Source organism: Cobetia crustatorum, assembly GCF_000591415.1.
Lineage (GTDB): Bacteria > Pseudomonadota > Gammaproteobacteria > Pseudomonadales > Halomonadaceae > Cobetia > Cobetia crustatorum.
This window is the reverse complement of record NZ_JEMF01000043.1, coordinates 1-55290: the sequence shown is the minus strand read 5'-3', so window position 1 is coordinate 55290 and position 55290 is coordinate 1. Positions and strand designations below refer to the sequence as shown.

Here is a 55290-nt window from a genome sequence, read left to right as displayed (position 1 = left end):
CAAGCCACGCTGTCGCGGCTGCTGACCTGCCTCGGGCGCAACGACAACATCGATGCCGTGCATGAAGGCCTGCTGCGACTGGTGCTCTGGCGCCTGACCTCGCTGAAGAACGGGGAGCGGCCCAGGCAGCTGACGCTGGATATCGACGGCCTGCCAATCAAGGTCCACGGACATCAGGGCGGCTCGGCGTATCATGGCCTTTACGGTGCGCGGGTCTACTCACCGCTGGTCGCCTCGCTAGCCGAAACCGGCGATATGGTCGGCGGGCTACTGCGAGAGGGTAACGCCGGCCCGGCCGAGAACGCCGACACCTGGATCCCGCATCTGGTACGACGACTCAACGAGAGCACCGGCGCCCAGGTTCGTGTGCGCATCGACGCCGGTTTTACCGATAACGCGACGCTGGAGGCCCTGGAGGATCGGGAGATCGAATACCTGGGCCGGTTGCGCAGTCACACCGGTCTACAGAAGCTGGCAGCACCGCTCCTGAAGCGGCCACCCGGCCGGCCACCCGAGCAGCCTCGGGAGTGGTGCCACGATCTGGAGTACCAACCGGCTCCTGGCCGGCACCGCGTCGCGTAGTGCTGGTGGTGCAGGAACGCCCCGATGACCTGCTGCTGCATGCCTTCTTCCTGGTCACCAACCTCGGCAAGTTCGACTGGCCGCCGGAGAAGATCCTGGCGCTCTATCGCAAGCGGGGCAGCGCCGAAGCCCATATGGGCGAGGTGAAGTCGGCGCTCGACGTGCACCTCTCGTCGACCAATCGTGGCGCCTCCACCGTTCAGGACGTGATGGCCCGCAACGAGGTGAGCCTGCTGCTGAGCCTCTACGCCTACCAGGTCCTGCATGGCCTGCGCTGCCTCCTGGAGCGGCAAACCCGACAAGGCTGGAGTCTGAGTCGGATGCGCGAGCAGGTGCTCAAGGTCGCCGCCACGCTGAGGCTGCACGCTCGGCGAATCACCGTTCATCTGGGTGCCGCCGCCGACAAGTGGTGGCCGACGCTACTGAAGGGGCTGCCGAAGCTGACCGCACTGAGCTGACGCTCCTGCGAGACCACCACAGCACCAGAAGTCGAGCGGCCGCGGGGCGGTCGGCGATCACGGCTGCTTTGAAGGTCGAGATTAATTCCTGGAGGTTATAAATCGGCGAAAGAAACGCAGTGTTCGGGCATTACGAAGCAGGCGCTCACGCCGGAAATACGGATCCTTACGAGCAATGCCGATGGCACGTAGCTTCAGACTGCCCGATCAGAACCCTCGTGAATGAGGCGGGGTGATGAGACTGTTGTCGTTGCTGCGCATCTTCAATACGGGCACGCGTCTTGATCCAGAGAGTGAGATCATCTTGATCGGTTCCCGGATTTTCAGCGACCCAATCCACGATGCGTGATGCAATGAATTCTGCATAGAGCTCATCATCGAACTGCAGCACCATGATGTCTTCGCCTGCCTGGCTCAGGCGTAGCAACACTTCGCCAGCTGGCAACACGTACAGATTCAGCTCATGAAGATACTGAGTCGTAAAGGTCACTCGACGAAAACGCTCAGGAATGGCGCGCCCACTGTTACTGATGTCGTTCATGAAAGTCATCGCACTCTCCCGCAGTAGGGGGCTCATACATTACACTCATTCGTGAGCAATCCTGCTTATCATAGCGCAGATAATATAATTAAGAACCTTCGCATGGAATATTTTCAATGAAATGCAATAACAGCAAGGTCTGTCCGACATACGTTCAACCTTCCCCGCTATTTATTTAACGCACTCTTTATTATTCATTCCACAGTAAAATCACGAATAGAAATGCCATTGCCCACCGGTAACGATGGGCAATCCAAAGATAATATGACAGATTATCTTGGCAAGGACAGTCCGCCTCTTCCTCAGCCGTGATGCTGCCGAATGGCATCACTATCGAGCGTCAGGTGAATACGGGCCAGCCAACCCGCCAGCAAGGCCTGCTTGTGACGACTCATGCTCTTGTGCGTCGCAATGGCCTCGCAGAGGCGATTGCCGGCAGACTCGAGATGGCACGGGCGCTCACCGCGTGTCGCACGCTCAAAGTCTTCCGCCAGCGTAAGAATAAGTGCCTTCAATGCCCGCTCGACTTCTTTGGGCATCTTGCTTCCCAACTCTCTACGTACAAAGCTGATGCCACGCCCGATATCCATTCCGGTAAGTCCAAGCGATAACAGCGGGCTACCCGATATCTTCTGCTCAAGCTCACCTTCCTTACTCACCCCACGTGCGACTTGCTCCTGATTACGCGCTTGTTCATGACGCGCAAGACGCAACAGGCGATCGCCCATCCGTCCACCGAACCAGCTATCCAATCGCTCGGTGGAGCGTTCAGACAGTTCACGAATATCACTGATCGTGGAGCGAATCAGTTGCTTCCTATCCCAGCTGGCGCCCGGCACTGGTATCAATCGGAAGCCAAGAATGGTCACTACCAGCCCAATACCTGCCGCCAGGCTTCTATTGAGTGTATAGGCGACATCAAAGGTCATGCCGTTATCTGGCATCACCAACAGAATATTGAAGACCACGAATGGGAGACAGATACCTGCCAACACAGGTACGACCGATCCCATCAGCCCAAGAAATAGCGGGATACTGAGAATAAGAATAAAGGGCACAAAATGCTGAGCCTGACTCAGCAGCACATTGCCAAACAACAATACGCTGGGCACTGCAAACAGCAGACCTTTCAGCACCATGGGAATGATGGGCGCAGGATCATCACGACTCGCAAAGATGCCAGAGAATAGCGTGCCCAGCAGCATGGCGACTGCACCGTTATCCCATGCCGTCGCGACCCAGAATGTTGCCGTCACGCCGAAAATACACATCGCGCGTAGTGCGTTGGTCGCCGCACGGCCATGATCCCGATGCCAGCTCATGCTGGGCTGACGTAGTTGATGACGCCCCGGATGGTTGATGACCTCTCGGGCCTGCAGCATCACCAGCGTGTGTCCCAGGACTTCACGCAAACTGAAGAGCAGTCGTGCTTCAAGTGCTTTGATACTGCGATGCCCGCGTGACAGTCGCAGACATTCGCCCCGTAGCTCCTTGAGCGTAGCGCGGGCCTGATCAGTCCCCTGGTTATCCGCCATACTCTGAAAGGCAGCCCCCAATCGCTGCATGAGATCAATGGTGGGCTGGCTAAAACGCTCTGACATCAGCGCAACGTTCGAACCTTCCGTCTGATTCGCATGCTGCGAACCAGACGCCTTGGCATCTTGTTCGTCCTGATGAGATATGAAGAATTCAGGATGGCGCAACTGATGAAGCGCCTTCAAGGTCGCATAGAGCCGCATACTCCGACGCGTCAGCAGATGGACTCCCCGAATGCGCCCCTTGCCCTGCGGCCCTTCATAACGCGCGGAATGAGCGTCTATCTCGAGATTATTGAGCGCATCAAGTCCCGTCATCAACTGGTCCAGCATCGCCTTACGCTCATCCATATTCTGCGCGCGCTGCGCCTGACTTCCAGACAGGCCTCTCTCTTGCGCTGAATTGAGTGGCATCGAGAACGCAAGTGCCATATAGCGGAAAGTGGCATTCACGGCAGTATCCGCCAGCACGCCAAGATGATTGCGTACACGAATCGGCCAGATCAACGCACTCACCAGCACAGCACACAATGCCCCCAGGCTCAGCTCACTTAAACGCGCGAGTGCCACTGTGAAAAAGTTACCGGGAGCAGAGGATGTCAGTACCACCACAATCATGCAGGCAACTGCCCCCATGACACAGCCATAAGACAGATTGTTGTGCGTCAGCGAGGCACCGTAGATACAGAGGCCAATCCAGAGCGTAACGCTGCCAAGCGCAAGCTCCGGTACTTGGGCAAATAGCCCCATGATGACTGCCGCGACACAGATGCCGACAAAGGTGCCACCCACCTGGCAGATCCCCTTCTCGACCACCATGCCGGACATCGGTCGTATTTGCAGAAAGGCCGCCGAGATCAATGCCCAATACGGGCGATCAAGGTCAAAATAAAAGGCAGCATAAAGTGCCAACGCCATGGCAAGCACACCCTTACAGGCGAACTTGAGCGCAAATGGCGTTGGTTTTAGAAAGGCAGCGAGTGCAGGCGACATGCGTTAAGGAGTCCCGGAAGCATCTGCTGCTGAGAGCGCAGAATCTTCTTTAGCGGTGGTATCTGAAACGTCGCGCAACAGTCTAACGGTCGCTGTCATCCCTGACGCCAGATTGATACCGGAGGCACGTACCGCCTTGATATCATCAAATTCAACCCGTACCGGAATACGTTGCGCAAGACGCACCCAGCTGAAAGTAGGACTCACTTGAGGTAGCTGCTGTGCATTGATAGTGGTGTTGCTATCCGCGATGCCCTGGCCAATTCCGACGACATGCCCCTTGAAGCTTTCGTTACCACTCATCAAGGTAATCTGAACCGAATCACCATGGCGCACGTGTTGCAGCTTGGTTTCCTGAAAGTAGGCGCTGAGATAGAAAGAGTCATTCTTGATCAGTGCCATCACGGACGTGCCCGCTGTCACATAGTTACCTTGACTCAGATGCATGTTGAGAATGCTGCCATCAGCAGGTGCCGTTAGCTGAGTACGGTCGAGATCCAACTGAGCAGACTCCATGGCGGCTTCAGCCTGTTGAACATCGGCACGTGCCACTTCCGCCTCCAAACGTGCAGTATCGCGCGCCTCTTCGCTGATCGCATTGCTGTTCAGGCGGCCGCGACGACTGGCCTCGTGTTCCTTGAGGCGCAACGTGGCCTTGGTGCTCGCCAGGCTCGCCTTGGCCTTGTCCAGTGCGGCTGAGTAACGCGCACGATCTATCTGCAGAATCACGTCACCTTCATGTACCTGAGTCGTATCGGCCACATTCAGCTCACGTACCCAGCCCGAGACATCGGGGCTTAACGTGATGACTTCCGCCCGTACCCGCGCATCTCGTGTCCAGGGGCTATACATATAGGTTTTCCATAGCCACAGAGCACACCAGACAGCTGTCGCCACCAAGCATAGGGTAATGATCCATTTCACGACTTTCTGTAGGGACTTGCTCATGCAGCGTTCCTTGAAGAATTAATCCAGCGATGAGGCGGGCGAACGGAAGGAGAACTCTCACAAAGCGCCGATCACAAGCGGTGATACCAGGTTCTGCTCAGGTCACCAGTGCAACCACCGCAGCCAGGCAAATAATAAAGAGAGAAATATCAAACCAAGCCTCGAACCATAGCTCATGGTTGGCTAGCAGACGGTGCAGTAGCGAACGAATAAGCCCAGCCGCCAGCAATGCCACCAGGGCATAGACCAGCATGGGACTGATCAGAAATTCACCCACCACCATTTCATGCAGCCCATTGAAGCCTGCCATGAAGCCAGTGTCTGCGGATGTCTCGTTCATCTACTCTTTTCCTTTGACGCGCCCCGAGTCGGGGCGCAATACCAATGAAGCCAACGCCAGCCTTTAAAAATTTTACGGCAAGCAAGGCTGCGATTCATAACGCAAACATGTACCAAGCCCCAAAAGAGGCATGACGCGGCATGACAATGTGGTCATGAAACTGCGCTATAGCGATCCCGAAGGGTGCCAGCCAAGATCTACCAGCCTCACGTTCATTCTACAGCGCGAGCAAAACCATAGCGTCCAGCCAGCGTTAAACGATGGTGGCACTTCATCAATCATTCAAGCGTCGCCACCCTCCTAAAGTGTCAGGCAATGAAAAATGACGATAGCATTAATATGCAGGCTAACATTTTTTTCGACTCACGCCACGTTGCATCAGGCGAACTCCACAAATTCATGCCGCCACAGGCAGCTACGTGATTCATGCACTTCCTTCTTCATATTGCTAACGCTTCATCCATAAATGCGAATTTCTAGCAACGAAGAATCCCCCAAGCAATTGAAATAATTACGCTTAAAAATATTCTGCCACATGGGCACAAAAAAACGGCTTACCTATAAGGCAAGCCGTTTTTTGTTCTTGCTGCAACAGCTTTACTCGAAACCACCTCTGTAAAAATGTCGACTAGACGGCATAGCCCAGCGTACGGGGTAGCCATAGCGCCAGCTCCGGGAACAGCATCACTACCGCCAGTGCTCCCAACATCGCAACGACGAACACCAGCGCCCAGCCTACCGTCTTCTCAAGCCGCACTCCCGCCACACTACTGGTCACCATCAGGTTGACCGCAACAGGAGGGGTAAACTGTCCGATGGCAATATTCATCGCCAACAGAATGCCGAACCACACTGGATGCCAGCCAAAGTGTTGCATCACGGGAATCAGTACCGGCATCAGGATCAAGTAGATCGACACCGCATCCAGCAGCATGCCGGCAATCAATACAGCGATCATCACCAGTATCAGCAGCACAGTGCCACTGTCCGAGAGCGTAATGAGCCACTCCGCCAGATGGCGGAAAGTCCCCAGCATGGTGCCGGCCCAGGCAAAGATACCCGCCAGCGCGATAATCAACATGACAACACCAGAGATGACAGCGGCCTCACCGAGCAGCTGCCATACTTGCGATAGCTTTAGCTCCCGTGTGATGAAAAGTCCGATGCAGAGCCCATAGGCGGCAGCGACCACAGCGGCCTCAGTCGGTGTAAACAGCCCTGAGCGCAATCCACCGAGAATGATCACGGGTGCCAGTAATGCTGGAATAGCCGTGCGGAATGCTGGCCCCAGCGGAATGCGGGTCACCTGATCAGGATCCTCCCAGCGATAACGATGCGACAGATACCACGCCGGAATCAATAATGCTGCCCCGACCAACAGGCCAGGAATGAGCCCTGCCGCGAACAGTGCACGCAGATCCACGCCCGGCACCACGATGGAATACAGAATCAGCGCGATGGACGGTGGGATCAGAATTGCCGTCGAAGCGGAGGCCGCAATCAATGTCGCAGAGAAGGCCTTGGGATACCCTGCCCGCGTCATACTGGGGATCATGACCATCGCGACCGCCGCTGCATCAGCGGGCCCAGAGCCGCTCATCCCGCCCATGATCAGACATACCAATATCGCAACCAACGCCAAGCCACCATGACGAGGGCCGATCAGCGCTTGCGCAAAGTGGACCAGTCTTGCTGCAACCCCCGCCCGCTCGAATACCAGTCCCGTCAGGATGAACAGTGGGATAGCGATCAGTGGATATTTGGCAATGCTGTTATAGGTATTGGTCCCCAATGTCGCCAGCATGTTCACTGGCAAGCCCGCCACGATGCCTACCGCACCCGATAACCCAAGCGCGAAAGCCACGGGAACACCGAGTACCAATAGCGCAACGAAACTGGCAAGCAACCAGAGGTCAGGACTCATGATTACGCTCCTCGTTGGCAGTAGACGAGGTGCTTGCGTCTTGCTCAAGACTATCTTGCTCAGGACCGTGCTTGAGTCGATCACTACATTGCTGCAACTGACGCCACATCATCGCGACCGCGAGCAGAGGTAGCCATACCACATACCACCAGTTAGGCAGGCCTAGCCCCGGCGAGAGTGACTCCCACTGATATTCTTCCAGCGCAAAGCGGCTGCCAAACCAGACAATCATGCCCAGCACCAGTAGACAGGCCAGTGTCTGCAACACCACGACTACACGCCACACGGGCAGTGGCAGATAATCCTCCAGCAGGGCAATACGAATATGTGCCTGCTGACGAATCGCCACTGAAGCGCCCGCCAGCGTCAACAACACCAGCAGGAAAACGGAAAACTCTTCCGTGAAAGCAAAGGACGCATTGGTGGCATAGCGCACCACCACGTTGGCAAGGCTGATCAGACCGATCAACCCCAAGGCAAGCGCCGCCAGCCAGGATTCTGGTCGCGTCTTGGGATGCTCAATGGCAGAAGGAGCGTCCGGTGGTTGGCGATCAGCGCCACCGGACGATGAATCAGCTGAATCTTGCGAAACTTGGGACATGCCACTGTATCCACACATACGCCGAGGCACGATGACCTCGGCGCAAGACCTCATGAATCAACGACACACTCCGCACCAGTGCGAGAGACATCACACCCGTTGGCAGCACTAGAACCTCAGTGAAAGAAACACTAGCGTGCAGCGTGCAGAGTGGGTCATCACGAAAACCACCCCACGCATTTAGCGCGATGCAGCGACCTCAGTGCGCGCCGTCTCGACCAATGCCTCACCAATCTTCGGCGTCCAGTTGGCGTAGACAGACTGTGTAGCATCACGGAAGGCCTGCATGGCGTCTTCATCGAGCGTGATCACGTTGACGCCACGGCTTTCGATATCCGCCAGCCGTTGAGCGTTGCCTTCGCGACTCATGGCCGTTTCCCAAGCACCCGCCTCTTTCGCCGTCTCAGTCAGCAACGTGCGCTCTTCTTCGTTGAGCGATTTCCAGACACGCTGATTGGCGGCAAAGATGAGCGGATCTGCCATGTAGTGCCACAGCGTCAGGTGGGCCTGGCCAACCTGATCGATACGTGCCACATCAAATACCGACAGCGGATTTTCCTGACCATCCACCGCACCAGTCGTCAGTGCCGGTTTGGCGTCGGCCCAGCTCATCTGAGTCGGGTTGGCACCCAGCGCAGTGAAAGTATCCTGGAACAGTGGCGAACCGACGACGCGAATCTTGAGACCTTTAAGGTCCTCAGGTGCCTCAATCGGACGTGAGGAGTTGGAAACTTCACGGAAGCCATTCTCCCCCCATGCCAACGGAACGATGCCCTTGGACTCAATTGCCGCAAACACCTGCTTGCCAGACTCACCCTGAGTCAGCGCATCAATCGCTGCGTGGTCTGGCATCAGGAACGGCAGCGAGAACAGATTGAGTTCGGGTACCTGCGGCGACCAGTTGATGGTCGAGCCCACCGCAAGATCAATCAGCCCCTGACGCATGGCCGAGAATTCCTTGGTCTGATCCCCTGCGACCAGCTGGGCATTGGGATAGACGCGCAGTGTCAGTTCACCGCCTGAGCGCTCCTTCACCAGCTCGGCCCATTTTTCAGCGGCCTGCCCCCACGGAAAAGCATCAGACAGTACAGTTGACACAGACAACTCACGCGCTTGCGCGTTATTGGCCATCAGCGGAGTCATCAATGCCAGCCCGAGTAGACCCGTGGCAAGGAAGGGACGGCGGCGTGTCGTGGCGGTGATATGTTCAGCAAGCAGGGTCATGAATAACCTCTTGATTATGATTTTTAGAGTGAAGTGTCAGCGTCCAACAGCAAAAACATGCGCGTGTTCATGATTCCTTCATTAGTTCATTAACTGCACGCGTCAACGAATGTCGCACATGCAGTACGCATGCAGAAGAAGATTCTCATCTGCATGGCGGGGTGACCATTCGACCATGCGACGGGAAGACTCGCCCACCGCCGGAGATCAAGCGACACAGAGCTGTATATAAATACAGCATTCGTAAATTTTGACATTTAACATCGAAAAATCACCGCTTCACAGAGCACTGAAAGCCCTTTTCTGGGCCAAATCCTTTCTTGATAGCCAATCAGTCATTAAAAGCTCGTGAGTTAAGGAAAATGCACTTTGCATCGATGCTGTATATTAATACAGTATCATTCATGAATCCCACATACCCAGCAGCGACTCATCGGCTCTCGTCTGGTGCTTTCCTGTCGCAGTCCTGCCATAGGGTGGGTAGACTGGCCGCCATTCTCCCAAGGATTGACTCACGACTGCCAACGTTACCCCCTGAAGATGAGGCCCCTCTTACATGCAGAACCCCCAGCAGGAATCTATCTCCACTCCCGCCTTCGAGACCGCTTACGAAAGCCAGGACCTCGACACGCTGCCGCCTAGTAGCCACAAGCCGGCCAGCAGTCTGAGCGCTGCCATTGTGCTGTGGTCTCTCCTGCTAGGCGTTGGCATGCTGATGCTGGCCAACGGACTGCAAGGGAGTCTGCTGGGGATACGCGCCTCATCGGAAGGTTTCAGCAACACGATGACAGGCGTGATCATGTCGGCCTACTTTGCCGGTTTCCTGCTGGGCTCGACGCTGGCACCACGCAAACTGCGCAAGGTAGGCCACGTACGCACCTTCGCGGCGCTCGCCTCGATCACCTCGGTCTGCATCCTGGTGCATGCTCTGTATGTCGTGCCTGAGGTATGGATTGCGATGCGCTTCATTACCGGCTTCGCGTTTGCAGGCCTTTATGTTGTCGCCGAAAGCTGGCTCAACAGCCAGGCGACCAACCAGATGCGCGGGCGTCTACTCGCCATCTACATGGTTATCACCTATCTCGGAATGGGCGGCGGACAGCTATTGCTTAATGTCGGTAATCCCGACACCTACCTGCTATTCATTCTGGTCTCGGTGATCATGTCACTGGCCCTGGTGCCGATGCTGCTATCGGCTTCACCACAGCCAGAAGGCGCACAACCGGAAGCCATGGGACTGATGCGTCTACTGCGTCTCGCGCCGCTTGGCACCGTGGGTAATTTTGCAACCGGCATCGCCAACGGCACCGTGTTTGGCATGGGCGCGGTCTATGCTGACCGTGCAGGCTTGTCGCTACAGGAAGTCTCGTGGTTCATGAGTGCCTTCATCCTCGGGGCCGCGATACTGCAATGGCCGCTCGGCAAGCTGTCCGACAAGATATCAGCAAAGAAAGTCATCCTGGTATCGAGTGTCGGCGCCATCTCGCTCTCCTTCGGCGGCATACCACTGACCGGTGGCGGCATTTGGACCATGGCCCTGCTCGGTGCGGGCCTTGGCGGACTCATCCTCACGCAGTACTCATTGTTCTTGGCTGCTGCCAACAATCTGTTGACCACACCGCAGATCATCTCCGCCAGCGGCACCTTGGTACTAGTCCATGGCGCCGGCGCTATCCTCGGCCCGCTGACCGCAGGCCTGCTGATGGAGCGCTTCGGCGCCAACGGTTTCCTCTATACGCTGGCTGCAGTTCACATTCTGATCGTGATCGTCGCCGCCAGTGTTACCGGCAAGCCACGCCAGGAACTCGGGGATGATGACGGGAATCACCCCGGCCATTACGTTGTCGCGCCCTCGACCACCAGCCCACTGGGGGCTGTCTGGGTCGAAGAAGCCATCACGGAGCCAGACACCGGCCAGCTGGAATTCGACTTTGACGCCGACCCTGCACTGGAAGCAGAGATAGAGGCAGAACTTGAAGCCAAGCGCGACGCCGAACGGGAGAGTGAGGAAGGCGACGACGCAGTTCAGCAGGTTGATAGCGATGAAGGCGTGATGAATGATCGCGTTACCGGCATGGAAGATGACTGGCAGCTGGATGGCCATGTCGATGAGCAAGCGCAACATCTCTCCGAAGAGGAGCGACGCGTGAAAACCGAGCCTGAACGCGAGAGCTACTAGCCTTCTCCCTATCTAACCGCTGCTAGCATCGATCATCAAAAACACCGCCTTGAGGGCGGTGTTTTTGATTCTGCCTGTTAAAGCCGCTGTCCAAATCCCACTGAAACTTACCCTCAAACTACAAAAAAGTAGTCTCCTTACAGCATCTACGACGTTTCGCCTACCGCACCGCAAACGTTTGCGGTCCATACTTGGCACCATTGTGAACCCGTCAAGTAAACGACTGGATCGGCTCACCCCTGCCCCTTTCAAGGACTGAGACGTGAAACGACATGGCATATTGAACGCCCCGCTCAGCGGACATCTTGCTCGCCTCGGGCACACCCAGACGCTAGTCATCGCGGATGCCGGCTTGCCCATTCCGGCCGGAGTGTCCTGTGTCGATCTTGCCGTCGTGCCTGGTCTGCCCGGTATGCTGCCAGTGCTGGATGCGCTGCTCGACGAACTGTGCATCGAAGCGGTGACACTGGCCGAAGAGCTGCCGCTGAAGAGCCCGGCACTGCATGACACCCTCACCACACGCCTTGCAGCCATTGAACACCAGACCGGGACAGCCATGATTCGCCATGAGCTAAGCCATGAGGCCTTCAAGGCCGAACTGACCAAGGCCAGCGTGATCGTGCGTACCGGCGAATGTACCCCTTACGCCAACCTGATCTTGCATTGCGGGGTACCCTTCTAATGAGTGCGCTTTTGACGAGCAACGGCCAGGCCGCTGTCAGCGACGTGAGCGAAGAGCCACGCGTGCTGATGGCGCTGCGTGGTATCGACAAGGGCTTTTCGGGTGTCAGCGTGCTAAAGAGCGTCGACCTGACACTGCGTGCCGGGCGCGTACATGCGCTCGCAGGCGAGAACGGTGCCGGCAAGTCGACGCTGATGAAAATTCTCTCCGGCGTGTATCGCTACGATGCGGGCACGCTGTCATTACGAGGCGAGGAAGTTGTCTTCACGACGCCACGCCAGGCAATGGATAGCCGGATCGCCATCATCCACCAGGAGCTGAATCTGGTACCGGGCCTGTCCGCCGGCGAGAACATATTTCTCGGTCGTGAGCCGCGTACAAAAATCGGCACTGTCGATTGGAAGCGATTGCACGGTGATGCCAGTCGCCTGCTGGCACGTCTGCGCCAGTCATTGGATTCACGCACGGCGGTCGGTGAGCTGAGTATCGGTCAGCAGCAAATGGTCGAGATTGCACGCGCGCTGTCGCTGGATGCCGAAATCATCATCATGGATGAACCGACGGACGCCCTGACGGACATCGAAACCGGGATATTGGCCGAGGTCGTCACTGAGCTGCGCGCAGAAGGCCGCTCGTTGGTACTGATCACTCATCGCCTGAATGAAATCTTCAGTATGTGCGATGAAGTTGCCGTGCTACGTGACGGCCAGATGATTCATCAGGGACCGACTGCTGATCTCGATGAGGATGGGCTGATTCGCCTGATGGTTGGCCGAGAGCTGGCCGAGCGCTATCCATTCATCCCCGCAAGCCTCGAGGGTGAAGTGATGTTGGAGGTCAATGATCTGACCGCGCCTGGAGTGAATGGCATCAGCTTCTCGGCGCACAGCGGTGAAGTACTTGGCTTTGGCGGCCTGATGGGCGCTGGGCGCACCGAGCTTGCGCGAGCACTGTGTGGTGATACCCGCATCAGTGGTGGCGACGTCATCTTCAAGGGGCAGCGCCAGCAATTTTCCTCACCGGGCGCAGCGCTCGCTGCAGGTCTGGTCTATGTACCGGAAGACCGCAAGCAGGCCGGATTGATTCTGTCGCACTCGGTTGCCAACAACATGTCACTCAGCGCCCTGCCAAACTTCTGTGGTGCCTTTGGACGCATCCGTCACGGAGAGGAAGCTGCCGCGGTGGACCAGTTCGTCAAGAGCATGCAGATCAAGATCAGCGATACCGCTCAGCCGGTCGATACGCTGTCCGGCGGCAATCAGCAGAAAGTCTCGCTGGCCAAAGCGCTGATGCCCGCACCAGAGCTGGTCATCCTTGATGAGCCGACACGCGGCGTGGATGTTGGCGCCAAGCGTGAAATCTACCTATTGATCAATGAGCTCAAGCGTCAAGGCAAGTGCATCCTGCTGATCTCCTCCGAGATGCCGGAACTGCTGGGCCTCGCTGATCGCATTCTAGTGGTGGCCGACGGGCGTATCTCCGGCGAGTTCAGCCGCGAGAATGCCACCCAGGAAGCCATCATGACCGCTGCCTCTGGCCTTGAGAGTGATCTCAGTACCAGCGCTGCCGCCTCGAACTCTACTGCCTCTCCTCTCTCCTCTTCCTGCAACGAGATGCCGATCTGATGTCCACACCTTCTTCTTCCGCCAGTAGCGCACGCCGCATCGACATGATGCGCCTGCTGGTCGACAACAAGGCGCTAATTGCACTGGCGCTACTGATCGCGGTTAGCGCGGGCCTGTCCGACAACTTCCTGTCGACAGACAATCTGCTTAACGTGCTGCGTCAAACCAGTATCAACGCCATTATCGCGATGGGTGTGACCTTCGTGATCCTGACCGCTGGCATCGACCTGTCCGTAGGCGCAGTGCTTGCCTTGACCGGTGCCTTCGCTGCCTCAATGACTGCCGCTGGCTTGTCACCGTGGCTGAGCGTGCCGGGCACCATCGTGGCCGGCGCTGCACTCGGGGCCATCTCGGGATTGTTTGTCGCGTTTGGTCGCATTCAAGCCTTTATCGTGACACTGGTCGCGATGACAGTGCTACGAGGCGCAACGCTTGTCTATACCGATGGACGTCCAGTCTCCATCGGCGTCAGCGAAGCCGCTGACAGCTTCTGGAACTTGGGCGGCGGCTACTGGCTGGGCGTACCGATCCCGATCTACATGATGTTCTTCGTCTACGTGCTGTGCTGGGGCGTGCTGCATCACACCCGCTTCGGGCGTCACGTCTATGCCGTCGGCGGCGGCGAAAAGGTCGCGCGCCTCTCCGGTATCAACGTCAATCGCATCAAGATCAGCGTCTATGCTATCGCCGGGGCCTTTGCAGCGCTGGCCGGTGCCATCCTCGCTGCACGCCTCGGCTCTGCCCAGCCCAATGCCGGCACGGGTTATGAGCTAGATGCCATCGCAGCTGTCGTCATTGGCGGCACCAGCTTGATGGGTGGCCGTGGGCGCATCTTTGGCACCTTGATCGGCGCGCTGGTGATCGGGGTGCTCAATAATGCCCTCAACATCATGGGCGTCTCGAGCTACTACCAGATGATTGCCAAGGGCGCGGTTATCCTGCTCGCCGTCCTGATCGACAGCCGCGCACAGAAATAGATCAGGTTTAGAGAAAGATCACAGAGAAGCCAGACGAAGCAACACAACAACATTCTCGCAGCATCGAAAGCCCGGCTCTGCTCGCCAACCGCAGGGCCAACGCCAACAAGGAAATATCTCATGAAGAAACATCTTGCCAGCTCCATCAAGACAGCCATCGCCACCACCGTCGTGACAGCGGGTCTAGGACTTGTGACCACCCAGTCGGCCATGGCCGACAAGATCGCGCTAGTCGTATCGACGCTGAACAATCCGTTCTTCGTCAGTCTTCAGCAGGGCGCCAAGGACAAGGCGGCAGAATTGGGCCACGAGTTGATCGTGCTGGATTCCGGCGATGATGCAGCGCGCGAGTTGTCCAATGTAGAAGATGCCCTGTCTCGTGGTGTCGATCTGCTGCTGATCAACCCGACCGATTCCGATGCCGTCGTTTCCAGCGTGCGCACCGCCAATGGCCGAGATGTACCAGTGGTGACACTTGATCGCAGCGCCAATGGCGGGCATGTCGCGGCCCACGTGGCGTCCGATAATGTTGCGGGTGGCAAGCTGGCCGGCGAGTTCATCGCCGACAAGCTTGAGGGCAAAGGCCAAGTCGTTCAGCTGGAAGGCGTCGCTGGGGCCTCCGCCACGCGTGATCGTGGTGAAGGCTTCATGAAGGCCATTGAAGGTAAGTCGGACATCAGCCTGGTCGCCAGCCAGCCGGCCAACTTCAACCGCACCCAAGGCCTCAATGTGATGGAGAACCTGCTGCAGGCACATCCGGAAGTGAACGCTGTGTTCGCACAGAATGACGAGATGGCACTTGGTGCTCAGCGTGCATTACAAGCAGCAAACAAGGACATCCTGTTGGTCGGCTTTGATGGCACCGATGAAGGTATCAAGGCAGTCAAGGCGGGCAAGATGGATGCGACCGTCGCTCAGCAGCCGGCACTGATCGGTAGCCTGGGGGTCGAAGTGGCTGACAAGCTACTCAAGGGCGAGAAGGTCGAAGAGACCACCGCCGTGCCGCTCAAGTTGATTACCCAGTAAGCCCGATCGGCGCCCATGGCAATCAATAGCAGTGATCGAACGCCGGCCTTGAGTCGGCGTTCGTATTTGGACAATGAGCATGCCTCGCCTCTCCCGCCAGAATTTCAAGGAACCGTAACGTGATTCGACTCAAGGATGTGGCAGCACGCGCGGGCGTATCAGTAACGACGGTCTCACATGTCGTCAATGCCACGCGCCCGGTGGCCAGTGCCACCGAAGTGCGAGTGCGTGATGCGATTGCCGCGCTGGGCTATCGCCCCGACAGCGTAGCGCGGGCATTGAAATCCAATCGTAGCCGCACGCTAGGGATGATTGTCACCAGCGCACATAACCCATTCTTTGCCGAGGTCATTCGTGGCGTCGAGGACCGCTGCTACCAGGCAGGTTATAGCTTGATCCTGTGCAACAGCGACGATATCGATGACAAGCAGCTCAATTATCTGGCCACGCTTCGCGACAAGCGCATCGATGGCCTGGTCGTGATGACAGCCAAGAATGGTGCGGGCTTTCTCGAGGCGCTCAGCGCACTGCCTCTGCCAACGGTCATGATGGACGCCGATCCACAACCGGGCTGGGATATGACGGTAGTCAATGACGACTCACATCTCGGCGGACGGCTGGCCATCGAGCATCTGCTGGCACAAGGCATTGAACGCATCGCACTATTGACTGGCCCCACGGACCACGCCCGCTCGCGCGAGCGTCTCGCCGGCGCCATGTCCGCGTTATGTAATGCCGGGCAGGGGCTGCCTGAAGACTGGCAAGTCGCGACAGAGTTGATGCTGGCCGATGGTCATCGCGCCGCTCATCTGCTGCTGGCCAATCCCGCGGATCGCCCTGAGGCGATATTTGCCTTCAATGATCTTCTGGCGCTCGGCTGTCTGCGCGCCGCACAGGATATGGGCATTCGCGTGCCGGAAGACCTCTCCATCATCGGCTATGACGATATCGAGATCAGCGCCTACCTCAGTCCAGCGCTGACCACCCTCCGCCAGCCGATCTACGCGCTCGGCACTACCGCTGTAGATCAGCTGATTGCTCGCCTGGAGGGCGCTCCCTTCCCGGGCCAGACACAGCTGGCACCATCACTGGTGGTACGCGATAGCGTCAAGCTCGCCACTCCAGCGTAAAGGCAGCCCCATCGCGACAGGCCTTGTGACGACAGACCTCGTTATGACAGCCCTGTCTCACGATGAGTGAGCAGGAAACCATTGCATGCACGTAATTCTCTTCCCACAGCATCCATACTGATTTGATATCAAATATATCAATTATCAACATTTCTCTTATAAATTTCCTGACCCTAGACTGTCCGTCATTCCCCATCTGTGCCCCTTGCTCAAGGGCGCGCGGGACACGACATCAAGGACATGACATGGTCAGCGCGACACCTTTGAGAGAGACATCCCCAACAGAGACCCAAACGCCACCGGCGATAGGACGCGCGCTATTACTGCTGATGGCCATTGCCGTCGCCGCCACCGCTGCCAATCTTTATTACAACCAGCCGCTACTGGCCGAAATGGCCGCCTCACTGGGTCTGAGCCAAGGCACTATCGGCCTGATACCGTCTGCGACCCAGTTTGCTACGCCGCCGCTATCCTGCTGATTTCGCCTCTGGGTGACACCATGGACAGGCGCGTACTGATCCGTAATCTATCGATCACCCTGTCACTGGCCTCACTGGGCGTCTTTCTCGCGCCCAGCTTCTGGCCGTTGCTGGTCGCAAGCTTCGTCGTCGGACTCGGCGCCAACATCACCCAGCAGCTGATTCCGCTGGCAGCATCGCTGTCGACACCCGAAACACGTGGCAAGGTGATTGGTACGCTGATGACAGGCCTGACCATCGGCATCCTGCTGTCTCGCACCTTGAGCGGTACCATCGGTGAGTACTGGGGCTGGCGCAGCGTCTTCCTGGTGACAGCCATCATTGCCGTGGTCATTGGTGTGCTGCTACATCGCCATCTGCCCAGCCAGAAAGCCTCGGTCAGCATGGCGTATCCGCAGTTGATCAGCTCGATGCTCACCCTCGTCAAACGTCATGCCTTGCTACGTGAATCGGCACTGACCGGCGCACTATGGTTTGCAGCATTCAATGCAATGTGGGCCACGCTAGCCATTCACGTCACCGATGCGCCCTTCAGCTACAGCGTTCAACAGGCAGGGTTGTTTGGCATCATCGGACTGGCCGGCATCTTCGGCGCCAAGGCAGCAGGTCGTCTGGTCAACCGTGTCGGTGCTGGTCGTTTGATCACGCTGGCGTTGCTGATGGTGGTTGCTTCCTTCGTGGTACTGGCGCTCTGGGGCGATAGTCTGGCCGGATTGATCGTGGGCATCATCCTGCTGGATCTCGGCGTCTTCGGTGCGCAGATTCCCAACCAGGTACGCGTCTTCTCGATTGATCCCAAGGCGCAGAGCCGCATGAACGCCGTCTATATGCTGGGCTATTACCTGGGTGCAGCAGCGGGTTCTGCCATCGGCGTCAAGGTGATGAGTCTCTACGGCTGGGAGGGTCTGTCCATCTTCGGCCTGGCACTGGCCGCTGCCGCGCTGCTCCATCACGGCATCAAGCAGCGTCGCGATCCAGCGGTGACTTCAAAGGCGTGAGCCGGATGGCCTTGCGAAGTGACGAGGACGATTCTTGCGTGGTGAGCTCCCGGAAGCTAGTGGCCTGAAATGCCAGCGTAATTCAGGTAGACTCTGCGCGCCATTTCGGTGCATGCGCAGGGTCTGTTCAGTGCGATGCAATACGAAGTGGTACGCGATTCAAGGCCTGCGATCTGGGCAAGAACCCGTCAAACCTTCGAGATCCACATGAAGCTCATCGTTAAATTAATCCTCGGCATCATTGCCGGTCTGCTGATCGGCCTGATGGCTCCGGATGTTCTCGTCCGCATCGCCCTGACGGCGAAGATCATCATCGGCCAGCTGATCAACTTCACCATCCCGTTGATCATTCTGTTCTACGTCATGAGCGGCATCGCGTCGCTGCCGAAAAATTCCGGCGCCATGCTGGGCCGCACTGTCGGCATGGCGTACGGTTCGACGATTCTGGCCGGCATCCTGGCCTTCCTGGTGGCCAGTAACCTACTGCCGGGCATGCTGTCGGGCATGGCACCGGTCGCAGAGGGCCGCGAGGCACTGGCCCCCTTCATCGATCTCGAAATCCCGGCCGCGTTGCCGGTGATGACAGCGCTGGTCCTGGCCTTTGTATTCGGCGTGGTGATCAGTCGACGTGAACTGTCGACACTGAAGAGCGCCGTCTTTGAATCACGTGAAGTCGTCGATGTCTTCCTCAACCGCGTGATCATTCCACTACTGCCGCTCTTCATCGCAGGTACCTTTGCCGAGATGGCCTATGAAGGCCAGGCGCTCTCCACACTGGATACCTTCTGGAAGGTATTGATACTCGCAATCGTGATGCATTGGGTCTGGCTGAGCGCTGCCTACCTGATGACAGGCCTGTTGCAGCGTCGCTCGCCACTAGGTCTGTTACGCAACATGCTGCCGGCCTACCTGACGGCACTGGGCACCATGTCATCGGCAGCGACCATACCTGTCAGCTTGCGTCAGACCAAGGCCAATGGCGTGAGCGATGAGGTGGCCGATTTCAGCGTGCCGCTGTGCGCGACCATTCATCTGTCCGGTTCCACCATCACCATCGTGACCTGCGCCACGGCTGTGATGATGATGAGCCACAACCTGAACATCGCGAGTGTCGGTGAGATGGTGCCCTTCCTGATCATGCTGGGCCTGACCATGATTGCCGCTCCCGGTGCGCCGGGCGGTGCCGTGATGGCCGCGCTGGGTGTGCTGGGCAGCATGCTCGGCTTCGGCGAAGCGGAACTTGGCCTGATGATCGCGCTGTATCTGGCGCAGGACAGCTTCGGTACCGCTACCAACGTCACCGGTGACGGTGTCATCGCGCTGTGGGTCGATCACTTCGCGCGTCGCGATGGTGTCGTGTCGAAGAAGTCACCTGAGTGCCTCAACACGGCCGAGTCAGCCAGCAATCGCTGATTTCTGGCACTCGCTCCCGGGCTAGTACTCACACGCCCCATCAACCTCCCCTCACTCATGTGGCGGGAGGTTTTTTTGACCCACGACAGCACGCACGGACAACCTCGTCTCAGCGACAAGACGCCGCAACGAGGCCTCTGCCGCTGACAGTCACACTCCAAACGTCTACCATAGCCGCCATTCATGGCCACCATTCGTCCCGTTGCCGGAGTGCACGATGTCCCGTTCCTTTCTGTCCGTTCCCTCCCATCTATCAAAGCTTGGTCTGGTGGGTTCGCTGTTGCTGGGCGCCCAGTCCGCCAATGCGCTCGAGATTGGCATGCCGACAGATGCCGGTGTCAGCGCAAGCCCCAGCGTAATGCTCGCAGCGCAAGGCAGCCTGTCATCACCGCTGACACTCAAGGAATTTGCCAACACCCAAGCAGTCGAGCAAGGCCTGGCCGATGGCTCACTGGATGCTGTCTACGTCACACCACAGATGCTACGCGAGCTGATCGACCAGGGACTGACACTGCGCGTACTGGATGGCGCAGACCTTGATGATGTCAGCCTGGTCGCACGTGATGAGTTGATCCGCTATACCAAGCTGTTCGAGCCTGCCGAGATGCTGATTCGCTTCCTCAACGACACCACACGCGCCATGCGCGTTGCGATGAAGGATGATGACGCCCGTTCACATCTGGCGCTCAAGCAGTGGGTCGAGGTCAAGGTGGGTTCCAGCATGCAGCTGGTCAGCCCGCGTTCGTTGGATGAGCTGGAAGGCGATGAATACGCCGGTGATGCGCCCAAGGCGCTGGTCAACAGCCGCAAGATTCACGCAGCCTTCCTCAATGGAGATGATGCTACACGTCTTATCGCGATCCACCCGCTATCCAAGGATTGGCTACCACGCGCCAACATGCTGGACCTGCCGCGCATGTTGCTGATCAGCCTGGCCGATACACAAGACGCGACACTGAGCCGTGAACTGGACCAACTCGCCGTCGAACATGCGCGCGTGCAACATGCGCTGCACGACGACGAGCCCATGAAGGTCGCCTTTATGCTGAAGCAGGCCTGGCCTGCCGAGGCCGGTGAAGCACCGAGCCTGCCGCGCGTGGTCCATGCACTGAACGGCCATTCGATTCCAGCCGTCGACATGCGCAAGGCACTCTCTGATTGGCTTGATCCCAAGGACAGCGATCAGCCAGCGGTCACCTGGCCTGACATCGCTACACCTCCCTCGCAGACAAAGGCTGAGGCGGCCAAGGGCTGACACTCATTTTCAAGACATAAAAAACCCGCCATCTGCTATAAAGAGCAATTGGCGGGTTTTTCATGTCGCGAGTGACAGCATTCGATGATGCGTCTGACCAAACAGATGGCCGCCAATCATGCTTCACAGGAGAAGCTGACAGCGGCCAATCGATACTGAAGGGCCATCATCGACATCCGGTACCCATCAAGCGATACCGAAAGGTCTATCTCAGGCGTCGAGCGCTTCAGTGATCTGGGACTGAGCCTTGGGGCCAATACCCTTCACTTCTGCAATCACGCCATCAGCGTGCGCCTTGCGTACCTTGGCAACGTCATCGTAGCCAGCATCCGTCAGGGCGCGGATAGCAGCAGCGTTCAGACCGAGGTCTTCAAGCGTTGCTGCATCTTCTTCAGTCTGCTCGTCTTCAGCAGAAGCACCCATCGGCATCATGCGAGACTGGGCAATTGCCTGCTCGCGCGCCAGACGTGCCTTGTACTGGACCAGCTTCTGATTGAATTCGTGTTCAATCTGCTTGCGATGCTTGTCAGAAGCATTCGCCTTTTCGCTGAGACGCTCATTACGCGCGCGCAGCTCCTCAACTTCTTTCTTGGCCTTGTCACGGGCACTACGGAGCTTGTCGGCTTCCTTGGCAGCTTCACGCAGCTGACGTTCCAGCTCCTTGATGCGGGCATTCTGGTCTTGCTTGGTGTCCTGCTCCTGAAACAGGGATGCAAGCTGATCGTCAAGAGTGGCGTCGGTCATACTGCTATGTTGCCTCGAATAATTGGTAAAGAGCTAAAGTCTGGGCGCACATTCTACCGCAGTTCTTCAGTTTGTGCTGCATTTGCACGCAACCCGCACGGCATGAATGCGAAATAGGGGACTACGTGCTGCAATTTTACCCCAACTTCGCGATAGCGCCAGTGCGAGATGCACCTAAAAGTGATGTGAGCACGACAGACCGGCGCTCATCGAGTGAGCACCGGTCTGTGGCACTTACTCGCCGCGCCAGTCTTCGAGCTTATCGCTCAGCTGCTGACGGCGCGTATCCGGCGCTGCCAGTGTCTTGGCTTGATGACCTTCGCCGAAACGGTTTTCCAGGTAGTCCATCAGATTGATCAGCTCATCATCGGTCAGGCTGGTGTCAAAGGCCGGCATGAAGACGCTGTGGCCATTGTTCTCACGTTGCACACCATTGAGAATGGCCTGCGCCAGATTATCCGGATAGACGCTGCCGGTAACACTGTTGTGGAACAGTGACGGATAGTAGCCATCCTGCGTCCCTGCGCCATCAGCACCGTGACACATGGCGCAGTGGCCCAGATACAGGCGCACGCCAGGCGTGGCCTCTGTCAGCTGACCAATGAGGTCCTCGTCATCCGGACGCTTGTCCAGCGGCTGACCGCGCAGCAACAGCACATCGTCAGCCGGCGCGCCCTGATTGAAACGAGTCGCGACCTGCGGGGTATCTTGCGAGCCCTTGTCGTCGGCCTGCTTCTCAGAGGACTTCGCAGCTTCAGCCTTGCGATCGTCATCATTGACCGCTTCGCCCTGCTCGCCCTTGCCATTCAGCGCCGGCAGCGACTTCAGATAGACCGCCATCGCGTTGAGGTCTTCGTCAGTCATATGACGCATGGAGTGGGTGATGACATCCGCCATCGGACCACCTGCCTGCGCCTTGCCCTTCAGGTTGCCGGTCGAGAGATAGGTGACAATATCCTGCTCGCTCCAGCTGCCCAGGCCATCCTTGATGTCTGGCGTCAGGTTGAAGGCGCGCCAGCCTTCAATCATCGCACCACCGAGGTAACCCTCCTCATCGCCAGTCAGCGCCTTCTCCTGGAAGGCGAGGCCGCGCTCAGTGTGACAGCTGCCACAGTGACCCGGCCCCTGCACCAGATAGGCACCGCGATTCCAGTCAGCACTCTTGTCTGCGGTATCCTGCCACGGCTCCAACGGCGAGAAGATCTCCTCCCACAATCCCATCGGCCAACGCATGTTGAGCGGGAACGGAATCTCGCTTTCACGATTCGGTGTGCTGCTCGGCTCTACATCATGCATGTTCCACGCATACAGCGCCTTGATGTCGTCATCCGTCAGGCGCGCGTAGGATGGGAACGGCATCGCCGGGTAGAGATTATGGCCATCAGCGGCTTCACCTTCGCGCAATACACGGGTGTATTCCTCAAGGGTGTAGTTACCAATACCGTGCTCAGTGTCCGGTGTGATATTGGTGGAGAAAATCTCGCCGACCGGTGTCTCGAACGTGAGGCCACCTGCGTAGTCTTCACCATCCTCGGTCGTGTGACAGGCGGCACAGTCACTGGCCTGCGCCATATAAAGGCCTTGCTTGATCAGCGCTGAGTCACTGGTTGCTGCCTTGTCAGCCTCAACCTGCTTGACATGCTCATCTTCACCGTTGCCACAACCACTCAACAGCAGCGTGCTGACACCGGCAAATGCCGCAAGACGAATGGCGCTTCCCAGATGGCGATGCGTAGGGCGGACCATCAGGCGTTTCTTGGCAATACTCTCATCATTCACGGCGTTACGACCTGGCTGGTCCATACTCACATTTCCTGTTCTAGCTGATCGGCGATACGGAGAGACAAGGCCGCGATGGTCAGGGTGCAATTGACCGACCCAACGGTCGGCATGCAGCCGGAGCTGGCGACAAACAGGTTGTCATGGCCATGCACACGGCAATCGCGGTCCACCACGGACTGCTTGGGATTGTCTCCCATCAGGGTCGTACCGCAGATATGCTGGTTGTTGGAGAATTCGTCACGGAACGCGATGTCCGTGCCTCCCATCAGCTGAGCGATACGTGCATATTGTTCACGGGTATGCACGGCGCTGCGCTTGACGTAATCATCTATAGCATAACGGAATTCTGGCCTTGGCAGGCCAAGTGCGTCACGTTTTTTCGACGGAGTGATGCGATTGCTCGGCTCCGGCAGTAACTCATGGAAGCTATCAAACTGCACAAAGCGGCTAGCACGATTATCGATCTGTGCCTGCAATTCGGCGCCAAGACGCAGCGGTGTTTCGGACAACACCTCCGTCGTCATCTGCTGTGTACGCGCCATGTTCGAGAGATGCAGCTTCTTGGAGGAATATTCACTGCGGAAGTCACCATCGCGCCAGGTAATGATCGAGGTCATCTCCTGCGGACCGCGGCCGGCCCAGAGCGTTTCATCCGCCAGGAAGCTGACGCCAGTCCCCGGGTGATCCATCAGGTGACGGCCCACCATGTCATTCTGGTTGCCCACGCCGTCCGGTGTATGTGCATTCACCGACATCTGCATCAGCTTGGGCGTCTCGATGCCATTGGCTGCCAGTACGACACGCCGCGCGCTCAGGCGGTGCTCCTTGCCCGCGGGGTCGAGATAGCGCACTTCTCGGATAGTCCCGCTCTCATCACTTTCCAGATGATGGACAACAGCATTATCAATCAACTTGGCGCCCGCGCGTTCAGCTTCTCAACGTGGATGATGCCGGAATACATGGCCCCAATCGGACAGATCGGCATGCAGTTATTGTTGCCACAGCAGGTTGGGCGATCGTCATACGGACGACTATTGCGTGCGACCGGCTCGGTGACCATATCGAAACCATGGGGGTTGATGCGATCACTGACGCGCTGCTCGTTCCAGGACAGCGGCAACGGCGCCATCGGATAGTCAGCACTTCGCGGGCTACCGAGATCGACATCGTTCGGCCCCCAGACACCCAATGCCACTTCTGCGCGAAAATAATAGGACTCAATGTCCTCATAGGCGATCGGCCAATCCAATCCGACGCCGTATTCGCTTTTCAGGCGAAAGTCGCTGGGCAGAAAGCGCCATGCGGACGCCGCCCAATGCCAGGTCGTGCCGCCAACGGCACGGATATATTGCGCGTCATATGGGTGTTCGCCCTTCTGCACCAGATAATTGGCATTCTCGCCGTAAAGCATCGGGTGAGGCGCGGCCTTGCTGGCCGGATAAGGGCCCATGAAGTCCATCTTGTCGGCCTGATTGCGGAAGCGCTCGACAATTTGCCAACGCTGCATGCGAGGGCCAGCCTCGAGCATGATCACTGATTTTCCAGCTTCGGCAAGCCGGTGAGCAATCAGGGCGCCAGCGACACCAGAACCGACGATGATCACATCGGCATCGTGCGAATGGGATTCCGCAGCCATGCAGGTTTCTCCTCAGGGGGACATCTTTTAGTGCGTAGGCCTTGAGCGGAAACTTCACGTCTCAAGGGGGCAGCAATAGGGAATAACGGTCCGGCATTTGCTGAAGCACTTATCTCAGGCACTGATTCTCAAGTGCTTGCTCTCAAGTGCTTGCTCTCAAGTGCTTCAGCAGCGCACGGCATACGCCCGATTAGATCGACAGTGTCAGGACTGATGATCCAGGGCGCAGTCAGCAGACGGCATCACTCAGGACGCTGCGTCCAGAACCCCGGCTGGTTGGGGCAATAGGTGCGGATGACCTGCACATCGCGCGGGCCGGCATACATGGCGGCGTACTCATAGGCGATCACTTCGGCAGCCGGGTCATCAATCGCCGTGCCGACAGTGCCCAGCATCCATGCCTGAAGCACCCGCCGCACCAGCTGCATCTCGGACGCCTCAAGATCATCATCCTTCAGATAGTCACGCGCTTCGCCAAGTGCCAGCAGCTTTTTCTTCAAGGCTGGCAAGCTGCCCATGCCGGGCACATTGGTGGCGGGAATGCGTACCATCGCCTCAAAGAAGCGCTGTCCCAGACGCTCATCCAGCGTCTTGTCGCTCAATAGCCAAGCTGACAAAGTCATGAATGCCGAGAAGGCAGAGGCATCCGTCGCATCAGCGGATGCTTCCTCTGATGAGGCGACACTGGCCGCCAACGCGGACAGTGACAGGCTGGAAAGTGCCGCCACACCCACTCCCGAAATACCTAGCTTGAGCAGATGACGGCGTGACGGACTCGCGGGAGTAGCGCCGTGGGGCTCGCCGTGATGATCAGTCTGTCGCCTTGAGACCTGGTGCGGAATACGCTCTTCACATGTGGGCATGCGACTCTCCGAAGAATGAAAACTCGATAACGAGCTTGCGATATACCCTCAGGTAGCCACGCAAATATTAACGATGTATGAATGGAGACAACTGTCTCCTATTAATAGACAAAGGTCTAATTAATAATGCTTTTCTGCTTTAGAAATCTCATAGGCTGCCTGACAACACACCAAATAGCATGAGAGGAAGTATAGGCAGATGCCACAAGCGCCACCCTGGAGCGACGATGCTCTTTGCTCACAGACATGTCGGTTACCACTGACAGTTTCCTGAACCCCGCCAGCCCAGTAGGATGGCGCTATCAAGGTGGCCCTTGTGACTCGCTGCGTCCATCAGCCGCCATCGGTACATCATCTTCTTCGAGGAAGGCCCATCATGCTTCGCCAATTGCGTACTCCCCTTGCCCTGCTGCTCTGCACGGCAGCACTTGCCGGTTGCGAAAGTGCCACGCGCATTGCCGACAGCATCTCCATGCCCGACTTCGGCATCACAGAGCCCAGCGAGCAACGCGTCGAGCGCACGGTTGCCTTCCCTGAAGCCGAATACGCCGAGCTTGAAAAGACCGGCAGCTCCGCCATCAAAGGCCGCATGTCCTACGACTGGCAGGGCCAGACGGTCTATGCCAACGGCGATGGCATCTCGGTCGCGCCTGTCACCACCTATTCGGCAGAAGCGGCTGAACTAGCCCTATCTGGCAAGACTGTTGAACGCGCCGACTCCCGTGCTCAGGCGTATACCCACATCGTGCGCACTGATAGCAATGGCTACTTCAATGCCACTGGCCTGCCCTCTGGCACCTTCTATGTCGCAGGCGTCATCAAGCTACCCGATGGCACCCGCAGCCCACTGATACTGAGTCAGGTTCAGGTAGGCCGTGGCCAGACCCGCAGCATCGAGCTGAGTCGCTGACAGCATTCTCACTCCTGATCTCACTGCCACTAGCACGGCTGCTCTCATTCGCATTCACCGCCTGACGATGGCCACAGCACCATGACGACACTCTCGCTGCGAGCCTATACCTCGCAGGCCACCGTACATGACCATGAGCAGCACCAGCTGGTGCTGCCGATTCGCGGGCATCTCGATATCCAGGTCGGCAGCCATCAGGGCACGGTGGTCACCGGGGAGTGCGTCATCATTCGCCCCGGTGAATCGCACCTGTTTCATGCCAAGGATGCCGCGCGCTTCATCGTCGCCGATCTCGACTCTCTGCCCGACAACCTCGCAGCGTCTCAGCGAGTGGTGTTCTCGATCAGCACTCTGCTGATGAATTACCTGCTGTTCCTCGAAGCCCAGCTGCAGGGTGAGGTAGACAGAAATATCGACCAGCTGTCGATCGCGCTGTTTCTCGGCTTGCTGGAGAAGCAGACCTGCGATCATCGAGTCGATCGGCGACTCCTGAGAGTCCTGGATACCATGAAGGCACAGCTTGACCAACCCCACGACGTCGCATCACTGGCCAGGCTGGCTCACTTGAGCCCGACCCAATTCCACAAGGTGTTTCGCGACAGCCTGGGGATCAGCGTCAAGCAGTACCTGACTGCAAGACGCATGGAGCGCGCCCGTGCCCAATTGATCCATACCGACCTGAGCGTCCAGCAAGTCGCCGAGGCCGTCGGCTACCAGAACCTCTCCGCCTTCTCGCGACGCTTTTCCTGCTATTTCGGGCAATCCCCGCGTGAGATGACACGCCAATATTCCAGCCTCACGCCAGCGACTGATTGAGATTTCTGCCTGAATTCTCGTTTTCTCTGACGTATGGGCATATGACGCTTTGCTTCTCTCGGCAGGTCAGAGCGTAGCTTCAGCACAATATCTTTCCGCAATGAAGCGTAATCTCGTCTTCACCGAGACACACTTCATTGCGAGTCACCCACCATGCAGCACTCCTTCTCCCATACGTCCTTGGGCCCTGCCCTCCAACGCCAGGTCGGCAACCTCTCCGTCCTCACGGCAGCCTTGTTATGGGGCACGACCGGTACCGCCGCCCACTTCAATCAGGATGTCAGTCCACTGGCGACCGGCGCCTTTGCCATGGGCTTTGGTGGCATATTGCAGGCAGTGCTATCGCGCAGAATCCTGCGCGCTGAGCTAGCCACACTGCTCGTCCACAAGCACCTCATCCTGTGGGCTGCGCTCTTCATCATCGTCTATCCCCTGGCGTTCTATTCCGCGATGGAATACACCGGTGTGGCGATGGGAACCGTCATCACCATTGCCACGGCACCGTTGGCGGCAGTCATCCTGGAGTATGTGCTGGACCGCAAGCAGGTCAGTGCACGCTGGTATGCAGCGTTGATGCTGGGCATGGTCGGTGTGGGCCTGATGGCCATGGGCGAGACACGCCTTCCTGATGCATCAATGCCGGCAGATGCCACTGGCTTCGCACAGGAAAGCCACAAGCTCATCGGCATCGGGCTGGGAATACTTGCCGGCGTCAGCTACGCCACCTACTCCCTGCTAGCACGACGCATGATGCTGTTGGGCATCCACCGGCGCGCCGCCATGGGCGCGATGTTCGGCATCGCAGGAGTGATGTTGTTGATCGGCCTAGCGATCAGCTGTCTGTTCATCAATCCTCGCCTGTTCGCCACGCCGGTGAACGCCACGGTCGCTGTGTACATGGCATTGACCCCGATGCTGTTGGCCAGCTTGATCTTCGGGCGTGGACTCGCCTGCGTGCCCATCAGTCGGGTCACCGTACTGACGATGTTCGAGCCGCTGGTCGCCGGCCTGCTGGCCGTCATCGTGGTAGGCGAACAATTCACGCTGATGGGTGCCGTCGGCATGGTGCTGATCATGACGTGCCTGATGCTGCAATTGCGTTCGCAGACGTCACAGGCCGCGATGACAAGGCATCAGGCAGAGCCTGGGGCATTGAACATTCATGATACCTCGTCACATTGAGCGAAAGTGGTTTTAGCACACTTGTTGGCCAAGGTACCGACCAGACTATCGGCCATGATTAAGCCGCAGTATTGACATGAAAAGGGCAGCAGAATGACAACGGCACACTCCAATATTGCAGCACCTTCAAGGTCCACCGACATGGGAAGCCTCGCGGTACTGTTTGCCGCGCTGCTGTGGGGCACCACTGGCACGGCAGCCCACTTCAATCAGGATGTCAGCCCGCTGGCGACTGGCGCCTTTGCCATGGGCGTCGGTGGCATGCTGCAGGCATTGATCGCACGCCCCAACATTCTGGGGTGTCTGGAGCTGCTGTTGGCTCAGAAACGGCTGGTGTTGCTCGGCGCAGTCTGTGTCGTCATCTATCCGCTGGCCTTCTACTCCTCCATGCATCTGGCTGGCGTCGCCATTGGCACGGTGATCACCATCGCGACGGCGCCACTGGCAGCGGCGATTCTCGAGCGCCTGTTCGGCAACCACCGACTCACGCTGAGCTGGTATATCAGCCTCGCGCTGGGCATAGCCGGCGTGGTGATGATGGCGATGGATGAAACAGCCAGTCATGGAGTCACCGTTGCCTCAGCCAGTGAGCTCAATGCGAGAGGTGAGCCCAGCGAAGAATGGCAACGGCTGGCCGGTATCGTGCTGGGCATCATCGCCGGCGTGACCTACGCCGCCTACTCCCTGATCGCACGACGTATGATGGACCGTGGCACCCACGCACGCGCTGCCATGGGTAGTCTGTTCGGCGTCGCCGGTATCGCGCTAATCGCAGGTCTAGGGTTGAGCATGCTGTTTTCCGACCCACGCCTGTTCGCTACGCTTGGCAACACCAGCGTAGCGCTCTACATGGCACTGGTGCCGATGTTCCTCGGCTATCTCGCCTTCGGCTACGGTCTCAAGACCATCGCCGCCAGCAAAGCCACGTTGCTGACATTGTTCGAGCCACTCGTGGCTGCCCTGCTCGCCGTTACTATCGTCGGAGAGCATATCGCCCCACTCGGCTGGCTCGGCATGGCGCTGATCGCCGTGTGCCTGGTGATTCAGGTGAAGCCGAAAACAGCCTGAAAAACACGCCCTGCTCAGTAAAGATTCCCGAGGTACAGAAAGCAAAAAGACCCAGCCTGACAATCAGGCTGGGTCTTTTCATTGCTGCGCAGATACCTTGCTGGCTCGGACAACCATCTAATCGGTGCGCTAGCTGGAGACCAGCTCGCCGGCATCAGCTTTCGGCGTTATGCGACGTACACCCTTGGCATCCTGCGCGTAGGCACGATGGCGCACATCCCAGAGCTCCACGGCGTGCTTGATATTGAGCCAGAACTCCGGCGTATTGCCCAACGCAGCCGCCAGCTTGATCGCCATCGGAGCCGTCAATGTCCCCTTGTCGTGCACGATACGGCTCAGCGTATTTCTATGAACCCCCATCGCCTCGGCTAGAGTACGAATGTCGATATTCATCGGCTCCAGAAACTTTACCGCCAACATCTGGCCTACCGTCAAGGGACGCCGCTTGGTATTTCTCATGACTGCCACCTCCTCTAGCCCTTGTAAGCATACGGGTCTAGATATGTATCGTGGGCAACACCCTCTACCCAGCGAAAGATCAATCGATACTGTTTGTTGATGCGAATCTAACACCAGCCTGCGAGATTACCCTGGAGATGCTCAAAGCGATTTCCTGGTGGAATCCTCAAGTCAGATTCCTGAGTCGCAGCATCGAGGATCTGTACCTTGCGATACCATCATTCTATGCACAACGACACTGTGCATAAAGTCTATCTGCAGCCACAAAAAACGCCCAACAAGTCCATGGCTCATTGGGCGATTATCTCTTCAGTAAAGACGTTCAGACACTTATGCAGCGGTCTTGTTGGCGAGCTCGACCTTGGAGAGCTTGAGCAGTGCGCCATAGACGACGAAGGCGACCACGACCCCGACAACTGGCGGCATGAAGGGCGAAGCCCAGGCACACAGGCAGGCGATGGCATAGGCCGCAAGGCCAGGCCAGTGATAATCAACCTGTGACATCTCGGCGAGACGCGGATATTTGCCACGATGACCAAGCCAGAAGTTGGCCATGATCACGCCACCGATCGGCGGAATGAAGGTACCGAGCAGAATCAGGAACGGGATCAGCCATTCATACATGCCCAGCACAGCCAGCAGCGTACCGATGGCGGCACCTACCAAGGTGACACGTTGGCGATGCGGGGTGCGCAGCAGGTTGCAGCCGGCAATCGCGAAGTTGTAGATGGTGTTGTCCTGCGTGGTCCAGATATTCAGGAACAGCATCAGTACGGCGAGACTCACCAGCCCCTGAGCAATCATCACATCGACGATATCGGCCTGCTGATAGATCATCGCGCCGAGCGCGCCCGTCAGCACCATCAGGCCATTGCCGACGAAGAAGGCCGCCAGCGTCGCAATCACGGCGATACGTGGTGTGCGAGCAAAGCGGCTCCAGTTGGTCGCTTGCGTCCCACCACTGATAAAGGTGCCGATGACGGCGGTGATGGCAGCCGTCCAACTCATGCTCTCGCTCGGGACAATCGAGGCCAGTCCTGACATGCCGCCGATATCGACCATGCCGGTATAGAGGCTGAACAGGATGAACAGCAGCATTGCCGGGACAGCAAGACGTGACAGCATGTCCAACCCGCGATAACCGATCATGGCGGTCAGACAGAAGGCGAAGCCAAACACCACCATCAGTGGAATGGTCAGCCACTGTGGCAGTGACAGCGTCTTGACCAGCACGATGGCAATGGTCGCGGTACCCCAGGCGTACCAGCCAATCTGAGTGAAGCCGAGTACGATGTCCGACAGGCGGCTGCCCTTCTGCCCGAAGCACAGGCGACCCATCAACACCGAATTCAGGCCACTCTTGCAGGCGATATACGCCAACGCCGCCGCATAGCCGCCCAGCAGCAGATTGCCGATCACGATGATCCAGACAAGCTCGCTGAGGGCAAAGGCGGAACCAAGACTGCCACCGGCCCACATCGTCGCAGTGAAGAAGGTGAAGCCGAGCAGTACCATCGAGGTGGACAGCAGGCCACGACGTGCCGAGCTTGGCACTTCACTCAGGGGGTAGTCGTTGCCAGCCTCTGCCGCCATCGACGTGGCAGCGTGGGAAATGTGGTCAGCCATGAGAGGGTTCCTTGGTGGCTTGATCGCCGCAGCGTCGAGCCTTGTAGTGGTGAGTCCATGACATGTCTCGACAGCGCCCGGAGCCTCGTCGCTCAGGCTCCCTGGTCGCGTCAACGCGGAGCACGATATCAGATGGCAAGAATCGGGCCACCCTTGCGTTTCCGCCGTCAGCCCCCGCCGCAACACTGGCCACCAAAGCTGTCTCTAGCGTCAAGTTGGCAAGCCTTCTGCTCGCCGAAAATAATCTTCCTCGTGACAACAGCGTAGAAAACCGCCAAGCCAAAGAAGTGGCATAAACCGATCAACATGGAGGAGAAATGTGCCGATTTACCGCACAAGATCGCAAGACGCACCACCATGGTGCGTCTTGCGATGCCCCTGACATCGTGCGAGTCATGCCCTATGGCAAATGCCTCGGTCTATCAGGGACTCCATAACCTGTCGCAGTGTTCAACATGCACTTTTTCAGCAACCACACCTTCAGGCGCTAGCCAGCACTCCTTCACTCGCGTTGATCTCCTCACTGCTCATCAACTCAATCCGCACGGGCACAGACTTGGAAGCTGGTGTATTGCTACGAGCATCACGGTGGCCCAGCGGGATCAGATCGTTGGTCTCAGGGTAGTACGCCGCCAGGCAACCGCTAGGGATGTCATACGCCTTGAGCCTGAAGCCGGGTACGCTGCGCTCGATGCCATCGTCACTGACCGTGTGCAATGTCACGCGCTGACCTTCCGACAGTCCCAGCGTTTTTAGATCCTGCGGGCTGATCATCACCGCCATGCGGGTGCCATAGACATCACGGTAGCGGTCATCGTAGGAATAGATGGTGGTATTGAACTGATCATGGCCGCGCATGGTGATCAACAGGAAAGTACTGTCGAGATCCAACGTCTGGTGCGTGACCTTGTCAAGCTCGGCTTCATCCGTCCCCAGGCCCTCGGGGAACAGGAAATTGGCGCGCTGAGTCTCGGTATGCCAGATGCGTTCACGCGGCGCGATACGAATATGAAAGCCGCCCTGCGCCAGGCGTGCGTTGTAGTCCGGGAATATCTGGGGAAAGACCGCTTCGATACGCTCACGGATGCGCGCGTAATCCGCCTGAAGCCAGTCCCAGTCGAGCGTCGGATGCGCCGGCAAGGCCGCCTTGGCCAGCTGACAGGTGATGGCGATTTCCGAGTGCATGCTCGGGTCTGCCGGCGCCATCACACCGCGCGATGGCGCCACGTTGCACATGCCATCCTCGACACTGGTGGTTTGCTCCGCGCCCTTGCCATCGGCACCGGCCTGCAGATCTCGCTCACTATGACCAAGTGTCGGCAGCACCCAGCCATGCTTGCCGGGATGCAGGTGACTGCGATTGAGCTTGGTGGCGATGTGCACGGTCATGTCGAGCTCACGCACCTTGTCAACCACGCGCTTCTGATCAGGAATGGCACGGAAGAAATTGCCGCCCATGCCGATGAAGGCACGTACCTCTCCACGCAGGATCGCCTCACAGCATTCCGAGACATCGTGCCCCGGCGCGCGCGGGCACTGGATGTCAAAGACGCGATCGAAGGCATCGAGCATCTCATCCTTGGGCAGGTTCTCTATCCCCACCGTGCGATCGCCCTGCACGTTGGAATGCCCACGTACCGGACACGGCCCCGCCCCCGGCTTGCCGATATTGCCGCGCAGCAACAACAGGTTGACGATCTGCTGGATGGTATCGCCACCGCGTGCATGCTGAGTGATGCCCATCCCCCAGCAGCAGATGACTCGCTCAGCTTCCAGATAGGTACGTCCCGCCTGCTCCAGTGACTGACGCGATAGCCCCGAGGTCTCGACCAGCGTATCCCAATCAAGCGAGCGGCAGTGATCGGCGAAGGCCTCGAACCCATGGGTATGCTGCGCGATGAAGTCGTGATCCAGATAACGCTGCGCATGAGGGTCTCGCACCTGCAGCGCATCATCCGCTTCGATCACGTACTTGCACATGGCCTGAATCGCCGCCATGTCGCCACCGATACGTACCTGGTGATACTGCGTACTGATATCCACGCCCTTGCCAGACATCATGTCCTTGGGCGACTGCGGATCAGCGAAGCTGACCAACGCCCTCTCACGCAGCGGATTGAAGGTGACGACCTCAGCGTCACGGCCACGCGCCTCGTGCAGGTCGCCCAGCATGCGTGGGCTATTGGTGCCGCTATTCTGGCCGAAGATGAAGATGGCATCGGCCTGCTTGAAATCCTCCAGATTGACCGTCGCCTTGCCGATGCCGATGGATTCCGGCAAGGCCCGCGAAGTGGTCTCGTGGCACATGTTGGAGCAATCCGGGAAGTTGTTGGTACCGTACATGCGCCCCAGCAACGAAAACAGGAACGCTGCTTCATTCGAGGTACGCCCCGAGGTGTAGAACTCCACCTCATTGGGATCATCGTAGCCCTTGAGTCGTGCGCCAATCTCGGCATAGGCAGATTCCCAACTCACCACTTCGTAGCGATCCGAGGCTGCGTTGTAGCGCAAAGGATGCGTCAGACGGCCCTCAAGCTCGAGATGGTGGTCTGTCCACTCACGCAGTTCGCTCAGCGTGTTGTCCGCGAAGAGTTGATCACTCACGCGGGCATGTGTGGCCTCCCACGCCAGTGCTTTGGCACCGTTTTCGCAGAAGTTGGCTCCCTTCGGCTTATCACCATTGGGCCAGGCGCAGCTGGGACACACGAAACCGTCCGGCTTGTTCATCTTCATCAGACTGGCGTGCCCCTTGATGGCAGGTGCGCTTGCCAGATGAATTTCTCGACGGCCTTGAGCGAAGGCCAGCCACCGCCGGGGGGCGTATCCACCTGACTGCCCGCCAGCGAGCGTGAAAGCGGCGGTGCGTAAGAGCCCTTGTCACTGAATTCTGTCGCTGCAGTCAAAATGGGGTCTTCTTGCGTCGAAGACGACGACATATCAGCGTCAGACTCCGTCCGGGATTCAGTGGACATATCAGGAACTCCTGTAAAAGCTAGGACGTGGATCAGAGGGGGGGCATCGCCATCTGATCCTTGGCAGTGGTGCATCAGCTGATCCATGCATCCGCCAAGGTGTCTTTTCAAGGACCGCCAACGCTGAACAGTCGTTCCCGATAACAGTATCAATACCCCCCTTGAAGTTTCCCTACATCGTCACCAAGCTTATACAGACCTGACACAGGGCATGCTTCTCTTGGCTTTTTCACTTTTTCACAGACTACCGGCCGCGCATGCCTGATATGCCCACTGATGAGGACATCCTGACATGAAGACTGACATGACCGTTTTTGAAGCTTTGCGTCAAAGCCACGATGAACAGCGTCGTTTGTTGAGCATGCTGGTACAGACGGAAGGTGACAGCACCCCACGTGATGACATCTTCGGACGTCTCAAGGCTGAGCTGGCCAACCATGCCGGAGCCGAAGAGCGCGCGCTGTATATCCCGATGATGGAACATGACATGACGCAGGAGAAAGCGCGTCACAGTGTGGCAGAGCACCATGAGATCGATGAGCTAGTCGAAAAGCTCGAAGCGACGGATTACAGCTCCTCTGCCTGGCTGACCACGGCCAAGCAGCTTGAGCACCTGGTGACACACCATCTGGAAGAAGAAGAGCAGGAAGTGTTCCAACTGGCAGGGCGTGCCCTTGATGACGCCACCAAGCACACGCTGGCAGAGGAATATCTCGCCGACATGAAGGCCCGCGAAAAGGCCTGATGCGTGATAGGCACAACGACACTGCTGACTGTTACGTATAAACGACAGGACTGGAGAGCATCATCTCAGTCATGAAAAGAGGGGCTGACCATGATGGCCAGCCCCTCTTGCGTTCCTACCTGAGCGACGCCCTGCCCAAGCTAGCCGCGTGGCTTACTTGCGACGCGCTGGACGAGCGACTGCCCCGCGCTTGCGAGCCCCCTTCGGGCCGCCTTTGTCCTCGCGCGACTTACGGGCAGTTACCTGGGCATTCGGACGACCCACATAGCGTGCAATCCAGATGGTGTGCTTGGCACCGGCGCTGCCATGAGCGTAGACCTGCTCGGCCTTGGCCTTGAAACCTGCCTTGGAGAGACGCTGGGAGAAGCGCGGATCGGCACTCGCCGACCACACGGCCAGAATGCCGCTCGGACGTAGCGCACGAGCACACACCGCCAGCCCTTCTGCACTGTAAAGCCAGTCATTGTCGTCCGCCGTGAGTCCTTCAGGGCCGTTGTCGACATCCAGCATGATGGCATCGAAACCGGCAGGCGCTTCACGCAGCACATCGGCCACATCACGATTTTCAATGCGTGTGCGCGCATCACGGATCGGATAACCCGCCTTTTCACCCAGCGGTCCGTCATTCCAGGCCACCACCCCTGGCACCAGTTCAGCCACGACCACCTCGGCATCGGCTTTGAAATGCTTGAGCGCCGAGGCCAGCGTAAAGCCCATCCCCAGCCCGCCGATCAATACACGCTGCGAGGTGCGGCTTGCCAACAGGCGCGCCGGTATCTCCGCCAGCGCATCTTCTGAGCCATGCATGCGAGTGTTCATCAACTGACCGCCCTTGCCACTCTCGATCTTGATGACGAAATCCTCGCCATACTCAAACAGACAGAGTGAATCTGTCGTGCCGGGAATCGGAGCAGTATCAAGCAGCACAAAACGTTTCATGGCACATCCAGAACAAGAGAAAAATCAGAAGACGAGCGAAAAGTTCACCATTGCGTGACATGGCAGGCATCTGCACGACTTGAAGAGACGTTATCCTAACATTCTCTTGCTGACAGTCTCGTACGCGAGGCCGCGCATGCCAGCATGCAAGGAAAAATAGCGACCTGAGCACATCATTGCTGGCACATCTCCGCAGATTCTCTAATACTGCTTTTGAAACACATCAGACCGAGTATTCCGATCCATCGGAAATCGATAAGGGGACATTTCGATGCCGCACACACACCCAGAACAACTCACGATGATCGGTGCTTCACAGGTCGGGGAGCGTTTTCGTAACCTTCATCCTGTTGTGGCGTTGATCTCGGCGACTAGACTACTGCAATTTCTTGAGCGCGAAGGCCTGTTGATGGTTGAACATCGCCGTCTGTGCGCCGACGTCATCCGCAGCGCACTGCCCAGCCTTGAGGCCGGCCCTGGTCATGACCCTGCCAACCTTCCACCGCTGCATGGTGTGGAAAACGGTGAACTCGAGAAAATGGACGGCGAGCAAATCATCGGCAGCGCCCCTTCCGTCTCAGCAGGTGTCAGCACACCGGCCACCGTGCATGACAAAACTCAGGGTGTGGTCTCTTGATACTTGAGACCTGATGCTGGCAGTGCGCTAGAGTCCCCTGACATGCGCCTTGAGCCTGAATCAGGATCTGACAAGACCTCATGATGCACAGCCAACAGTGGCCACCCTGATCGGTGGCCACTGTTGCATGGTAATACCACTTTCAATGGGCCAAGCGGTGCGCATGCCCATTGAGCACCGCCCTCTTGACCGCTTTCCCATCAAGCCTTCATAAAGGGCTGCCATTATTAATCTATTCTTATCCCTGCATTGAGAAAATTATCATCTTGCAGCACTTCCCCTGTGTTGCAACGAACGATAAATCACAGGAGATAAGCATGTCTAAACTCATACTTTCCCTGGATGGAGGGGGTATTCGTGGCGCGGCCACCACGCAATTTCTGACGCATGTTGAAAAGGCCCTGCAGTCCACCTATCAAAAATCCTTGCGCGACTGCGTCGACTTCTACGCAGGCACCAGTACAGGCAGCCTGATTGCCTTGGCGCTAGCTACAACAGATATGGATATGCAGGCGATCAATCAACTGTATAGCTATGGTAATGCCAAGAAAATATTCATCAAGAACCGTGGCTTATTTGAGGTTGACGGTATCAATGCACCTAAATATGAAGCCAAAGGCAAGACCGTGACTCTCAAGAAATATCTCGGTAATGCCCGGATTAAAGATGTGCCGGAGGGCAAGCACATACTTGCGGTGACGTACGGCATCGAGAAGCGCAGACCTTACGTGATCAAATCAACCGAGGATGAGTTCCAGAACCTGCTGTCCTATCAGGTAGCAGATGCTTCAAGTGCCGCGCCCACCTACTTTCCTAACCAGGACATGAAGCTTCCTCCTGATAACGAACAAGGCTGGTTGATCGATGGCGGCGTCATTGCCAACAACCCCACCATGTGCGCCATAGCCGAGGCGTGCCGCCTGTGGCCGGAATCTCCTCGCCGCGTCTTGTCAGTCGGCACGGGGACGCGTACCCGCAAGATCAATGGCCCGGAATCTCAACAATGGGGCGCGCTGCAGTGGATGCTGAAAGGCTGCATCATCGATGTGCTCTCGGATGAGAAAGTGGTGGGCTATCAAGCCATCACTATCTCGCCGCAGGGCAGCTACATCCGCGTCAATGCTGAAATGCGCCCCAGCCAGGCTTTGATAAAGCGCCTGATGATGCAATGGATGATATTAGCCAGACGAACATCAAGCGCCTGAAAGGCATGGGAGACTTCTGGTTCAGTCGATATGGCGATGCTGTCATCGAGTTGCTGAACGACAACTATGACGGCCCCTCACTGGATAGAATCGACCCGAATAACGGCATGCCAGTGGAATATCATCTCGAGTGAGCTCGCCTTGGGATCACAAGACGCAAGCCAGCGCCTTTGCTACCCTAGCGCGCTGTTCTGTGTCGCGCGTCTTTCAGCGCAGTTCTTCTAGCGCAGTTCTGTAGCAGCGCTTTAGCTTTACTCTCCGTCGTTGCTTGCGCCCTTATCGTATCCGTTATCGAGATTACTCAATGTCATCATCCCTTGGCCCGCGTGCGCGCAGCCTGGCGTTTGCGCTCTCCTTGATCGGTAGCCTGTCAGCTTCCGCACTTATGTCCCCATTGCTCACGACGACAGCCATTGCCGCTGACGACAGCATGAATTTCGACCAGCCAGAAGCCTTTGCCACATTGAAGAAGGCGGTGGGCTATTTCGATGAAATGGAGACATTGCCGGAAGATACCTGGATCAGCCGTGACCAGAACTCCGCGCGCGCCGACATGGACGATATGATCAAAGAGGCGATGGAAGCACTCGACGTACCGCAGTTGACTCAACTGCGCAGCACCTATCGCAAGGTCGAGGACAAGATCAGCGAGACACGTCAGCAGATCTCGGAGCTGAAGGAGAAACGAATTCTTGCACCGGACACTGATGTCTCGACACTTACTCGCTTCACACCGACCGAGACGCTGCGCGAATTCACGGCCAGCACACGCGGAGACTATGATCTGCTGATTGAGGCTCACAAGAAGAATATCGTGGCCTATCAGGGCGAGCTGAAGACACTGGAAGGCACGCTGGCCGCGCGGCTGAAAGACATCGGCATTCAGCTGACACCAGACCAGGTGCAGGTGTGGTTGTCTTCTGTGGTCGGCGATGACGTACTGGAGATGAGTGTCGTATTCGCGAGCATCAAGTCAGTGGCACAGCAGCTGGCTGAGTTGACCCGCGATAGTGGCGAGAATCTGGAATACGCACGCCGCTATTACGGCATGGTTGTCATGTTGCATCGCATGATCGTGACCATGCAGGAAGACTTCATCACGCGTGTAAATGATGAGGTATTGCCAAAGTTGAAAGGCTTTGCCACAGAGGCTGAGGCCACGACCCGTGACGCCCGTTCACTCATCAAGCAAGGCGGTCAACGTGAGAGCCTGGAAAACAACATCCGCGCCAATGCCCTGACACTCAAGACCATCACTCTGTATCGCACCCTGGTCAGCGAGCAGCGTGATCGGGTCAAGCAGTCGCTGAGCCAGAGCCAACGTGAATTGGCAGTGGCGACCAACACCTACCGCACCGTCAAGCTGAGCGCGCATGTCGCCGACCTGATCCGTCAGGGCGTGAAGACGTTCGATACGCTGGCAGAGCTACAGGTGCCAGTCGCGATCAGCTTCCAGAACAGCGCGATGCGCGAGGAATTCCGCAAGTTGACTGAACGGATGCAGCAAGCGAAATAATATCGCTATACCTGCCTGTCACACTGCTCCTGCTTGTGACACGCACTGCTAGCCACCCTCGTTACAGCTCATTCGCCCTGCTTCTCCATGGCATTCGTGGAAGCGGGGCTGCTGCGCAACCGAACATCGCGCAGCTTCAGTACGGTATCAAGCGTGCGCCGCAGACGTGCTGCCTCACTGACCAGACTGTCACCCGCCAACATCCCCACGCCGAGCACCAATCCACAACGCGTGTCGCCAGGCCCGCATACCGGACTCAAGGGTCGCACGATCAGATGCTCCTTCATGAGCAACTGGGCGACTCGCTGATCATCGATACCCTCCTCCAGCTGTACACACAGGCTGATACCCCGTGTAGGGGGGGACACACTCACGACCCCCTTCACCTGACGCAACTGATCGTGCACCACCTGCTGACGCCCGAGATAATCACGCTGGATGCGCTGATACCAAGCATCGAGATCACCATCGGCGATGAATTGCGCCAACACGGCCTGGTCCAGCATTCGCCCTTCGCGGAAGACTTCACTGCGCAGACGATTCATCGGCCCGGCGAGTGCCTTGGGCACCACCAGATACCCCAGCCGCAAGCCGGGGAACATCAGCTTTGAAAATGAGCCGACCAGTAGCTGATTGTCGGATTCAGGGTCAAACAACAATGCCTGAAAGTCATCACCACTGAATTCGTAATCATCCTCGAGGATATAGGCCGGCTGGCACGCCTCACACAGCGCCAGCTTGTCCTCGCGTGAGGTCGGCACACTCAGCGGGTAGTGATGCGACCCGGTGAAGTACGCCATCTGGACCGGCGCCGTTGGCAAGCGTGTCAGCTCATGCCCCGCATCCGGTCGCCACGGAATCAGATGCGGTTGAAGGCCTGCCGCTAGAAAGACATTGCGCGCCCCCCAATAACAGGGCGACTCCATCACGACATGCTGCTCGGTATCGGCCAGCGCCAGCGCACACAGCTCGATGCCATGATGTGTGCCTTCAGTGATGATGATCTGCTGGGTATCACACTCGATATTGCGCCAGCGACGCAGAAAATCGCGTATCTCACGCTTCAGCGGACCGTAACCCCCACTGGAATACGAAAGTAGTAGCGCGTTATGCGGCACCGTGACACTGGCATACAGCTGCCGCCATTTGCGCATCGGAAAGCGCGCGATATCCGGGATACCCGGCACGAAGGCACCGCTCTGAATCAGACTGGCCCCCTGGCCACCCAGCACCTTGCGGGCACGTTCAGACAACGGCAAGGGGGTAGTCACAGCTGCCTGAGACATCAGGCGCTGTGGATGATGCGGCCGTCGTGTCCAGGTGCCCTGCCCATGACCAGTATGAAGATAACCTTCTGATATCAATGACTTGATCGCCATTGCCAGTGTGTTTCTCGCCACTCCCAGCGCACTGCACAGGCTGCGATGCGATGGCAATTTCGCCCCGATAGGCCAATCGTGACGAATCACCTCAAGCAAGGCCTGCTCAAGACGCACCTGTTTCCCCAATGCCAGTGACTGGCGCGTGTAACGCTCTATCAATGGGCTGATTGCCACCTGTTCCATGACACATGCTCCTGATCACGCCGTACCGCCATCCTACGACCAAGGATATAGGCAATATTGCATTATCCAAGCGAGGCCGGGATTGGTCTAGTCAAACGTGGAATTGGTCCATTCGCAGACATCAGATCCGCTGATAGCGTGTCATCCAGGCGCTGCAGATAGACCGTCTCCCCCGGACAGCATGTACGAGCACGACTCGTGCCCACTACAGTGCTCTATAACAACTTCCAAAAGCATTCGGATGAATATTCATGAGCAACACTTCTCCTCCCGCAGAACAGCTTGTCAGAGTCCTGGCCCGTGGTGATGTACTGGCACTGGCTTTCGGTGCCATGGTCGGCTGGGGCTGGATTGTCCTGACTGGCGGCATGATTCAGGACGCCGGCAGCATGGGCGCCATCATCGCCTTCATCATTGGCGGCCTGGCCGTGGTATTGATTGGATTGACCTACGCTGAACTGGCCGCAGCAATGCCGAAGGTCGGTGGCGAGCACGTCTACAGCTATCGTGCGATGGGCCATTTCTCATCCTTCATCTGCACCTGGACTATCATCCTCGGCTATCTGAGCGTGGTGTCGTTTGAAGCAGTGGCGCTGCCGACCGTCATCGAGAATCTGGCGCCCAACTACGCCATCGGCCACATGTGGACCATCGCGGGCTGGGACGTCAAGGCAACCTGGGTAGCCGTCGGTGTCGGCGGCTCACTGGCCATGATGGCCATCAACTATGTCGGCATCAGCACCGCAGCGCTGCTACAGAAGGTCGTCACCGGCGTCATCCTCATCGCGGGGGTGTTGTTCGTGACCGGTGCGCTGTTTGAAGGCGAGGTCGCCAACATGACGCCGCTGTTCACCCAGTCAGAAGGTGGCGTGACCGCCGGTATCATCGCCGTGCTGGTACTGGTGCCCTTCCTGTTCGTCGGCTTCGACGTCATCCCGCAGGCCGCTGAAGAGATCAACCTGCCGTATAACGCCATCGGTAAGGTGCTGATGATGTCGGTCGTGCTGGCCGTGGTCTGGTATGCGCTGATCATCCTCGCTACCAGCATGGCGCTGGATCACGATGCGCTGGTCGCCAGTTCACTGAGCGTGCCGGATGCCATGGGCTCGCTGTTCAATTCTCCGTGGGCCAGCAAGCTGATGATTCTCGCGGGTATCGCCGGCATCATCACCAGCTGGAATGCCTTCTATATCGGCGGCTCGCGTGCCATCTATGCACTCGCTCACGCCGGCATGCTGCCTGCTGCACTGGGCAAGCTGCACCCGAAACACAAGACCCCGACCAACGCCGTGCTGCTGATCGGTCTGCTGTCGTGCATCGCACCATTCTTCGGGCGCCCGGCACTGGTCTGGATCGTGGATGCCGGTGGCCTGGGCATCGTCATCGCCTATCTCTTCGTCGCGCTGTCCTTCGTGATTCTGCGCGTCCGTGAGCCGAACATGCCGCGTCCGTTCCGCGTCAAGAATGGCATGGTGTGTGGCGTACTCGCCGTCATCCTGTCTTTCGCGATGGCATGTCTGTATTTACCGGGCAGTCCGTCTGCCCTCACCGGCACCGAGTGGATGATCTTCGGTGGCTGGATGCTACTGGGCCTGGTGATGTATGCCATCGCGCTCAAGCAATATGGCCGCGACTACAGTGACCGCATCATGAAACCGGCCTTTGTCGACGAGTGAGTCTGTCCTGCTTGCTCACCCTGCACGTCCCTGCAAGACGCTGTCCCATGCTCAACGTCAGCGCTTGAACGCCAAGCACTCATAAAGCAAGAGGAACTTCACATGTCCCATATCCCACGCGAGATGACCGACTTCCTGAAACGCTATGTCGGTGAGGGTGTCTTCGTTCCCGCACTGATCGGTACCGAGCGACGCGAGACCGGCACCACCTTCGATGTCACCAACCCGGCCACGGGAGAGCTGTTGGCGCGCGTTGCTGAAGTCAGTGCCGACGATACGCGTGATGCCGTGGCTGCCGCTGATCTGGCCGGTCAGGCATGGAAGAAGGTCCCGGTCAAGGAACGCTCCGCGCTGCTGCGTCGCTGGTTTGATCTGGTACTGGAGCATCGTGAAGACCTCGCGCAACTGATGACGCTTGAGCAAGGCAAGCCGCTGGGCGAAGCCCGTGGCGAAGTGACCTACGGCGCCTCTTTCATCGAGTTCTTCGCGGAAGAAGCCAAGCGCATGGCCGGTGAGACACTGCCCTCCCACGGTGCTGACAAGCGTCTGATGGTGCTGCGCGAGCCGATCGGTGTTGTCGCGGCCATCACGCCGTGGAACTTCCCGCTGGCGATGATCACCGCAAGTGTGCACCGGCCATCGCGGCGGGCTGCTCAGTGGTCATCAAGCCGGCAGAAGCGACACCGCTGACCGCACTGGCACTGGCAGACCTCGCCCTGGAAGCTGGCTTGCCGGCAGGCCTGATCAGCGTTGTCACTGCCTTGAAGCCGATCGCCATCGGTGAAGTGCTGACGACGGACCCGCGCATCCGCAAGGTGTCCTTCACGGGTTCCACGCCGGTCGGCAAGATGCTGATGGCGCAGTGTGCCTCTACCGTCAAGAAGACGGCGATGGAACTGGGCGGCAACGCCCCGTTCATCGTCTTTGATGATGCCGATGTCGATGCTGCCGTCGAAGGCGCCCTTGTCTCCAAGTTCCGCAATGCCGGTCAAACCTGCGTGTGCACCAACCGCTTCCTCGTCCAGGACGGCGTGTATGACGCCTTCGTCGAGAAACTGGCCGCACGTGTCGCTGCCATGCAGGTCGGCGATGGCCTGGTCGACGGCAACACGATCGGTCCGCTGATCAATGATGCCGCCGTCATCAAGGTGCAAAGCCATATCGACGATGCGGTCGCCAAGGGCGCGCGTCTGGTCTGTGGTGGCAAGCAGCACGCACTGGGTCACAGCTTCTTCGAGCCAACCGTACTGGCCGATGTCACCACTGACATGCTCGTCGCGGATGAAGAAACGTTCGGCCCGCTGGCGCCGATCTTCCGCTTCAGCAAGGACGAAGAGGCCATCGCGATGGCCAATGACACGCCCTTCGGTCTGGCGGCGTACTTCTACGCCAACGACTACCGTCGTATCTGGCACACGCTGGAAGCGCTGGAATACGGCATGGTCGGCGTCAATGAAGGTCTTATCTCGACTGAGCTGGCGCCCTTTGGCGGCATCAAGGAATCCGGACTGGGTCGCGAAGGCTCGCACCATGGCCTGGAAGAGTTCACCGAGCTGAAGTACGTCTGCATCGGCGGCCTGTAAGACGGCCTGTTCTCGAGTGGTAGACGTCACGAGACATTCCCCGCACGCCAGGGCGTGCGGGCCCAAGACAACGAAAAGGCAGGCAGTGATCCTGCCCGAAGACTTTCAGGAGAATGACATGAGCACCGATACCACCAACGGCCTGAGCAACGCACAGCTCGACGTCCTCAAGCACAAGTACGTCGCCAAGGGTGCCGTGACTGCCACACCACAGTTCGCCGATACCGCGCTTAACGCTGAAATCTGGGATGCCGACGGCACGCGCTGGATCGACTTCGCCGGCGGCATCGGCGTACTGAACCTGGGTCACCGTCACCCGAAGATCGTCGCCGCCGTCAAGGCACAGCTCGACAAGGTCATGCACACCGCAGCCGGTGTCATCTCCTACGCGCCGTACGTGCTGCTGAGCCAGAAGCTGGCCGAACTGACGCCGGTACGTGGCCCGGAGCGCAAGACACTGCTGGTCAACTCCGGCGCGGAAGCGGTCGAGAACGCCATCAAGATCGCACGTGCCGCCACTGGCCGTAGTGGTGTCATCACCTTCGACGGCGCCTTCCACGGCCGTACCATGATGACGCTGGCGATGACAGGCAAGGTGCTGCCGTACAAGAATGACTTCGGCCCGATGCCGGGCGACATCTTCCGTGCGCCCTACCCGAATCCGATTCACGGCATCAGCGAAGAAGCGTCTCTGAACGCCATTCGCACCCTGTTCAAGACTGACATCGCACCGCATCGCACTGCCGCCATCGTCATCGAGCCGGTGCAGGGTGAAGGCGGCTTCTACATCGCCTCTCCCAGCTTCCTCACCGCGCTGCGTGAGCTGTGTGACGAGCACGGTATCCTGCTGATCGCCGATGAAGTGCAGTCCGGCTTCGCGCGTACCGGCAAGCTGTTCGCGATGGAGCACAGCGGCGTCGAAGCCGACATCATGACCATGGCCAAGAGTCTGGCCAACGGCATGCCGCTGTCCGCTGTCGTCGGTACTGCCGCGCTGATGGATTCCTCTGGCCCGGGATCACTGGGCGGCACCTACAGTGGTAACCCGCTGTCCTGCGCCGCGGCGCTGGCCGTCATCGACGTCATCCGTGAAGAGAACATCCTCGAGCGCAGCACTCAGATGGGCGAGCTACTGGCGGCGCGTTTCGCCAGCTGGCAAGCGCGTTTCACACACGTCGATCACTCGCGCAATCTGGGTTCCATGGCAGCGTTCGAACTGGTCGATGCCGATGGCAAGCCGGATCCGGCGGCCACTGTTGCCGTATGCGCCAAGGCCAAGGAACTGGGCCTGATTCTGCTGTCGTGTGGCTTCTACTCCAACACCATCCGCGTGCTGGTGCCGCTGACCGTCGAGCCAGAAGTGCTCGAGGAAGGCCTCACTATCATCGAGAAAGCGCTGGAAAGCCTCGCCTGATCGATTGCCTGTCGCAAGGCAATAATCGCACAAGACAATCGCGTCAGGACAACGGTCACCTTCGGGTGGCCGTTGTGCGTTTCCAGCGCCACTCGCTGCACTGGACGGAAATCCTGGGCCGAGAAATGAATCGCAAGCTCATTACCCATCTAACCATATAGCCAATCAACCCAAGCAGCCTTTTGTGGCAACTAATTGATTACATTATGATATTCGCTGAATTTCTGCGTATTCCCGACCGATTCCCGCCATGCCACACGCCGTCGTGAACGACGGCTGCCTGAGAGAGGCCTTTCTCATCGGCAGTACCTCGAGTGACCCCTACCATGACTGACAGCAACGCCCACGACTTCAAACGCAGCATGCAGCAGCGCCACCTGGTGATGTTGTCATTGGGCGGTGTCATCGGCACCGGCCTGTTTCTCAGCTCCGGCTACACCATTCAGCAGGCAGGGCCGGCGGGCGCCGTGCTCGCCTACCTGATCGGCGGCTTAGTGGTCTACCTAGTGATGATGTGCCTCGGTGAACTGGCCGTACATCATCCGGAACCCGGCGCCTTCAGCGCCCATGCCACCCGCTATCTCGGTCCTGCCACCGGCTATACCGTCGCCTGGCTCTACTGGCTGACCTGGGCCGTGGCACTCGGCTCGGAATTCACCGCCTCCGCTGTCTTCATGGGCCGCTGGTTCCCCGGCGTCGAGCCGTGGATCTGGTGCGGCATCTTCTCGCTGATCGTGTTCGGCATGAACATCATCTCGGCGCGCTTCTTTGCTGAATCCGAATTCTGGCTATCGTTGATCAAGGTCGCTGCGGTGATCATCTTCATCGCCGTCGGGGCCGCGGCCATGTTCGGTTTCGCTCCACTTTCGGGCAATACCGAGGCGCCGGGTATCACACGCATCCTGCAGGAGGGGGTGTTCGATCACGGCGTGATGCCGATCCTGATGACACTGCTGGCCGTCAGCTTCGCCTTCTCCGGCACCGAGCTGATCGGCATCGCCGCCGGCGAAAGCGAGAATCCCGAGAAGAACGTGCCGCTCGCGATTCGCGCGACCCTGTGGCGCCTGATCATCTTCTTCATCGGCACCATCATCGTCATCGCCGCCCTGTTGCCGCAGGACAGCGCTGGCCTCAAGGAAAGCCCGTTTGTGGCGGTCTTCCAGCTCACCGGCATTCCCTATGCGGCCGATATCATGAATTTCGTGATCATCACCGCGCTGCTGTCGGCGGCCAATTCCGGCCTCTATGCCGCCTCGCGCATGCTATGGACCCTGGCCGACCAGAAGACGCTGCCCAAGGCATTCAGTCGCGTCAATCAGCGCGGCATTCCGGTACCGGCGATTCTGGTCACCATGCTGGGCGGTCTGTTGTCGCTGTTGTCGAGTGTCTACGCTGAGGACTCACTGTATCTGGCACTGGTGTCGATTTCCGGCCTCGCCGTAGTGCTGGTGTGGATGGCAATCGCTGCCAGTCAGTTCAGCTTCCGCCGCCAGTGGCTCAAGGCCGGGCGCAGTGCCAACGAGTTGACCTATCGCACTCCGCTGTATCCCATCGTGCCCATCGCTGCCTTCCTGTTCTGTGCGCTGGCCTGCATCGGTATCGCCTTTGATCCCAACCAGCGCATTGCGCTCTACTTCGGCGTGCCCTTCGTGGCGCTGTGCTATCTGGTGCATTATCTGACACGCCGCGCTTCCGCAAACGACGCTTATGTAAACGACTCACTCTCGACTCAGCAGGAGGCCATCGATGCCCGCTAATGCCACCCTCAATCCGCTGAGCGCGATCACCGCTCACCAGCCATTCATGATCGTCGATGGCGCACTGGCCACTGAGCTTGAGCGTGCCGGCTTCGACCTCAATGACTCGCTGTGGTCGGCCAAGATCCTCGCCGATGACCCGCAGTCGATCGTCGATGTGCACCGCGCCTACTTTGATGCCGGTGCCGATGTCGCCACCACCGCCAGCTATCAGGCCACGCTCGAGGGCCTGATGGCGCGCAGCTTGAGCGAAACCCAGGCATCCGCATTGATTCAGCGCTCCATCACGCTGGCCGCGCAGGCGCGCAGTGAATATCTCGCCGCGAATCCTGAACGTCTGGACTGCCCGCCGCTGATCGCGGCCTCCGTCGGCCCCTATGGCGCCTATCTCGCTGATGGCAGCGAGTACCGTGGCGGCTACGCGCTTGACCGCGCCGGCCTGCGCGACTTCCACCGTGCCCGTCTTGCCACGCTGCTCGAGGCCAAGCCGGACATACTCGCCATCGAGACATTGCCGTGTGTCGACGAAGCGCTGGCCCTGTGTGACTTGCTGCGTGACGAGTTTCCCACTGCACGCGCCTGGATCGCCTTCAGTGCCCGCAACGCCACCGAGCTGAGCGACGGCACGCTGATTCGAGACGCCGTGCGCGCCATCGCCGACTGCGAGCAGGTCCTCGCCATCGGCGTCAATTGCACAGCGCTTGAGCACATCGAATCACTGGTCAGCGAGATTCGTAGCGAGACAGGCAAGGACATTGTCATCTATCCGAATTCGGGCGAGGTCTATGACCCAGTCACCAAGACCTGGTCGACCGCTTGCGGTGCCTCAGTGCATCCTGATGGCCACGACCACGATCTCGCCGGCTGGACACCGCGCTGGCTGGCCGCAGGCGCCACGGCCATCGGCGGCTGCTGCCGTACCGGGCCGGACGATATCCGCGCACTGACGGACCTGCGCAAGGCGCTGAGTTGAATCAATTTGAGTTGTGCGCTAGCCAAACGCCCCGTCTGATCTCTTTAAACGCCCTGCCTGGAGAGTACAGGCGAAAGTGTTTTTTGGTGGCGTCCACGAGGCAAAATCTCTAGGATGGCCTGATAGGCGTGAGCGATTGCTCAAATTCAATTTTCCGCGATTCTCAAATGGTTGAATGATCTTTACGAGAGTTGAGTGTCGCGAGAGAGGTCAGCAGGAGAGTCCCAATGTCACAGCTCGATATCCAGGTCGCCTACGATGTGGTCTGCCCGTGGTGCTGGATAGGCAAACGCCATCTGGACGAGGCCATCGCACAACTCGATTTCAAGGATGAGGTGCGCGTCAGCTATCTGCCTTCCAGCTCAATCCGTGGGTGCCACGTGAAGGCATGGCGCGGGCCGACTATCGCGCGCAGAAGTTCGGCAGTGTCGAGCGTGGCGAAGAGTTGGATGCCCAGGTCGCGCAAAGCGGCGCGCAGAGTGGCGTCACCTTCCGTCACTCACTGATGCAGCGCACCCCCAATTCCACCGATGCCCAGCGTATCGTCTGGCGTCAGCAGTCGGCAGGTCTGCCGGAACGTCCGCTGCTGGAAGCGCTATTTGTCGCCTACTTCCACGATGGCAAGGACGTGGGAGATAAGCAGGTACTGGCCGAGATCGCCAGCCAGCACGATGACAGCGTAAGCGTCGAGCAGGTACTCGCCTTCCTGCAATCGTCCGAAGGTGAGCAGGACGTCGCTGCCCAGCAGGAAGCGCTGCGCGAAGCCGGTATCCAGTCCGTGCCCAGCACCATCGTCGGCAAGTTCTATGTCCCCGGTGCACAGCCGGCGGAAGTGCTGGTGCAGATGCTGACCGAGGCACGTCAGCAGCAGGCGGAGTGACCCGCGACACTGTGTAGACAGGTAGCCTGAAACGACACGCCCTTCGCAAGGATGGCGTGTCGTTTTGCGTTCAGGCATAAAGGGATGGCATATAGAGAGGCAAGCCACGACACCCATACGGTGACGATGCGACAGCGACAATACGACAAAAACGACGACAAGGATTTCTGCATGCCGCGCCCCATCATTCTCGATTGCGATCCCGGTCACGACGATGCCATCTCGCTGATTCTGGCCCTCAGCGCAGCTGAACTTGAGGTGCTGGCGGTTACTACCAGCGCCGGTAATCAGACGCCGGACAAGACGCTCAACAACGCGCTGCGGGTACTCACCCTGTTGGGGCGGCACGATATTCCGGTGGCGGGGGGCGCACCCAAGCCGCTGGCCCGAGAACTGATCATCGCGAACAACGTGCATGGCGAAAGTGGCCTGGATGGCCCCGAGTTGCCTGACCCCGCCTTCGCCCCCGTCACGCAGACGGCTATCGAGCTGATGGCCGAGAAGGTGCGCGCGAGTGAGCGGGCCGTCACCCTGGTGCCCACCGGCCCGCTGACCAATATCGCGCTGTTTCTTGCCGCTCACCCGGAGCTGCACCACAAGATCGACAGCATCGTGTTGATGGGCGGTGCGGCGGGTATCGGCAACTGGACACCCGCCGCCGAATTCAACATCTTCGTCGACCCTGAAGCCGCTGACATGGTGTTCAAGTCTGGCCTGCCGATCGTGATGTGCGGCCTGGATGTCACGCATCAAGCGCAGATCATGGACGAGGATATCGAGCGCTTCCGCGCCATCGACAACCCTGCCGCACAATGCGTCGCGGAGCTGCTCGACTTCTTCATGATCTACCACCGCGACCCGAAATGGGGCTTCAGCGGTGCCCCGCTGCATGACCCGTGTACCATCGCCTGGCTGCTCAAGCCTGAGCTATTCACTGCCATCGATTGTTGGGTCGGGATCGAGACGCAAGGCGAATACACCCAAGGCATGACGGTGGTGGATCGCTACCAGCTTACCGGCAAGCCGCACAACGCCAAGGTGCTGTTCGATATTGATCGAGAGGGGTTTGTGGCCTTCATCGTCAAGCAGTTGAAAGAGTATTCAAAAGCCAACTAGCGTCATGAAGCGCGCCGCTTCAGACTTAGCGTCAATAGATTCAGCGCCAATGGATCCAGCGCCAATCAACACGTGAGGCATTGCCATGCAAAACGCCCAAGGCCACGATCATGACGACGCGTTCGATTACGACTATATCGTCGTAGGTTCCGGGTTTGGCGGTTCAGTCTGTGCGCATCGCCTCACTGAGAAAGGCTATGACGTTGGCATCATGGAACAGGGCAAGCGCTGGACACCTGACAACATGCCAAGCTCCAACTGGCGTGTGAGCCGCTGGCTGTGGCGGCCGATGCTGGGCCTGCGCGGCTTTTTCACCATGAGCTTCTTCCGTCACGTCATCGTGCTGCATGGCAACGCGGTGGGCGGCGGCTCCATCACCTATGCGCAGACACTGCTGGTGCCGCCTGCCAAGATCTGGGACAACGGTCAGTGGGCGGGGCTCAACGATTGGCATGCGGTGATGCCAAGGCACTACGCCACGGCGAAGAAGATGCTTGGCGTCACCACCAATCAGATCATCGCGCCTGCGGATCTCGGCCTGAAACGCATGGCGGCGGTCGCCGGCTGCGAAGACACCTGGTACCCCACCGAGGTCGGGATCTTCTTCGGCCCCGAGGGCGAAAGCGGCACACCGGCCGCCGGTAGCGCGCATCCAGACCCCTACTTCGCTGGTGAAGGGCCTGAACGAAAAAGCTGCATCGGCTGTGGCGGCTGCATGATGGGTTGTCAGCACAACGCCAAGAACTCACTGGACAAGAACTACCTGTATCTGGCCGAGAAGCACGGCGCCAAGGTGCATGCTGAAACCAAGGTGATTGATGTCGTGCCGCTCAATGGCAAGGCAGATGGAGAAGACGGTTATGTGGTGACGACGGTGCCTTCCACCTTTGCCGGGCTGACTCTTGGCAGAGGCAAGCGCACGTTCACCTGCCACTCCATCGTCTTCGCAGGCTCGTCGCTCGGCACCCAGGAGTTGCTGTTCACGCTAAAGGACAGGGGCTCATTGCCGAACCTCTCGGATGCGCTGGGCAAGCGGGTGCGCACCAATGCGGAGTCTCTGATCAGCTGTCGTATCCCGGATAGCGAGGCCGACATGTCGAAAGGCATCGCCATCGGCTCAGGCATTCATATTGATGAATACACGCACATTGAAGCCACCCGCTACCCTGCCGGCTCTGACTTCATGGGATTGCTGTTTACCGCGATGGCCAAGGGCAAGCCCGGCTGGACACGCCCCTTCTCATGGCTGAGCGCGATGGCAAGACTCTTCGTCGCCAACCCGCTGCGCACGGTGAAATTCCAGCTGCCGTGGAGATTCGCAAAAGAAACGATCATCTTCCTGTGCATGCAGACGGCAGATGGCCACCTCGACATGAAGCTGAAGCGGCTATGGTATTGGCCATTCCGCAAGGCGCTGGTGACTGAGGGCAAGCGCATTGCCACCTTCATTCCTGAAGCGAATGATTTCGTGACCCGTGGTGCCAAGGCCATCGGCGCTATCCCCGGCAGCAGCTTCACCGAAATACTGTTCAATATCCCGACGACAGCGCACTGCATGGGCGGCGCGGCCATGGCGGCCTCCCCCGATGAAGGCGTCTGCGATGGCCAAAACCGCGTCTTCCACTACCAGAACATGCTGATCTGCGACAGCTCAATGCTCGCCGCCAACCTCGGCGTCAACCCGAGCTTGACGATCACCGCGCTGACGGAACATGCCATGAGCCATATCCCGCGCAAGGATTGATCTGCAGGATGCGTGGTGTCGAATGTGCTGATGCGGGAAGTGCTGGTGTAGAAAGTGCTGGTGTAGAGAGAAAGCGACGGCTGGTATCATTGCCCGCCAGCGTCCTCAAGCTGGGTGCGTACAACGCGCGGGATCGATCAACACGGGAGCACAGCAATGAAACGGGTGTCACTCTTCACTATGGCCAACTGCCCACACTGCAAGACAGCCAAGCAGTATCTGGAGCAGCAGAAGATCGGCTTCCGAATGGTGGATGTCAAATCACCAGCAGGACAGAAAGAGTTTGCCAAGACAGGCTTTCGCAGCGTGCCTATCTTGAAGATTGGCGATCAATTCTTGAAGGGTTTCAGCGTCAAAGGGTTTAATCAGTTGTATAAGGATTGAGGGCGTAATTCTCAGAGGGTACAGCATCTAATTGTTTTGCAATGCTACTACGATCACACATTATACTGAAAGCGCGACCATGTCGATAGACCGCGCAATTAAGACATAAATAAAAAGGCCACACTATAGACAAGAAGTAAGCTTTTACGCCATATAAATTAAAGATTGTTGCTAATTCAACTCAGATTAACCACGGAAGATTGTCCCAAATAGTTGATGTATTTCGCTCGATGCATGTTGATAGTAACGATCACAGTATAGCTTATACAAAGATTTATGTGCGATTACTGTATCAAGACCTGACTTACTAGCTATCGCTAAAACGATATAGTTTAGTCTATCTTTTGCACGAGCCCGAGGGTTATTTTTAGTCAGAATAGTATATTGGTCTTCTTTTGTAATTCTATCTATGTGGATAGTAGTACCTGCGAACAAAGACTTCACACTTTCAATCATTTCTGGTTGATCTTGCTCTAACATATTAACTAATCCTTGTTCTGGCGTGCAAGGCAAATACCTTGTATTACTAGCCAGGCTATTAAACAAAGCAGTCAACTTTACATCATTATTTCTGAGAGCAGCAGGTAGAGACTCATCTTTTACGTCTTTATCAAGAAATGCATATTGCTTAACATGCGGTGGAAAGATTTGAGATGATCTACCAAGCATTTCTAGCACCTGCACGAACCCACCAATTGGTACTACTTTGTAAAGAGGCAAAAAAACATCACTACTATCTTTAAGAGAATAGTAATAGCCTAGCATCTGCTCAAGTAGCATTTTTGCCTGTGAATCCTCAACAAAGAATATATAATCAACACTTTGCTCATCATCAAAAGCTATTTCCCCTAAAACTCGTGCCGGATATACGTCATGAATACTCTTAAAATGCCCTGGCGCTGCAGCATCTAAATAAATAATACTCTTTCTATCTATAGCCTTTACTAAAGTGGCTGAATGTGTTGAGAATAAAACTGTAAGATTTTTTTCTTCAGAAATTTCCTGTACTTTTTCTAACAATCTAACCTGTGCTTGTGGATGTAATGCCATTTCGACTTCATCAATCAGCATTAAGCTATTTTTTACAACATCCGACATCTTACAAGCAAGTCTAAGAACACATAACTCCCCCAAGCTAAAGTTCTTTTCCGAATAATAATATGTAGTATTGGATTTTTTATAGGGTAACAAGTAAGCTCGGTTACCAGTCCCACGCTGGGTATTCACATACTTTAAATCAAGCCACTTACGATCGTTCAACACATAGCGCATAAAGGATTTAATAGAGTCATCAACAGGGCGCCCTTTTTTATTTTTTATTTCATTAGGGTATGGCTCTACTCTGCTTGCATTAACCTCAACAAACTTCACGGAAGGGTATGGAAATTCCAAAAGGAGTTTTGATTCTTTGTTAGGAGTTGCACGCCATCTCATCCCACCATATCTGTAAGCCACTTCCTTGCCATTAATCTCATATATAACTTCAGCGTTATCATAGGAATCCAAGCGCTCTTCAAAAACGTTTGTTTTGTAGTACTTCTGAAATGCATAACTAGAGCCGATCCTATATAGAGCAGCTAGCAAGCTTGTTTTACCGACACCGTTAAGCCCTGTCAACAAATAAACCCCAGCTTGGGGCAATGTAAATTCCAAACAGTTAATTTTCTTTATATTTTTTAAAGTAATCTTCATTGCAACTTGTCACCCCTAATAACTTATTCGACCGATTGATTACAAAACAAGTGCATCATGATACGTGGGCACATAACCTGTATATTCACAACTCAAATACTACGAGAAAATCAAAAGCCACTTAGAAGCATATCCAAAAAACACATATATATTAGGAATGCAACCGCTCAATATTCGCCACAAGATCGGTAAACCTCTTCCCTTGAATATGCACGTGATCCTTCAGTGCCTGCTCGGCAGCAGCGGCGTCGCCGGCTTCGATGGCGGCGACGATGGCTTCATGTTCGGTGTAGGAGCTGTGCATGCGGTGGCGGACGTGAAGTTGCAGCCGACGGTAAGGCTTGAGGATGGCGTGCAATACGCATGATTGCTTTCAAGAAAGCACTAGATCAGCCTCGCTGCAATTATTCATTAGAATAATGAGATCAAGCCCCTCAGCTGACTATTTGAATGTCATAATGATCATCATGTCTAGCTGTCGGGTCCCGTCTGATTA

Annotated in this window: 46 protein-coding genes and 4 pseudogenes; 29 read left to right on the top strand and 21 right to left on the bottom strand. The window is 57.5% G+C overall.

All coding sequences use genetic code 11. The features are described from left to right. Nucleotides 1-1040: pseudogene (locus BF12_RS23565) on the top strand (IS1380 family transposase); the annotation flags it as partial. 166 nt (nucleotides 1041-1206) lie between these two features. On the opposite strand, the gene BF12_RS0110465 reads toward BF12_RS23565, so the two are convergent. The 7 genes from BF12_RS0110465 to BF12_RS0110435 all read right to left on the bottom strand — a co-directional run bounded on the left by BF12_RS0110465 (nucleotide 1207) and on the right by BF12_RS0110435 (nucleotide 9146). Continuing rightward, complete coding sequence (locus BF12_RS0110465) at nucleotides 1207-1590, bottom strand: hypothetical protein (RefSeq protein WP_024952234.1); 384 nt, start codon at nucleotides 1588-1590, stop codon at nucleotides 1207-1209. A gap of 293 nt (nucleotides 1591-1883) precedes the next feature. Then, the gene (locus BF12_RS0110460; RefSeq protein ID WP_024952233.1) at nucleotides 1884-4109 is read right to left on the bottom strand and encodes an FUSC family protein; all 2226 of its coding nucleotides are present in this window, start codon (nucleotides 4107-4109) and stop codon (nucleotides 1884-1886) included. A 3-nt stretch (nucleotides 4110-4112) separates the two neighbouring features. Further along, a complete protein-coding gene (locus BF12_RS0110455) occupies nucleotides 4113-5057 on the bottom strand; it encodes an efflux RND transporter periplasmic adaptor subunit (RefSeq protein ID WP_024952232.1) in 945 nt (314 codons plus the stop codon). A 97-nt stretch (nucleotides 5058-5154) separates the two neighbouring features. Further along, nucleotides 5155-5397 carry a DUF1656 domain-containing protein gene (locus BF12_RS0110450; RefSeq protein WP_024952231.1) on the bottom strand — a complete coding sequence of 81 codons (243 nt, stop codon included), beginning with the start codon at nucleotides 5395-5397 and terminating at the stop codon, nucleotides 5155-5157. Between the two features lie 628 nt (nucleotides 5398-6025). After that, complete coding sequence (locus tag BF12_RS0110445; protein ID WP_024952230.1) at nucleotides 6026-7321, bottom strand: TRAP transporter large permease; 1296 nt, start codon at nucleotides 7319-7321, stop codon at nucleotides 6026-6028. Beyond that, nucleotides 7311-7844 carry a TRAP transporter small permease gene (locus BF12_RS0110440; RefSeq protein WP_024952229.1) on the bottom strand — a complete coding sequence of 178 codons (534 nt, stop codon included), beginning with the start codon at nucleotides 7842-7844 and terminating at the stop codon, nucleotides 7311-7313. Before BF12_RS0110440 ends, BF12_RS0110445 begins: the two co-directional genes overlap by 11 nt. A 258-nt stretch (nucleotides 7845-8102) precedes the next feature. Beyond that, on the bottom strand, nucleotides 8103-9146 hold the full coding sequence (locus BF12_RS0110435) for a DctP family TRAP transporter solute-binding subunit (RefSeq protein WP_024952228.1): 1044 nt from the start codon (nucleotides 9144-9146) through the stop codon (nucleotides 8103-8105). A 556-nt stretch (nucleotides 9147-9702) separates the two neighbouring features. Between BF12_RS0110435 and BF12_RS19645 the strand changes: the two genes are divergently transcribed. From BF12_RS19645 to BF12_RS0110390, 10 genes are all read left to right on the top strand, one after another. Beyond that, nucleotides 9703-11325, top strand: coding sequence for an MFS transporter (locus BF12_RS19645; RefSeq protein ID WP_024952227.1), 1623 nt, complete (start codon nucleotides 9703-9705; stop codon nucleotides 11323-11325). A gap of 262 nt (nucleotides 11326-11587) precedes the next feature. After that, nucleotides 11588-12007, top strand: coding sequence for a D-ribose pyranase (gene rbsD / locus BF12_RS0110425; protein WP_024952226.1), 420 nt, complete (start codon nucleotides 11588-11590; stop codon nucleotides 12005-12007). Nucleotides 12008-12018: 11 nt separating this feature from the next. Continuing rightward, nucleotides 12019-13632 (top strand): sugar ABC transporter ATP-binding protein, encoded by a 1614-nt coding sequence (locus tag BF12_RS0110420; protein WP_024952225.1) that lies wholly within the window; start codon nucleotides 12019-12021, stop codon nucleotides 13630-13632. Next, entirely contained in the window at nucleotides 13632-14609 is a 978-nt protein-coding gene (rbsC, locus tag BF12_RS0110415) for a ribose ABC transporter permease (RefSeq protein WP_024952224.1), read from the top strand. The genes BF12_RS0110420 and rbsC overlap by 1 nt, the downstream gene beginning before the upstream one ends. Nucleotides 14610-14729: 120 nt before the next feature. Beyond that, entirely contained in the window at nucleotides 14730-15635 is a 906-nt protein-coding gene (gene rbsB, locus BF12_RS0110410) for a ribose ABC transporter substrate-binding protein RbsB (protein ID WP_024952223.1), read from the top strand. Between the two features lie 119 nt (nucleotides 15636-15754). Continuing rightward, nucleotides 15755-16765, top strand: coding sequence for a LacI family DNA-binding transcriptional regulator (locus BF12_RS0110405; RefSeq protein WP_024952222.1), 1011 nt, complete (start codon nucleotides 15755-15757; stop codon nucleotides 16763-16765). Nucleotides 16766-17010: 245 nt separating this feature from the next. Next, complete coding sequence (locus BF12_RS22820; RefSeq protein ID WP_248623671.1) at nucleotides 17011-17244, top strand: hypothetical protein; 234 nt, start codon at nucleotides 17011-17013, stop codon at nucleotides 17242-17244. 20 nt (nucleotides 17245-17264) lie between these two features. After that, nucleotides 17265-18242, top strand: coding sequence for an MFS transporter (locus tag BF12_RS19640; RefSeq protein WP_248623670.1), 978 nt, complete (start codon nucleotides 17265-17267; stop codon nucleotides 18240-18242). 207 nt (nucleotides 18243-18449) lie between these two features. Next, the gene (locus tag BF12_RS0110395) at nucleotides 18450-19655 is read left to right on the top strand and encodes a dicarboxylate/amino acid:cation symporter (RefSeq protein ID WP_024952221.1); all 1206 of its coding nucleotides are present in this window, start codon (nucleotides 18450-18452) and stop codon (nucleotides 19653-19655) included. A gap of 217 nt (nucleotides 19656-19872) precedes the next feature. Then, nucleotides 19873-20910 carry a hypothetical protein gene (locus BF12_RS0110390; RefSeq protein WP_024952220.1) on the top strand — a complete coding sequence of 346 codons (1038 nt, stop codon included), beginning with the start codon at nucleotides 19873-19875 and terminating at the stop codon, nucleotides 20908-20910. 210 nt (nucleotides 20911-21120) lie between these two features. Here the strand turns inward: BF12_RS0110390 and BF12_RS0110385 are convergent, their stop codons facing one another. From BF12_RS0110385 to BF12_RS21165, 5 genes are all read right to left on the bottom strand, one after another. Continuing rightward, nucleotides 21121-21654, bottom strand: coding sequence for a hypothetical protein (locus BF12_RS0110385; RefSeq protein WP_024952219.1), 534 nt, complete (start codon nucleotides 21652-21654; stop codon nucleotides 21121-21123). Nucleotides 21655-21888: 234 nt separating this feature from the next. Next, complete coding sequence (locus tag BF12_RS19635) at nucleotides 21889-23457, bottom strand: cytochrome c (protein WP_024952218.1); 1569 nt, start codon at nucleotides 23455-23457, stop codon at nucleotides 21889-21891. 2 nt (nucleotides 23458-23459) lie between these two features. Continuing rightward, entirely contained in the window at nucleotides 23460-24347 is an 888-nt protein-coding gene (locus BF12_RS22385; protein ID WP_211242432.1) for a GMC oxidoreductase, read from the bottom strand. After that, nucleotides 24344-25072, bottom strand: a complete 729-nt coding sequence (locus tag BF12_RS22380; protein ID WP_211242431.1) for an FAD-dependent oxidoreductase — start codon at nucleotides 25070-25072, stop codon at nucleotides 24344-24346. Before BF12_RS22380 ends, BF12_RS22385 begins: the two co-directional genes overlap by 4 nt. A 242-nt stretch (nucleotides 25073-25314) precedes the next feature. Further along, nucleotides 25315-25935 (bottom strand): sugar dehydrogenase complex small subunit, encoded by a 621-nt coding sequence (locus BF12_RS21165; RefSeq protein WP_084488074.1) that lies wholly within the window; start codon nucleotides 25933-25935, stop codon nucleotides 25315-25317. A 376-nt stretch (nucleotides 25936-26311) separates the two neighbouring features. Here BF12_RS21165 and BF12_RS0110365 point away from each other — a divergent pair, with 376 nt between their 5' ends. The 4 genes from BF12_RS0110365 to BF12_RS0110350 all read left to right on the top strand — a co-directional run bounded on the left by BF12_RS0110365 (nucleotide 26312) and on the right by BF12_RS0110350 (nucleotide 29911). Continuing rightward, nucleotides 26312-26845, top strand: a complete 534-nt coding sequence (locus BF12_RS0110365) for a hypothetical protein (RefSeq protein ID WP_024952216.1) — start codon at nucleotides 26312-26314, stop codon at nucleotides 26843-26845. An 81-nt stretch (nucleotides 26846-26926) separates the two neighbouring features. Further along, nucleotides 26927-27661, top strand: a complete 735-nt coding sequence (locus BF12_RS0110360) for an AraC family transcriptional regulator (protein ID WP_024952215.1) — start codon at nucleotides 26927-26929, stop codon at nucleotides 27659-27661. Between the two features lie 153 nt (nucleotides 27662-27814). Next, nucleotides 27815-28843 (top strand): DMT family transporter, encoded by a 1029-nt coding sequence (locus BF12_RS0110355; protein WP_024952214.1) that lies wholly within the window; start codon nucleotides 27815-27817, stop codon nucleotides 28841-28843. A gap of 141 nt (nucleotides 28844-28984) precedes the next feature. Continuing rightward, the gene (locus tag BF12_RS0110350) at nucleotides 28985-29911 is read left to right on the top strand and encodes a DMT family transporter (protein ID WP_248623669.1); all 927 of its coding nucleotides are present in this window, start codon (nucleotides 28985-28987) and stop codon (nucleotides 29909-29911) included. Nucleotides 29912-30040: 129 nt separating this feature from the next. On the opposite strand, the gene BF12_RS0110345 is transcribed toward BF12_RS0110350, so the two are convergent. The 5 genes and pseudogenes from BF12_RS0110345 to BF12_RS22375 form a co-directional block, all read right to left on the bottom strand. Then, a complete protein-coding gene (locus tag BF12_RS0110345) occupies nucleotides 30041-30370 on the bottom strand; it encodes a HigA family addiction module antitoxin (RefSeq protein ID WP_024952212.1) in 330 nt (109 codons plus the stop codon). Between the two features lie 14 nt (nucleotides 30371-30384). Further along, nucleotides 30385-30570 (bottom strand): annotated as a pseudogene (locus BF12_RS23705) (type II toxin-antitoxin system RelE/ParE family toxin). Between the two features lie 130 nt (nucleotides 30571-30700). Further along, nucleotides 30701-31996, bottom strand: a complete 1296-nt coding sequence (gene codB, locus BF12_RS0110340; RefSeq protein WP_024952211.1) for a cytosine permease — start codon at nucleotides 31994-31996, stop codon at nucleotides 30701-30703. Nucleotides 31997-32476: 480 nt separating this feature from the next. After that, nucleotides 32477-34729: an FdhF/YdeP family oxidoreductase gene (locus tag BF12_RS19620; RefSeq protein WP_211242430.1), complete on the bottom strand. Its 2253-nt coding sequence runs from the start codon at nucleotides 34727-34729 to the stop codon at nucleotides 32477-32479. Then, nucleotides 34729-34968: a hypothetical protein gene (locus tag BF12_RS22375; protein WP_211242429.1), complete on the bottom strand. Its 240-nt coding sequence runs from the start codon at nucleotides 34966-34968 to the stop codon at nucleotides 34729-34731. The genes BF12_RS19620 and BF12_RS22375 overlap by 1 nt, the downstream gene beginning before the upstream one ends. 292 nt (nucleotides 34969-35260) lie before the next feature. Between BF12_RS22375 and BF12_RS0110325 the strand changes: the two genes are divergently transcribed. Beyond that, complete coding sequence (locus BF12_RS0110325; protein ID WP_339379004.1) at nucleotides 35261-35713, top strand: hemerythrin domain-containing protein; 453 nt, start codon at nucleotides 35261-35263, stop codon at nucleotides 35711-35713. Nucleotides 35714-35866: 153 nt separating this feature from the next. On the opposite strand, the gene BF12_RS0110320 is transcribed toward BF12_RS0110325, so the two are convergent. Beyond that, a complete protein-coding gene (locus BF12_RS0110320) occupies nucleotides 35867-36652 on the bottom strand; it encodes a spermidine synthase (RefSeq protein WP_024952208.1) in 786 nt (261 codons plus the stop codon). A gap of 271 nt (nucleotides 36653-36923) precedes the next feature. Between BF12_RS0110320 and BF12_RS0110315 the strand changes: the two genes are divergently transcribed. The 4 genes from BF12_RS0110315 to BF12_RS0110305 all read left to right on the top strand — a co-directional run bounded on the left by BF12_RS0110315 (nucleotide 36924) and on the right by BF12_RS0110305 (nucleotide 40010). After that, the gene (locus tag BF12_RS0110315; protein WP_024952207.1) at nucleotides 36924-37289 is read left to right on the top strand and encodes a hypothetical protein; all 366 of its coding nucleotides are present in this window, start codon (nucleotides 36924-36926) and stop codon (nucleotides 37287-37289) included. Nucleotides 37290-37606: 317 nt separating this feature from the next. Next, nucleotides 37607-38494, top strand: a complete 888-nt coding sequence (locus BF12_RS19615) for a patatin-like phospholipase family protein (protein ID WP_211242428.1) — start codon at nucleotides 37607-37609, stop codon at nucleotides 38492-38494. Continuing rightward, nucleotides 38458-38628: a hypothetical protein gene (locus tag BF12_RS22370; RefSeq protein WP_211242427.1), complete on the top strand. Its 171-nt coding sequence runs from the start codon at nucleotides 38458-38460 to the stop codon at nucleotides 38626-38628. Before BF12_RS19615 ends, BF12_RS22370 begins: the two co-directional genes overlap by 37 nt. A 170-nt stretch (nucleotides 38629-38798) precedes the next feature. Continuing rightward, complete coding sequence (locus BF12_RS0110305) at nucleotides 38799-40010, top strand: hypothetical protein (RefSeq protein WP_024952206.1); 1212 nt, start codon at nucleotides 38799-38801, stop codon at nucleotides 40008-40010. Between the two features lie 68 nt (nucleotides 40011-40078). Here the strand turns inward: BF12_RS0110305 and BF12_RS0110300 are convergent, their stop codons facing one another. Beyond that, nucleotides 40079-41575 (bottom strand): aminotransferase-like domain-containing protein, encoded by a 1497-nt coding sequence (locus BF12_RS0110300; RefSeq protein ID WP_024952205.1) that lies wholly within the window; start codon nucleotides 41573-41575, stop codon nucleotides 40079-40081. A gap of 251 nt (nucleotides 41576-41826) precedes the next feature. Here BF12_RS0110300 and BF12_RS0110295 point away from each other — a divergent pair, with 251 nt between their 5' ends. The 9 genes and pseudogenes from BF12_RS0110295 to BF12_RS0110255 all read left to right on the top strand — a co-directional run bounded on the left by BF12_RS0110295 (nucleotide 41827) and on the right by BF12_RS0110255 (nucleotide 53102). Beyond that, nucleotides 41827-43251: an APC family permease gene (locus tag BF12_RS0110295; protein WP_024952204.1), complete on the top strand. Its 1425-nt coding sequence runs from the start codon at nucleotides 41827-41829 to the stop codon at nucleotides 43249-43251. A 123-nt stretch (nucleotides 43252-43374) separates the two neighbouring features. After that, a pseudogene (locus BF12_RS19610) lies at nucleotides 43375-44834 on the top strand (NAD-dependent succinate-semialdehyde dehydrogenase). A gap of 118 nt (nucleotides 44835-44952) precedes the next feature. After that, a complete protein-coding gene (gene gabT / locus BF12_RS0110285; RefSeq protein ID WP_422615173.1) occupies nucleotides 44953-46248 on the top strand; it encodes a 4-aminobutyrate--2-oxoglutarate transaminase in 1296 nt (431 codons plus the stop codon). A gap of 326 nt (nucleotides 46249-46574) precedes the next feature. Further along, entirely contained in the window at nucleotides 46575-48005 is a 1431-nt protein-coding gene (locus BF12_RS0110280; RefSeq protein ID WP_024952202.1) for an amino acid permease, read from the top strand. Further along, nucleotides 47995-48978, top strand: a complete 984-nt coding sequence (gene mmuM / locus BF12_RS0110275; protein WP_024952201.1) for a homocysteine S-methyltransferase — start codon at nucleotides 47995-47997, stop codon at nucleotides 48976-48978. Before BF12_RS0110280 ends, mmuM begins: the two co-directional genes overlap by 11 nt. Nucleotides 48979-49205: 227 nt before the next feature. Beyond that, nucleotides 49206-49858, top strand: a pseudogene (locus tag BF12_RS19605) (DsbA family oxidoreductase). A 171-nt stretch (nucleotides 49859-50029) separates the two neighbouring features. Next, nucleotides 50030-50974 carry a pyrimidine-specific ribonucleoside hydrolase RihA gene (rihA, locus tag BF12_RS0110265; RefSeq protein ID WP_024952200.1) on the top strand — a complete coding sequence of 315 codons (945 nt, stop codon included), beginning with the start codon at nucleotides 50030-50032 and terminating at the stop codon, nucleotides 50972-50974. A gap of 85 nt (nucleotides 50975-51059) precedes the next feature. Continuing rightward, complete coding sequence (gene choxAB, locus BF12_RS19600) at nucleotides 51060-52718, top strand: cholesterol oxidase (protein WP_051510920.1); 1659 nt, start codon at nucleotides 51060-51062, stop codon at nucleotides 52716-52718. 156 nt (nucleotides 52719-52874) lie between these two features. Then, nucleotides 52875-53102, top strand: coding sequence for a glutaredoxin family protein (locus BF12_RS0110255; protein ID WP_024952199.1), 228 nt, complete (start codon nucleotides 52875-52877; stop codon nucleotides 53100-53102). A gap of 186 nt (nucleotides 53103-53288) precedes the next feature. Here BF12_RS0110255 and BF12_RS0110250 read toward each other — a convergent pair whose 3' ends face one another. Continuing rightward, nucleotides 53289-54794, bottom strand: a complete 1506-nt coding sequence (locus BF12_RS0110250; protein ID WP_024952198.1) for an AAA family ATPase — start codon at nucleotides 54792-54794, stop codon at nucleotides 53289-53291. 151 nt (nucleotides 54795-54945) lie between these two features. Then, nucleotides 54946-55152, bottom strand: a complete 207-nt coding sequence (locus BF12_RS21685) for an FCD domain-containing protein (protein ID WP_084488072.1) — start codon at nucleotides 55150-55152, stop codon at nucleotides 54946-54948. Nucleotides 55153-55290: the final 138 nt, after the last annotated feature.

What these genes read in the sequence shown, in the direction of transcription:
- BF12_RS0110465 (WP_024952234.1), bottom strand. Translation starts at nt 1,590, where the DNA reads ATGACTTTCATGAACGACATCAGTAACAGTGGGCGCGCCATTCCTGAG.
- BF12_RS0110460 (WP_024952233.1), bottom strand. Translation starts at nt 4,109, where the DNA reads ATGTCGCCTGCACTCGCTGCCTTTCTAAAACCAACGCCATTTGCGCTC.
- BF12_RS0110455 (WP_024952232.1), bottom strand. Translation starts at nt 5,057, where the DNA reads ATGAGCAAGTCCCTACAGAAAGTCGTGAAATGGATCATTACCCTATGC.
- BF12_RS0110450 (WP_024952231.1), bottom strand. Translation starts at nt 5,397, where the DNA reads ATGAACGAGACATCCGCAGACACTGGCTTCATGGCAGGCTTCAATGGG.
- BF12_RS0110445 (WP_024952230.1), bottom strand. Translation starts at nt 7,321, where the DNA reads ATGAGTCCTGACCTCTGGTTGCTTGCCAGTTTCGTTGCGCTATTGGTA.
- BF12_RS0110435 (WP_024952228.1), bottom strand. Translation starts at nt 9,146, where the DNA reads ATGACCCTGCTTGCTGAACATATCACCGCCACGACACGCCGCCGTCCC.
- BF12_RS19645 (WP_024952227.1), top strand. Translation starts at nt 9,703, where the DNA reads ATGCAGAACCCCCAGCAGGAATCTATCTCCACTCCCGCCTTCGAGACC.
- rbsC (WP_024952224.1), top strand. Translation starts at nt 13,632, where the DNA reads ATGTCCACACCTTCTTCTTCCGCCAGTAGCGCACGCCGCATCGACATG.
- rbsB (WP_024952223.1), top strand. Translation starts at nt 14,730, where the DNA reads ATGAAGAAACATCTTGCCAGCTCCATCAAGACAGCCATCGCCACCACC.
- BF12_RS22820 (WP_248623671.1), top strand. Translation starts at nt 17,011, where the DNA reads ATGGTCAGCGCGACACCTTTGAGAGAGACATCCCCAACAGAGACCCAA.
- BF12_RS19640 (WP_248623670.1), top strand. Translation starts at nt 17,265, where the DNA reads ATGGACAGGCGCGTACTGATCCGTAATCTATCGATCACCCTGTCACTG.
- BF12_RS0110395 (WP_024952221.1), top strand. Translation starts at nt 18,450, where the DNA reads ATGAAGCTCATCGTTAAATTAATCCTCGGCATCATTGCCGGTCTGCTG.
- BF12_RS0110390 (WP_024952220.1), top strand. Translation starts at nt 19,873, where the DNA reads ATGTCCCGTTCCTTTCTGTCCGTTCCCTCCCATCTATCAAAGCTTGGT.
- BF12_RS0110385 (WP_024952219.1), bottom strand. Translation starts at nt 21,654, where the DNA reads ATGACCGACGCCACTCTTGACGATCAGCTTGCATCCCTGTTTCAGGAG.
- BF12_RS19635 (WP_024952218.1), bottom strand. Translation starts at nt 23,457, where the DNA reads ATGGACCAGCCAGGTCGTAACGCCGTGAATGATGAGAGTATTGCCAAG.
- BF12_RS22380 (WP_211242431.1), bottom strand. Translation starts at nt 25,072, where the DNA reads ATGGCTGCGGAATCCCATTCGCACGATGCCGATGTGATCATCGTCGGT.
- BF12_RS21165 (WP_084488074.1), bottom strand. Translation starts at nt 25,935, where the DNA reads ATGCCCACATGTGAAGAGCGTATTCCGCACCAGGTCTCAAGGCGACAG.
- BF12_RS0110365 (WP_024952216.1), top strand. Translation starts at nt 26,312, where the DNA reads ATGCTTCGCCAATTGCGTACTCCCCTTGCCCTGCTGCTCTGCACGGCA.
- BF12_RS0110360 (WP_024952215.1), top strand. Translation starts at nt 26,927, where the DNA reads ATGACGACACTCTCGCTGCGAGCCTATACCTCGCAGGCCACCGTACAT.
- BF12_RS0110355 (WP_024952214.1), top strand. Translation starts at nt 27,815, where the DNA reads ATGCAGCACTCCTTCTCCCATACGTCCTTGGGCCCTGCCCTCCAACGC.
- BF12_RS0110350 (WP_248623669.1), top strand. Translation starts at nt 28,985, where the DNA reads ATGGGAAGCCTCGCGGTACTGTTTGCCGCGCTGCTGTGGGGCACCACT.
- BF12_RS0110345 (WP_024952212.1), bottom strand. Translation starts at nt 30,370, where the DNA reads ATGAGAAATACCAAGCGGCGTCCCTTGACGGTAGGCCAGATGTTGGCG.
- codB (WP_024952211.1), bottom strand. Translation starts at nt 31,996, where the DNA reads ATGGCTGACCACATTTCCCACGCTGCCACGTCGATGGCGGCAGAGGCT.
- BF12_RS19620 (WP_211242430.1), bottom strand. Translation starts at nt 34,729, where the DNA reads ATGAAGATGAACAAGCCGGACGGTTTCGTGTGTCCCAGCTGCGCCTGG.
- BF12_RS22375 (WP_211242429.1), bottom strand. Translation starts at nt 34,968, where the DNA reads ATGTCCACTGAATCCCGGACGGAGTCTGACGCTGATATGTCGTCGTCT.
- BF12_RS0110325 (WP_339379004.1), top strand. Translation starts at nt 35,261, where the DNA reads ATGAAGACTGACATGACCGTTTTTGAAGCTTTGCGTCAAAGCCACGAT.
- BF12_RS0110320 (WP_024952208.1), bottom strand. Translation starts at nt 36,652, where the DNA reads ATGAAACGTTTTGTGCTGCTTGATACTGCTCCGATTCCCGGCACGACA.
- BF12_RS0110315 (WP_024952207.1), top strand. Translation starts at nt 36,924, where the DNA reads ATGCCGCACACACACCCAGAACAACTCACGATGATCGGTGCTTCACAG.
- BF12_RS19615 (WP_211242428.1), top strand. Translation starts at nt 37,607, where the DNA reads ATGTCTAAACTCATACTTTCCCTGGATGGAGGGGGTATTCGTGGCGCG.
- BF12_RS22370 (WP_211242427.1), top strand. Translation starts at nt 38,458, where the DNA reads ATGGATGATATTAGCCAGACGAACATCAAGCGCCTGAAAGGCATGGGA.
- BF12_RS0110305 (WP_024952206.1), top strand. Translation starts at nt 38,799, where the DNA reads ATGTCATCATCCCTTGGCCCGCGTGCGCGCAGCCTGGCGTTTGCGCTC.
- BF12_RS0110300 (WP_024952205.1), bottom strand. Translation starts at nt 41,575, where the DNA reads ATGGAACAGGTGGCAATCAGCCCATTGATAGAGCGTTACACGCGCCAG.
- BF12_RS0110295 (WP_024952204.1), top strand. Translation starts at nt 41,827, where the DNA reads ATGAGCAACACTTCTCCTCCCGCAGAACAGCTTGTCAGAGTCCTGGCC.
- gabT (WP_422615173.1), top strand. Translation starts at nt 44,953, where the DNA reads ATGAGCACCGATACCACCAACGGCCTGAGCAACGCACAGCTCGACGTC.
- BF12_RS0110280 (WP_024952202.1), top strand. Translation starts at nt 46,575, where the DNA reads ATGACTGACAGCAACGCCCACGACTTCAAACGCAGCATGCAGCAGCGC.
- mmuM (WP_024952201.1), top strand. Translation starts at nt 47,995, where the DNA reads ATGCCCGCTAATGCCACCCTCAATCCGCTGAGCGCGATCACCGCTCAC.
- rihA (WP_024952200.1), top strand. Translation starts at nt 50,030, where the DNA reads ATGCCGCGCCCCATCATTCTCGATTGCGATCCCGGTCACGACGATGCC.
- choxAB (WP_051510920.1), top strand. Translation starts at nt 51,060, where the DNA reads ATGCAAAACGCCCAAGGCCACGATCATGACGACGCGTTCGATTACGAC.
- BF12_RS0110255 (WP_024952199.1), top strand. Translation starts at nt 52,875, where the DNA reads ATGAAACGGGTGTCACTCTTCACTATGGCCAACTGCCCACACTGCAAG.
- BF12_RS0110250 (WP_024952198.1), bottom strand. Translation starts at nt 54,794, where the DNA reads ATGAAGATTACTTTAAAAAATATAAAGAAAATTAACTGTTTGGAATTT.